The following is a 57,671-nucleotide window of genomic DNA, read 5'->3' on the forward strand; positions in this document are numbered from 1 at the left end:
CCCTGCCGATGACCGTCAAGGGTAATACTACAAGGCAATTCAGCTTCAAAAAATTGACGGATAATACTTCATCGACCTTAAAAAACCATCGGTTAACCCTGGAAGTGACCACTAATCCCATCTGGTACGCGATAAAGTCATTGCCCTACCTGATGGAATATCCCTATGAATGTTCTGAACAGACGTTTGCACGGCTTTATGCCAACCTCATTGCCTCAAACATTATTGCAAAATATCCGGTCATAAAGGAGGTCTTTTCGAAATGGAGTTCTTCAGAGGCTTTAGTAAGCAAGCTGGAAAAGAACCAGGAACTGAGATCTATCCTCATTCAGGAGACGCCCTGGTTAAGAGAGGCAAGAGATGAAACCGAACAGCAAAAACGGATCGCACTTCTTTTTGATCTCGAAAAAACTTCCAAAGAAGCCGATGCTACTTTTCAAAAATTGGCCCAAATGCAATTCAGTCAGGGTGGCTTCCCATGGTTCAGCGGCAGCGCACGCCCTAACAGATACATTACCCAGCACATACTCAGCGATTTGGGGCACCTGGATCATATAGGTATCCACCCTGATTTTGAAGGTTATGACCGATTGGAGAATGCCGGCATCAGTTTTATGGACCACGCTATCATTAAAGATCATGAATGGCTGTTAGAAAACTCCGGAAATGATGGTGACCTAAGAAAAAATAATATCAACAACATTCAAATCCAGTATCTCTATGCGAGAAGCTTCTTTACTAAGCAAAAACCAAAAGAACTGACTTCAGCATACCGGTATTATCTTGATCAATCCGCTAAATATTGGACAGATTTTGACTTAATGGGTAAGGCAATGATCGCACTTGTGCACCACAGGGCGGGGAATAAAGACATTCCCGGAAAAATATTGAAATCATTAGAAGAAACCAGTATTAACAGTGATGAGCTGGGAATGTACTGGAAAGAGAATCGTGGCGGGTATTATTGGAATGAATCTGCCATCGAAACGCAGTCACTCATTATTGAAGCCTTTACTGAAATATCCGGTGATACTTCTGACGGTGAACGTGTACATCTGATGGAGATGAAAAACTGGCTTTTAAAACATAAACAAGTAAATAAGTGGTCAACCACAAGGTCTACCACAGAAGCCATTTATGCCTTATTACTTAATAAAGGGCCGGACATCAAATATAACAACGAGGTGAAAATAAAAATGGGTAGTGTGGACATTAGGCCACAGGAAGCAGAGGCCGGTAGTGGATATTATAAGCAGCATTGGAGCAAGGAAGAAATCTCTAATGAAATGGGTAATGTGGCCTTCTCTAATGAAGGCAATGGTATGGCCTGGGGAAATGTTTACTGGCAATATTTTGAAGAAATAGATAATATCAGCAATGCGGAAAACACAGGCTTATACCTGGAAAAGGAGGTATTCAAAGTCTTGCATGATCCAAATGGTGAAGTTCTTATGGCAGTAAGCGATTCGTCAAAGTTGCAATTAGGAGATCTGCTAAGGGTCAGGATTGAATTAAAGTCTGATCGTGATATGGAATTTATGCATATGAAAGACCAGCGTGCATCGGGACTTGAACCGCTCAATACACTATCTCAATACAAATGGCAGGATGGGTTAGGCTATTATGAATCTGTTAAAGATGCCAGTACCAACTTCTTTTTTGAATCTCTGCCTAAAGGTATTTATGTTTTTGAATATGATCTTCGGATAAATAATGCGGGTGACTTCACCAACGGTATAACGACCATACAAAACATGTATGCACCGGAGATCAGCAGTCATAGCAGATCGATTAGGTTGAAGTTAGAATAAGGATAGCTATCCACTTTAACCCGGGCTTAAAATGCGGGGAATCAACAGTACGATCTACCTGATCCGGGTTAAAGCCAAAAGGCCAATCTACCAGGCTGAAAATAGTCCGTAAAATAAAAGGCCCTTTATCCAAATGTCATTATTCATCCGGGACAGGTGGATGAATATTGGTGAACCGATCTCATCCGGAGCGCAGTTCCTATCTCATAATGACACACTTCAGGTTTACTTAAGCACTACCTTTTTCTCAATCCCCAGTTTTTTCATTTTGGCGAATAACGTCTTCGCGTTTAAGCCAAGGATCATGGCAGCCCCACTCGGTCCGCTGACACGCCACCGGGTGTGATTTAGCACCTCAATGATATACTGCCGCTGCATATCTTCAAAAGACCCAAAACTGCCTGAGGGCATATTACCTGCGTTTTTCGGTAACCATTCTCCCGGACTCAGTGTAGTGCCTTGCTCTATGATCACAGCCCTTTCGATCAGGTTTTCGAGCTCCCGGATATTTCCGGGAAACGAATACTGCATTAATGACTCCACTGTCTTTTTTGCCAGTCGTTTAAACATTTTACCCGCTTTTAAAGAGTACTTTTCCAGGAAAAACTGCGCCAGCAACGGAATGTCCTCTTTCCGCTCCCTTAAAGGAATATTATAAATGGGGAATACATTTAACCGATAGTACAGGTCTTCCCTAAATTTGCCTTCTTTCAGCATTTCTTCAAGGTTTCGATTAGTAGCGGCAATTACCCTTACATCTACCTTGATAGTCTTTGTACCCCCTACTTCATCGTACTCACCTTCCTGTAATACACGCAGCAGTTTGGATTGCATCTCGATGGGCAGCTCCCCAATTTCATCCAAAAAGATAGTGCCTCCATCAGCTAATTTGAACTTTCCGATCTTGTCATTTGTCGCTCCTGTAAATGCTCCCTTTTTATGCCCAAAAAGCTCACTTTCAAACAATTCTTTTGGCAAAGTGGCACAATTAACTTTGATCAGCGGGCGCTCCTCGCGCTTACTCTTATCATGAATGGCGCTTGCCAGCAGCTCCTTACCTGTGCCGGACTCACCGGTTATAAGCACCGTAGAATCTGTAGGGGCCACCTGATGGATAAGTGATAATACTTTAGCATAAGATTCACTTCGGGAAATAATATTGCCATTGTTTAACGTCTTACTGATCTCCTCCTGTAAATATTCATTTTCATTTTCCACCTGCACTTTGAGCGATTTGATCTCCTGCAATGCTTCAAATAGCTCGAGGTCCCGCATTTTGCGGTCTGTGATGTCACGCACAATCGCACAATTCAGGTCTACCCCATCATAGCAGAGGTGATTGGCGGTTATATCAACGGGAAACTTCGTACCGTCCTTTCTCATGACCAGCCATTCCAAATGAACAGACCCTCTGGACACAATTTCATTAAAATGATCTGCCCACCAGTCCGGTGACATGGTAGGGTCCAGGTTAAAAATGGTAAAGTCGTCCAGCTCCTCCCGGCTAAAACCCAATTTCCTCACCACAGAATTACTGTAATGGATCAGCTTCCCTTCCCGGTTGTAGAGATAGATCAGATCTTCAGCATTGTCGATCACCTGTTTATACAAATTCAGATCTATCTCCTTTTTTACTTGTTCTGTGACATCCTGGTACGCTCCAAATACTTTAAAAACCTTTCCATTTTTTACTTTGGGTACCGCCAGCGCTTTAATGTATCGCTTCGGAGACTCTGTAGTTTCAAATACCTCTTTGAACGGACTACCTTTGGTAATAGCTTCCGTATTCTTTTTTTTGAAACGGTCTTTTTCTTTAATAAAATTGATGATACGACTTGGGTGAAGGTCCTGCTTGTCATTCACATTAAACAACCGAAAGGCCTCCTCCGTTACAATGAATGACCCGTCCTGAAGGTTAATTTTCCAGCCACCAATACCGGTGAGCGTCTCGGTACTTTGCAACAGGTTTTGATAAAAACTGGATTGGCTGATATCGTTGACCACGGCGCATATCATTTCTTTTCTGTTATTTGAGAAATATTGAGCATTTACCTCCACCTCATATACTTCTCCTGACTTACTCTGATGGGTCGCCTTAAACGTATTCTTCCCCTTTTTCTTCACCAGTTTCCAGTGCCTGGCCCAACTTTTCCTGGTAGTAGAAGTATTAATATCAAAGATGGAAAGATGGCCCATTTCTTCTTTGGAGTAGCCTACACGCTCACAAAACCGGGTATTTGTATACAATATACTTCCCGATTCATTCATCCACATTACTTCATAAGGTAGCATGTCCAGAAGCCACTCCTTTATTTCCAGTGTTGAAGTTGCATTTTTCTTTTTGTCCATAATCAGACCTTAAATAAATGTATTTTTCTCAAATAACAGAATATTCTGTCATATAAGAAATATATAATCCACTCATTTCTTCATAAATAACTGATTATCATACACTTATTAGATTGGCATGAAAATAGGCCTAGAGTGAGCAAATGTATTGATAATGAAACGAAAGGAATTTATTTCAAAACACTCATAGGAAGTACACTTTCATTGGCAGGTCTCACCACCGCCTTCACCAGGGGAAAGGGCAATGAGATCTCCAATGAGAACGTAGGATTTAATCATTTACCTAATAAAGAACTAAAAACGATGAACACAATACTTCATAAATCAGACACACGTGGAGATGCTAACCACGGATGGTTACATTCCAGACATACATTCAGTTTCGCAAATTACCACAACCCGGAACGCATGAATTTTGGCGTACTGAGAGTACTCAACGATGACATTGTTTCAGCCAGCATGGGTTTTGGAACTCATCCGCATGAAAACATGGAAATCATTTCTATTCCACTGGAAGGTGACCTGGCGCATAAGGACAATATGGGGAATGCCACAGTGATCAGACAAGGCGACATACAGGTGATGAGCGCCGGCACAGGTGTACAACATTCTGAATTCAATCATAACAAGGACAAGGAAGTCAAATTTTTGCAGATCTGGATGTTTCCGGATAAAACCGGCGTAACGCCACGGTATGACCAAATCACCCTGGACATCGCCGATCGTAAAAATAAATTTCAACAGGTATTGTCCCCTGACAAAGATGACGCAGGAGTATGGGTACATCAGAATGCCTGGTTCAACATAGCTACTGTGGATAAGGGAAAAGAGTTGACCTATAAACTAAATGATCCGAGAAACAACGGTGTCTATGCGTTTGTACTCGATGGCGACACAACGATCAACTCCCAGGCCCTGAATAAACGTGATGGCCTGGGCATATGGGATGTAAGTGAACTCACCATTAAAGCGGACAGTGATATGGAATTACTGTTGATGGAAATCCCAATGAATCAATAACTCTTCAACTACCTAAATAACATAAACATGAAAACAATGAAATTATCAATCATAGCGCTTATATTTCTTATGGCCAACACCGGTTTTGCACAGTGGGACCAATACAACCCTAACCCCGATAATGATCCTTCGAATGCTTCAAAGGAACTTCTAAACCCTACCAACCATGTGCTATTAATGATAGATCATGAAAGTCAGATGGCTTTTGCGGTAGAGTCACAACCCATAGAAGAACTTAGGAATAACACAGGACTACTTTCCGCTTCTGCTGTCCTGTATGATGTGCCCACGGTAGTGACTACAGTGGCAGAGAAGTCGTTCAGCGGTCCTGTCTTCCCTGAGATCAGGGAGTATTTTCCAAATGAAAAAGAGTACATAGACCGAACCACAATGAACGCATGGGAAGACAAAAGAGTGGTAAAGGCTATAGGGGCCACCGGCAAAAAGAAGTTAGTGATCGCCGGTTTATGGACGGAAGTATGCACGCTTTCGGCGGCCTTATCAGCAATGGAAGACGGTTATGATGTGTATGTAGTGACCGATGCCTCAGGAGGTACTTCACAGGAAGCCCACGATATGGCGATCACTCGTATGATCCAGGTCGGTGTTAAGCCTGTTACGTCACTTCAATATCTACTCGAAATTCACAGGGATTGGGCGCGTAGTGATAAATACCTGGATGTGGTAAAGATCTCCAAGCGATATGGAGGCGCTTATGGTCTTGGGATCGATTACATCAAGACCATGCAAACCTGGATGAAAGAGAACGAAGGAAATCACTAAGTCTCCATTCAAATCAATCAATAGCCACTGGTGATAAAACCTTGCCAGTGGCTTAAACTCCAACATCATGAAGAGATTAACACAATTATTCGCCCTGTTGCTGATGCTGACATCCTGTGGCCGGGGAGCTAAAGACAATGAACAGCCCCACGCAGAGATTGCCGATATGATGATCATCAATGCAAAAGTAGCTGTAATGGATGAGCAAAGATCTATGGCGGAAGCCATTGCCATAAAAGATGGGTTGGTAGCGGCTACCGGGTCAATAGAAGCAGTCTCAAAATGGAAAGGCGACAGCACTACGGTGATCGACGCAGGAGGAAAGACCATTATTCCCGGGCTCAATGATTCACATCTCCATTTAACCCGGGGCGGGCGTTTTTTCAACGCAGAACTTCGATGGGACGGCGTCAAATCGCTAAAGAAAGCGCTTCAAATGCTCAAAGAGCAAGCTGAAAGAACACCGGAAGGTCAATGGGTAAGGGTCATTGGCGGATGGAGCCCATTTCAGTTTGAAGAAAAACGTTTCCCCACACCGGAAGAGATCAACGAAGCTACCGGAAACGTACCTGCCTATGTACTTTTCCTGTATAGCAGGGCATGGTTAAATCAGGCGGGATTAAACGTACTCGGTATTGATGAAAATACATCAGCTCCGGAAGGGAGCTCTTTTGAGAAAGGGCCTGACGGCAAACTGACAGGAGTACTTCTGGCAGAACCCAATCCTACCATACTTTATGCTCGTATTGGTTCCCTGCCCCCACTATCGGAAGATGAAATGGTCAACAGCACCAAACATTTCTACAGGGAACTCAACCGCTTCGGTGTTACCAGCGGAATTGATGCAGGCGGCGGCGGTCACAAGTTCCCAAAAGACTATAGCGGTACCAAAACGCTGGCGGAAGCCGGCAAAATGCCCCTCCGGCTGTCTTACTATCTTTTTCCTCAGAACAAGGGAGCAGAATATGCCGAATTCCAGGAGTGGATGGCCACCAATGAAATCGGCCAAAACGGTGAGATCCATTTGGAACACGGTTACGAACTGGAAGGTGGTGGAGAGTTTTTAGCCTGGAGCGCAGGTGATTTTGAAAACTTTCTGGCCCCGCAACCATTGCTCGATGAAAGACCTACCTGGAGGGCCGATCTAAAAAAGGTAATACAGCTGCATGTGGATAAGGGATGGCCCTTCAGGATACACGCCACCTATGGCGAAACGATTGCCAAAATGCTGGACGTGATAGAAGAGGTCAACCGGGAGACCAATGGTAAACTGGCCCAACAACGGTGGTTATTTGATCATGCCGAAACCATTAAAATGGAAGACCTCGATCGTATTAAAGCGCTGAATGGCGGTATAGCCGTTCAGGCGAGAATGGCCTATGCCGGGGAATTTTTTGTAGAACGATACGGCGCAGAAAAAGCGAAGCAAGCCCCTCCGGTGAAAAAAATGATGGAAGCGGGTCTTCCCGTGGGTGCAGGCACGGACGGCACCCGGGTGGCCAGTTACAACCCCTGGCCTGCGCTGTACTGGCTGATCACCGGAAAAACTGTAGGAGACCTCCGATTATCTGATGACACCAACTTGCTTTCCCGGGAGGATGCACTGCACTTATATACTAAAGGCAGTGCCTGGATCTCAAAAGAAGAAGACGTAAAAGGCACGCTAGAGGTGGGTAAATATGCTGATCTCAGCCTATTATCCAAAGATTACTTTTCCATACCGGCAGAACAGATCAAGGACCTGAAGTCGGTACTTACCGTAGTAGGTGGCGAAATAGTATATGGTGACGAAGAGTTTGAAGACATGTCACCAAAATTACCGGAAGTAATTCCGGCCTGGTCTCCGGTAAAATTCTACGGAGGCTATCAAACCAATTAACATCATTATAAAATTCAAAAAGAAACGAAAATGGAAACATTAACCAAAACGCAGTGGAACATTGACACCGCACATTCTGAAATCGCTTTCAAGGTAAAGCACATGATGATCTCAACCGTTACAGGGCATTTTGAAGACTTTGATGCCTCAATACATACCGATAAAGATGATTTCCAGGATGCTGAAATCTCTTTTTCAGCACAAACCGGTTCGATCAACACTAACAACAAAGACCGTGATAACCACTTAAGATCCGACGATTTTTTTAATGCTGAAAAATTCCCTGAAATAACATTCACTTCCACGTCATTCAACGGAAGTCTATTGACCGGTAATTTGACCATCAGGGATATCACCAAAGAGGTTACACTTAAAGCAGACTTTAACGGAATTGTGGTAGACCCTTACGGGCAAACCAAAGCAGGTTTCGAACTGGAAGGTGCGATCAACAGAAAGGATTTCAACCTTAGCTGGAGCGCTGTAACTGAGGCAGGGAGCATCGTTGTTGCAGATACCGTGAAGCTCGTGATCGCGGTACAATTTATTAAGCAGGCATAAATGAAATACCTGTAAGGAGACCTTTCTACCTCAAAAATAGTTGGTCTCCACTTTATTTTAACATCAGGAACTAACCCACTTCAAAGACGATGCTATGAAAAAAAAATCTAAAGAAACCCGCCGGTTTTTTTTACAAAAATCAGGGCTTACAGCCTTAGGGTTAACCAGCCTGGCTGCACTTCCCTCCTCTTTGGCAAAGACGCAGCCGGTCAAAGAGGCTCCGTTGCAACAAAGTAACCTCGTTACGCGCAAGAATATTGCCGATATTCCTGTGAATGACCCGGAAATAAAAGTGTTGAAAGAGGCGGTAGGCATTCTGAAAAAAAGATCAGACCGGTCCCCTTTGGACCCTATGGGTTGGACAGCGCATGGGATGCTTCATGCTACCTTTTGTGCTACCAGTATTTACGCCAACCAGGTGCATTACAACTGGTATGTGTGGCCCTGGCATAGACTGTACCTGTGGTCAATGGAGCAAAAACTTCAAAAGGCCGTAAATGAACCCAAACTGGCCCTTCATTATTGGGACTGGACCAAGAAAAACACCATCCCTGAACATTACTGGGGTGGTGAGAGTAACCCGTTATTCAACAATACCCGGCAGGTAACTGAACACGACATCATCCCAACGGATTTTATTAATGTCGGCGCCGGATTCCGGGCAGAAAGCTACAAAACGTTTGGTGGATACCCAGCCATAAAAAATCGTGGTGAGGCACAACTGGATGGCCTGGCGGAGCAGTCTTTTCATAACAACATCCACAACTGGATAGGGGGTCAAATGGCCACCTTTACGGAATCCGGTTTCGAACCTGTATTTTATGGTCATCACGGTAATTGCGACAGAATTTGGGAGGCCTGGCAAGCTTACAACCCTAAAAACAAACTTCCTGCAGGTGAGGAATGGCTGGAAAAGCGGCTTTTTGCCACAGATGGAAATGGCACACCTGTTGAATTCAAGATCAAAGAACTGCTGAACATCAATGACCTGGGGTATCAATTTGAAGATTTAAACCTGAACCCTGCATTTTGTAATCCATATGAGGTTGCCGATCTCCCGGACAGAGAAAAGACAAAGCAGGATTGCATTGCACCGTTAAACGTCCAAACCTCTGAAACCGGTGAGATCTACCAGGAATTCATCAACAAAGAACGGGCCCATGTCATTCTACATTTTGAACGGGCCCAGTTACCTTACCAGCCTTATTGTGCCAGGGTCTTTTTTGAATACGATAAAAACGGATCAAAGAAAAGTACATACAGCGGTACCTTCACGATTTTACCCATACTGGACCTTGACTCTGTACTCTTGCAAAATGGCGTGCACCTGCAAATCGAAATAGAAAAGGAAATTGCAGAGGTGATCCATGCTAATAAAGATGTACAGGTGATCTTCCAGCCTGTCCCTTTGCCTAATCGCGCCATTCCGAACGAAGCCTTAAAACTTGAAAACATCTCTTTAAAAATGGGAATATGAGAACAGGCCTTAATGTTATTATGCTTTCAATAGTGGTATTAAGTTGCCGGGATAATCCCGACAGTACGTTACCGATCTTGGGTGAGATGACTATAGACTCTGTCTCCGGGAATATAAAGTACTATCAGGCTCCGGAGTTTACCTACATAGATCAACGGAACAGGCCAATCACTCATGAGGATTTTGAGGGCAAGGTCCAGGTGGTCGACTTTTTTTTCACCAGTTGCCCAACCATTTGCCCTAAAATGACCCGTCATCTTAAAACGGTTCAGGACTACTTTATCAATGACCCCCGGGTGGCCATTATCTCATTTTCAATTGACCCTAAGCACGATACCCCTGAACGGCTGAAAAGTTATGCGGAAAACCATGGGGTCAATGACATGCAATGGTCACTTCTAACCGGTAATGGCCCGGATGTATTCGCATTATCCAAAGACTATAAGGTCATGGCTTTTGATGACAGGCTAGGAAATGAACCCAACCTTATCCACGACGGAACATTTGTGCTGGTCGATGACGAAAGGAAGATCCGGGGATATTACAATGGCCTCGATAAGGAGGACATAACACGGCTGATCAAAGACATTGAAAAATTACTCTCTTAGCTAAGATCGACGATGCTGAAAAAACTTGTTTTAAGTACTGATATTAATCCGGGCAGGCTGCATTTAAGCCTGTTAGCCTACCGGGTGCTTATTTCCTTATCACTTTTCAATACACATGGTATAAAAAAGGCACTAAATTTTGAGGAAACCCTGGCGCATATACCGGACCCGTTAGGGGTAGGAAGTGCAGCCAGCGCCTATTTTGCCTTATTAGCCAATGTAATTTGCCCGGCCTTTATTGCCTTGGGGCTTTTTACAAGGGCGGCCATTATCCCTGTACTTTCCATTACACTGATGGGCTTTTTTGTAGTCCATATATCAGATCCCTGGCCGGTTAAAGATGTACCACTGATGTATTCGATAACATTTTTATTGCTTCTGATACTAGGGCCTGGAAAGTATGCCTTAGACCATAAACTTTTCAACCAACAAAAATGAAAACTCAATTCCTTCTTATTGTCATCGCTATTGCAGCAGGAGCAGTATTGCCCTTGCAGGCAGGTTTAAATATACAACTTGGCAAAGCTGTGCATCAACCTATTTTTGCTGCTTTTGCTTCGTTTGTCATAGGCGCGGCCGGGTTACTGGTCTATTTATTTGTCCTTAAGTTTGACTTTACCAGCATCCCCCAGGTGAAGTCCACACCTCCCACAGTCTGGTTGGCAGGTATTCTGGGAGCATTTTATGTAGCTGCAGTGATCATTCTTGCTCCGAAATTAGGCGTAGCGCTTACCTTCTCACTGGTAGTTGCAGGCCAGATGGCCGTCTCCCTCCTACTAGACCATTTTGGCCTGATGCATTTACCGGTGAAACAGATCAATTGGCCCAGGGTCATAGGAGTTATTTTTTTAATCGCCGGCGTTTTGCTTATTCGGAGGTTTTGAATGAAACGTTTAATTGCCATCACTTTTACTCTGATCGCATTTACCTCCTCTGGCCAGGAAAAACAACTCAAATTCAAGTTATTAAGACAAGATGACACCCTACCCTTCCGGAGAGATTCCGTCCTGGGATCCCCCTATCCCAAAGTTAAATTCATCCCTTTTGGAGATCGGTCCAGCCTGAGTTTTGGAGGGAGTTACAGGTTCCAGGCAGAATCCTTCATCAATGAACAATTCAGCAGGGAAATGGACCAAAATGATGTTTGGTTTCTTAACCGGTTTATGCTTCATGCTCACCTGAAACTTGGAAATGAATTCGAGTGGTTTGCCGAACTTAACTCAAGTACCCTTTGGAGTAAGGAAAACCTGTCGCCGGTGGATAAAGATGAGCTGTCTATCAACCAGTTGTTTTTAAGGTACCACCTAACCGATGCGTGGAATATACTTGTAGGCCGTCAAAACCTGCGCCTCGGGAGTGGCAGGTTAATGGATATCCGTGAAGGGCCTAATGTCCGCCTGTCATTTGACATGGTCCAAATTCAATTCAGCAACAATAATACCTCGGTCACCAGTTTTTTTGCTGTCCCGGTACGTCAAAATCCGGGTGTTTTTGACAACGATGAACTGAATACCGCTGAATACCTTGCCGCCATTTATTTCACCCAAAAGTGGACTAAAAAATTCAATACTGACCTCTACGTTTTATATAAAAATGAGGACAATAAATCCTGGGGTCCGGGTACCGCTGACGACATGAGAGTTTCCTTAGGATTCAGGCATTTTGGCGAATGGAAGGGGCTTCAATACAACAATGAATTTGTCTATCAATTCGGAAGCTTTTCAACCGAAAGGATTAGCGCATGGACCGCCTCTTTTAATCTCAAAAAATCTGTTTCGTGGCTAAACCAACCGATAACCTTAGGTCTCAAAACGGAAGCCATAAGTGGCGACCAAGCCGCAGAGGACAGAAAGCTGAACACGTTTGACGCACTTTATCCGCGAGGTGCGTACTTCGGACGTGTAGCACGTTTCGGACCTTCCAATCTTATCGATGTTCACCCTTCCCTGGAAACCCAATTCGGACCACTGACCGTATCTCTTGATTACGTGGCATTCTGGAGGTTCTCCTCCAACGACGCCATCTATAACCCGGCCCTGGTGATAGAATATCCTGCCGACAATACAACACGATTCGTTGGCCATCAGATAGGCACCATTACCGGGTTGGAAATGAATAAACACTTCACGCTGGAATTAGAGACAAATGTGATCTTTCCCGGTGGTTTTCTCTCCGAATCAGGTCTGAACAACACCCTTTTCCATGGTGTGGTGACGGCGGAATTTAAGTTTTAGTCCAAGTTAATACAGGCCACTTCAAGTATAGTTCTTCAACCTGGATAATATTTAGTTATCCAGGGTACTTCCTTTGTTCTTTATTCTCATTGCAACGATGAGAAATATACCTTGGCATGTTAAATAAAGTCTTTATTTCATTTATAAATACCTAAATTCTGGGATAGAACCCTCACAATTTTGAGGGTGTCTGAAGTTTTAGGTGTACCAGGGTAATACATTAAACCATTTTACTTGAAGAAGGAAGTTGTATTAAAATTGAATAAAGGAGATGAATCTGCTTTAAAGGCGATTTTTGATGAATATTTCGAGCCATTGGTCCAGTACTCCTATGCTTATATTGGCGATAAGGAAGCTGCAAAGGACGTAGTACAACAATTCTATATCAGCTTATGGAAAAACAGGGAAAACCTTTCGCCTGATACGTTTGAATCTTACCTGTTTATATCCGTCAGAAATCGGTCCGTCAATTACCTGCGTGACACAAAAAAATGGGTCCGCATGGATCAGGTGCCTCAAGAGATGAGTTCTGATGCCGAAGAGTTCCATCAGACAGAAGCACACAAGATCATCCAATCTTATGTTCAATCCGGCATTGCCAGACTACCAAAAAAGTGTAAACGTATTTTCCTGCTCAGCAAAGCAGATGGCCTGACATATGCAGAAGTAGCCGATGAGCTGGATATTTCAGTAAAAACAGTAGAACGTCAAATGGGAATCGCACTAAAAAAACTCAGGACATACATGTCCGATTATCTCATTCCATGAGTCAGTTCTCCTAATTTAAAAATACAAAACTTGAGGGTAGTCGAAAATACCCGTGTACTCATAAAAAAGACGGTAATATGAATTGGGAAACAATAGCTAAAGTACTTAGCAAAGAATTACCATCAGAAGAACGAAGGAAGATGGAAGGGGTGACAAGAGAAAATGAATCCGATGAAAAAATACTCAATGAAATTATGCAATGGTGGCCAAAGCAGCTCTCAAAAAACAGCATCCATCTCTCGGATAAAGAGAAGGAGTCTGCCTGGAAAGAAATCCACTCAGAAATTGATAAAACTACAATACGTCAAATACCATTAAAAAAGTGGGCGCTTAGAATTGCTGCTTCTCTAAGCCTGATACTGGTGGGTTATCTTATGTGGCCCTCAAATCAAAAAGTGGTGACCACAACAGGTCAGAAATCGGAAATTATATTGACGGATGGGTCCACCGTTTTCCTGAACCACTCCAGTGTTCTGAAATACAAAAAATCTTTTGGTGAAGACTCCAGGGAGATCCAGCTAGAGGGCGAAGCATTCTTTGAAGTGAAAAAAAAACCTGAATTGCCTTTCGTGATCAATACTGGTGGTACTTCGGTGAGTGTACTGGGGACATCATTCAATGTGCACTCCAGAAAGAAAAACAGCGTCATAGAAGTCACAGTAGTAACAGGAAAAGTCCGTTTTAATGGAGCGGGAAAGGAAGAAATAATTTTACCAGGAGAAATGGGAATTTATGATCGTTCCACAGGGCAACTCATCAAAGTTTCATTGGACGAATTCAACACAATGGCCTGGCACAGCAGAAAGTTGGAATTCGAATCAACCGCTTTTGATCAGATTGAAAAAACACTTGAAAAAGTTTTTGATATTGAAATCATCGTAACCAACCCTGATATATATAACTGCAACGTTACATCGGTCATTCAATTTGATGACCCGGAAGAGGTGCTGGAAATACTCGGGTTAACCATGGGATTTGATTATGAAATAAATGAGAGAAAAATTCAAATTTCAGGAGATGGGTGCCATTAGATCTTTACTAAAAACAGGCTTATCAGGTATCTTCTGTTTGGTCAGCACAGTGCTTTCTGCACAGCAATCCGGTCCGGTGATCCGGTTTCAACACCGGGAGGTAACATTGGCAAAAGCCTTGAAAGTTGTATCTGAACAAACTGACATAGAGTTTTCTTACGTTGAAACCCTTTTTGACAAAGAACAGGTGATTGCCCTGAATAAAGAAGTTTATATACTAGAGGAATTTCTTGATCTTGTCTTCAAACTTATAAGGGTAACCTGGACCCGGAGAAATGATCTGGTCATACTTTCGAAAGAAAAACCAGTAGATCGAAAAAAAAAAAGTAACCATTAGCGGGTTCCTCACCGATGAAGAATCCGGAGAAAGCCTGATAGGTGCTCATGTCATAGACCTGAACAATGCCCGGGGGGTCACCACCAATTCATATGGTTTTTATAGCCTGACAACGCATAGTTACCCACAAAAGATCTCTTACTCGTACATAGGATACCAGTCTGAAGAGAAGGTGCTGCATAGCGAAAGAGATACCGTTATCAATATGCTGTTGAAGGCAAATTCCCAATTACTCGAAGAAATTACAGTTAGTGGTCATGTTCCTATTTTCGAAAAAACCCAGATGAGCAGTATTACGCTTAAAAGTGAAGAGATCAAATCGGCACCTGCTTTTATGGGTGAAGTGGACATTCTTAAGACGATCCAGCTTTTGCCAGGAATACAATCCGGTTCGGAAGGTACATCCGGCATCTATGTTCGCGGCGGGGGACCGGATCAAAACCTGATCCTACTTGATGGAGTGCCGGTCTATAATGCCAGCCATCTTTTCGGGTTCTTCTCCATTTTCAATGCCGACGCCATCCAAAATGTTAACCTGATCAAGGGAGGCTTTCCGGCACGATATGGTGGCAGACTATCTTCAGTAATAGACATTAACATGAAGGAAGGGAACAATAATGAATTCCATGGAGAAGGTGCCATCGGAAATGTAGCTACAAAACTGACTATAGAAGGTCCTATCCATAAAGGAAAAACGTCTTACATGCTTTCAGGCCGAAGAACTTTTATGGACTTATTCATGGTGCCCTTAGCAAAGTTGGCTGATAGTGACCAAATCACTTCCTATTATTTTGGTGATATCAACGCAAAGGTGAATCATATGTTTTCCGACAAGGACCGGGTATTTCTCAGCGCATATGCAGGCAAGGATAAGTTTAAAGAAAGCGTCGATGCTATTTCTAACTTTGGAAACGTCATAGAGGACCTCAATGAGGATACAGACCTAAATTGGGGAAACATCACCACCGCGATACGATGGAATCATGTTTACAGTCCACGACTATTTGGGAACCTCACCACCACTTTTAGTCGATACGAGCTTAACCTGTCTACCAAAGTCGATGTCAAATTTGACAGGAACGGGACTATTGAAAATATCTTCCGGCGCAATACTTATACCTCAAACATCCGGGACTGGGCAGCAAAAATTGATTTTGACTATTTACCCTCAAATAATCACCATATACGGTTTGGAGCTTCTGCCATCGACCACCTGTTTGAACCGGGAGCCTCGCGTTTTCAGTCGCATCTGGAGACGGATACTACTTTCGGCTCATCCAACATAAATACGCAAGAGTTCTACACCTACATAGAAGATGAGATCAGGGTATCGAATCGTTTTAGTTTAAACGCAGGCATCCACCTGTCAGGATCTATGGCTGAAAACACATTTTATCCTTCATTTCAACCCCGGATCTCTACCAATTACCAATTCTCAGAGTTTTTTTCTGTAAAGGCTTCCTATGCCCGAATGGCCCAATACATACATCTTTTAGTGAATTCGGGTGTAGGGTTGCCTACAGACCTGTGGGTGCCGGTAACGGATAGAATAAAACCACAAATAGCGGATCAGGTGGCACTGGGAGTGGCCATGGAAGTAGCCGGCAAATTTGAACTTACCGTAGAAGGGTATTATAAATGGATGTCCGGCTTGGTCGAGTATAAGGACGGCGCAGGCTTTTTGGACATAGACAATGCCTGGGAAGATAAAATTGAAACCGGAGAAGGATACAGCTACGGCATAGAGCTCTTAGTACAAAAACGGCTGGGAAAAACCACCGGTTGGTTGGGATACACCTGGTCGAAAAACAAGAGAGATTTTGAAAACCTCAACTTTGGCAGGGAATTTTATTACCGATATGACCGCAGGCATGATATAAGTCTGACGCTAAACCACAAGCTAAAAGCAAATATCGATTTAGGATTTATCTGGGTTTACGGAACCGGTTTTCCGGTTACACTGCCTACCGCCACCTACAAAAGGTCAAATGATCATATTACAGGAAAGGTCAGGGGAACTGATTTCATCAAAGATTTCCACGGTCGCAATGCTACCAGAACGAAAGACTATCATCGCCTGGATATCAGCATAAGCTTCTCTAAAAAGAAGAAATGGGGTGAACGAAAATGGGTTTTTGGCCTCTACAATACCTATTCTCGTTTGAATCCGACTTTCGTAGAATTTAATGTGGACAAAAAGCAGTTTACACAGCTGAGCCTCTTCCCTATTATTCCCGCTTTTAGCTATCAATTCAAATTTTAAACCTATGAATCGAATAGTCTATTCATTAGCTCTTTTAAGTATCATGGCGTGTGAAACACCTTTTGATCCTGACTTCAAAGAAAAACCCCAGGTAGTGGTCAATTCATTTTTCCGACCGGGAAGCCCTGTTCAAATAGACCTTTCAAGAAGCAACTTCATATTAGCCCCGGAACAGGTGATCTCTGTTGATCAGGCTATTGTCACTGTTTCCAATGCCACGGAGGTGATTGAAACACTACTTGAAGATGGTCAGGGAAACTATACCAGTACATTTATCCCGGAAGTGCAAACAGAATACTTTCTTAGTGTGCAGGTGGATGGTTTTTCTGAAGTCACTTCATCCAACATCATTCCCGGGGCAGTGCCTGTGCAATCCTTTTCTATAGAGACCCAACTTACAAACGTCAACCTTGGTGAATCGGGATATCGGGCAACACTCACTTTTCAGGACCCAGGCACAAGCCAGAATTATTATGGAGTGGAAATAGTTATTGTACCTGAAGGCGCTGATGATATTTTTGACGGGGAGGTAGGATTTCTTCTGCTGGAAGATCCTGATGTAGGATTAACGGGTAATGTAGATATCAGTATTGGAGGTCCGAGCTCAAGCGACGGTGACCCCATCCTGTTTTTTGATGACATCCGGTTTAATGGCCAGCCGCATACCATTGATTTTTTTATTATCCCTATTAACCTGGACTTTTCCAAAGACCCTGACGTTGAGGTTTATGTGGTTTTAAAAACACTTAGTAAAGACTATTATCAATACCTCCTCACCTCTGTTTTTCAAAAGGACATAGAAGAAAAGGGAACGCTTGCAGAACCGGTCCAGATCGCTAATAACATTCAAAATGGGCTGGGGATCTTTGCCGGATATAACTTTGAGAGTTTGAAAGCGGATTTGATGGAATAGAACGATGGAAGGTGCCAGGTAGTTTATGTCTATTGAGTTAGCATGTTCCCAAAGCGCATGCACATGTAAAAGATCATCATAAAAGTATTACATCAGACTTTACCTTTACACCATTTATACTGTTATTTGCCCCTCCATATTTTACCCTTTCAAAAATTGCTAATCACCCACCTATGATCGATTCACTTAAAACACAACTCGGCAGATTTCGAGTGCTCGCATTTGCAGAAGGGGTATCTTTTCTTCTGATACTTTTCGTTACTATGCCCTTAAAATACCTCATGGATATGCCCGGCCCGAACAAGATCATCGGAATGGCACATGGGATACTTTTTGTTCTCTATGTTTTAGCTGTGATACAGATCAGGATAGACCAGGAATGGAACACCCGTAAAACGCTTATTGCCTTGCTGGCCTCCATTGTACCTTTCGGTACGTTTTATGTCACAGCGAAAATGTTACCTAAGCATAGTCCGGAAGAAAGGTAAGCTTAACTTAACAGGATAGAAGGTTTTACATGTTGGAAGGGATAGAAAGATTTCATTTAATGCTACTCTCCTTTGGCTGATTTGTGCTGTCCTGGCCAGTTCAAAAATGGCATACTAATGCTAACATGAATAAAAGGAAAAGTAACAAAACAGAACATCATTCCGAAGCTTTGCAGCTAGTGTGCGTATGGAGCTAAAGGAATCTCCCGATTCCGGAGACTCTCACGCCATTTTCCCTTCGCACATATCCCCCAAAGTGGCTCAGAGTGACGTTGGGTCGATTTTTCCTTAATTGATTTTAATTGTGTTTTTTAACTCTAGCTCACCTCGTTACCCCACCATACTTATAATTCGATACGCCCCTTAGGGCTTTGAATAACCGCTTTTAGAGTGCGTGTTTTCGATCTGGTGATCTTAAACGCTATACCAAGCTCGCTGCATACATCCGCGTAGGCCTCAGGTTCCGGGTGTGTCCCATAAAGAGTCAGGAGTCTGCAGTTCATGTCTGGCAAGTAGTCCGAAGGATGCATTTCAGAAGCACTCCAATCCACCATAAAAGGGACAAGTTCTACCTCAGGGACCGATAAAGGCATGATCAGCTCCCATTTTAGTAGTGAGCCATCTGCAGTATTACGAGACCCACTTTTTATATGCCCCATTTCATTCTGGTATCTTTTCAAAATAGCGCTGTCCTTCTCCAGGTTGTCTGACTTTATGGCCCAACGGGTCAATTGCGGGCGGGTCAGCACATCTATTCCCATCCAACGGGGCGCCTTAATGGCTTGATTAGCATGATCAACTGCCAGCAATTCCAGGTAACATCCTTCATTCAAATTGACCAGCGCATTTTTTGTGCCCTGGGTGGGGTGATATCCTCCAAAAACAGGGCGGGTCCCTAACCTGATTTCAAAATCATCCATTGCTTTATCCAAATCCCGGACAGCGTATACGATATGATCTGTTTTTCTGCTGATAGCGCTCATGTTGAGATAATAAATGTACACTTTAGGTCAACTATAAAATAGCGTAAGGAAGAAAATGAACTATAAAATCAAACAAATCTCTTTTGGAGGAAACTGGCTAAAATTCATTTAACCAAACAAAGCTTCCGGCTCAACAATGCCATAAATCTTACATTAGTCAAATTATTTTCATAATTTACATGGTAGATTGCAACAATTATGTACACCCATAAACACCCAACACGTCAACTACTATTCAGCCTCATTTTTTTTATGCTATCATTCCCAGGGTTTGGTCAATCTGTCGGTGAGGTAATGTTCGTAGGTTTTAATGCGGATGCCAACGATGGTTTTTCGTTTGTAACTTTCGTTCCTCTACCGGATGGAACCACCATTTTCATAACAGATAACGACTGGGACGGCGTTTCCGCTTTTTCTACCGGAGAAGGTGCTATTACCTGGCAAAATAATACCGGGAACACGATCTCATCAGGGACTGTAATCACTGTTAATGACATCAACGGAGCAATCACCACCAACCTGGGAAATTCGGTGGAATCGGATCCGGGTTTTGATATAGACGTAAGTAGTGAGACCCTTTATATGTTTTTGGGTTCTGACGATAGTACTCCCACTACTTTTTTGAGTGCTATAGCTAATAATACCTTTGGAACCGCTCCCCTTATAACGAATACAGGCCTCACTGCCGGTGTCAATGCCATTCAAATTACGGGGGATAACGATGTTATGCTTTATTCAGGCAGTACTTTATGTACTTCTACCTTATCGGACTGTGCCACCGCCATCAGTACCTCTGCCAACTGGACAACAGCAGATGGAGCGGGAGATGAAAGTGTGGGAGTATTTCCGGATGACGTGACCACTGACTTTTACGGGCTTGTTTTCCAGCCTGTAACCTATTATTCCCGCAATGCCACTTCAGGAGGCAACTGGGATGATCCGAATTCCTGGACAACTCTTTCAGATGGATCAGGAGGCCCTTTGGCTACCGGTATGTACCCTGCCAGCAGTGATAATGTGGTTATACTTTCAGGGCATACTATTACCATTAATGCGATCACGGATAATCGAGGTGCAGGCATTTCACCCGATGGGCTGGGCAGGACAAATGTCGGTCCGTTTGTTGCATCTAACCTGAATATGTTTTATCAGACCGGGGATGTCTTAGTAGAGGGGTTATTGTCCGTGACGGGAATAGAAATGATGGTGGAAGGATTTACTCAAATAGAAACAGGAGGGTCTTTTACACTTAACTCCAGCTTGGTAAACCTGGGATACCTGGAAGCCAATGCAGGCTCGTCCATCAGTAGCGCCGACGATTTGGTATTGGCAGGTAATAGCGTAACCGTTATAAATACGGGGTCTATCTCTAATGATGACTTGATCATCAGTTTTACCGACGCCACCCTTTGCGGTACCGGCACTACCACATTGCAAAACGGGTCCGGTAGCCAGATAACTTTTGCTAATTCAGGCTCAATAAACCAGATATGCACTTCATTTACTGTAGCATGTACCGGAACAGGTTGTACCGGTTTTCCGGTGGTAGGTTCCGGTAGTTTTATTTCCGGCAATACGGGTCCGGCAGGTGTTGGTGATTCGAATAATAACCAATTTTGGGTACGGGCAAATGATTTAAGCTTATCCAATGGTGCATCGGTAAGTGCCTGGTCTGACGTGTCAGGAAATGCGTTAAGTGCTACACAAGGATCACTGAGTAGCAGACCTACTTTTAATACCAATGTAGTGAACTCCCTGCCCGCCCTTAGCTTTGACGGAGGGGACGCATTGAGTTTGGGAGATGTCCTGGATGTAACACCGGGAACAGACAGCTGGTCATTTTTCTCCACGTTTAATGTGAATACCAATAATGAAGGCACCCTACTTTCCCGCTCCACAGCCAGTGATCGTCAATACCAGTTTTATGTTGAGAACAACAATTTCAACTTCTATTCCGGTGGAGATCTCTCGCAGGGAACCGCCACAGCCACCGGTTCCTGGGCAATCGGCTCAGCGATCACTTCAGCTTCTTCTAAAAATTCCTGGGTTTCTGCTGCCAGTGACGTTACCGGAGGTACAGTCGGTACAACTACCAGTACGGTGGATGTTTTGATCGGAGCTCGTTTTCTGGACGATGGTGTAAATTCTACCTTTCGGTTGGACGGTGAAATTGCAGAGATCATTTTCTACAATGTGGAAATAAACGAAGCCCAGAGAATAATCATTGACAATTATCTGGCTGCCAAATATGACATCAATATTTCAGCTTCAGGAAATGACGTATATACGATGGATGATAATGGCAATGGGGATTTTGACTTTGACGTAGCAGGCATAGGTCAGGCCAGCGATGGATCCCGTCACAGAGATGCTTCGGGTCCGGGGCAAATTCGTGTGTTCAATCCAAGTTCACTGGATAACGGAGATTTTTTGATGTGGGGACATCAAAACGGCGCTTTGGATGGCACTTCTGGCGATGTTGACGGAGCTGTAATAGAAGAACGCCTGGAACGTATATGGAGATTTAGCGAAACAGGAGATGTAGGCACCGTTTCATTGAGTTTCGACCTTAGTGATCTGGCCAGTCCGCTGGGATCTAACCTTCGTTTGTTGATCGATAGGAACGGCAACGGATTTGCTGATAACGATGTAACTCCGGTAGATGGCTCAGTAGTTGGAAATACCCTGGTCTTTTCAGGGGTCAGCATTACAAATGGGGATAGGATCACTATCGGTAATACGAATGTGTCGATGCCACTGCCTGTTGAATTATTGTCATTTAAAGCCACTGCCGAACAGAACGATGTTATGGTTTCATGGACCACCAGTTCTGAAACAAATAATGATTTCTTTACTGTGGAGAGATCGATGGATGCAATACGTTGGGAAAAACTGGAAACTGTTAAAGGAGCAGGTAATTCGCTCTCCACCCTGGATTATCAGACTATGGATACCAGCCCTTATTTTGGAAGGTCCTACTACCGGCTTAAGCAAACCGATTTTGATGGCCAGTTTTCTTATTCCGAAATAGCACAGGTCAGCAGGTTTAATGATAAGGATATAAAGGTAGTACCCAATCCGTCTTCGGGAATTTATTACATCAGGGATAAAACAATTGCCTCTCAGCAGGTAAGGTTATTGAATTTACAGGGCAAGATGCTGAATGTTTCTGTTACCCTGAACAACATAGGGACTAAGATCGATGCTTCGAACATCCCAAATGGCATATATATATTGCATGTAAGTGATGGCACAGGTAGTGCCGCTTTCAGGCTGATCAAAAATTAAACAGGCAGTTGGTTTTGTACCTGTACCCTTCACTGTTTCACCTTGATTTATTTGGCGCCAAAAAATCCGATATAAATCAATTAAATGCCACTCCGGGCAATTTTTGACTATATCGATCATTATCTTCGCTGTTTAGTCATTCACTTGAATACAAGGTATCGTCTTTCAGTCATTGAAAATTAATGCAACAGGTTTTTACAAAATACATCATTGTCGGCGCAGGATTATCCGGTCTCACTTCTGCTTACCGGTTATATCAGGCAGGTGAAACTGATTTTATCATATTGGAATCGCGCGACCGTATTGGCGGCAGGATCTTTACTAAAAACCGTATTGATTTTGGCGCGGTCTGGTTCCAAACCCATCATCAGCAGGTGGTCGGTTTGTTGGAAGAATTAGGTATTGCCAAATTTCACCAATATAGTGAGGGAGAAAACGTGCTGGTTTACAGCACCATGGCCCCTGCACATTACTTCAGGAATGACCCGAACGCCGCCCCCGCCAGCAGGATATCAGGCAGTTCGATGGCAATGATAGAAGCGCTGGCTAGGTCTTTTTCCGAAAAAATAAAACTGGATACCAATGTAACAGCCATAAATGTGAAAGCAGATGGTTTACAGGTAATTGCCAATGATACTGCTTACCAGGCAGAAAAAGCCATAGTGACAATACCTCCACGCATTGTTACACGCATTACCTTTTCACCTGACCTACCTGCAACTGTCACTGAGGTAATGAAAAACACACATACCTGGATGAGCAACGCCATCAAGATCGGTATGACCTTTGCAAAGCCCTTCTGGCGTGACAAAAACCTCTCAGGTACTATGCTGGGACAAGTGGGTCCGGTAGTAGAATTATATGATCATTCAGACCATCTCGATGAGCATTACGCCCTGATGGGATTCGTCAATGAAACGCTTAGAGATACTAGCGCAGAAAAGAGGAAACAACGTATTATGGACTATCTCTCCAAGTATCTTGGCAATGAGGTGCTTAATTATCTCACTTATGAAGAAAAGGATTGGTCAAAGGATATGCACACCTCCTGTGAAACTATTAAGTCCATTTATATGAGTCCTCAGTATGGTCATCCTTTATTTGAGGCATCCTATTTAGATGGACGATTATTTTTTTCAGGAGCAGAAACAGCACCTGCTTATGGAGGTTATATGGATGGTGCGGTTCTCAGTGGTAATCTCAACGCCGGAAAGCTTATGACACCTTTGACGCCAAGGCACCCACTTAAAGGTGGATAACCAGATATCAAACCATGCCTCCCGATTAAGAGATTACCTGTCAATGCGCTATTCCTAACCTGGCAAAGGCGTACATATCTCCAGTAGAAAACCATCCGGATCCCTTATATAGCCCACTTTTTGTCCCCACGGTTTCACCGCTACTTCTTCCAAAAGCACAGCTCCTTCATCCGTAGCTTTTTTAATAAGTGATTCCACATTTTGAGTGGTGAAGGCGAGTTCAATCCCAAATGGCTTGTCCTTCAGATCACTTTTGCTAAAACCCTCTTTGAGGTTAGCATTCCCGAGTTCCACACTTGCAAAAGCAATTGTCGTGGTACCTGAAATGATCTCTCCATAATCGTTTTCAGGTGTCAAAAATTTCTGTTCAAATCCAAAAGCATTTTTATAAAAATGGATGGATTGAGGGACGTTCTTTACGTAAAGAATAGTGTATGCGTAGTGTACCTCCATATTTTCTATTTGGTTATTTCCTGATGTAAAGTGTTCCGTCCTGCCTTTAGTGTTTCGTTTGGCCTACATGAAATAACAGCAGCAAACCAATTATCGTTATTGATTATTTCATATCCTTTTACAGGACAAAGATAGTCGTACCCGAAAGTCTTGCTTTGTAAAAAAACGACATTATCTGAAGTAGGACGGATTTTCTCCGGATAGCCGATTGAATTCGTTGGTCAAATGTGCATGGTCATAAAATCCCAGATCGAACGCAATCTCTAAAAGGTTTTTTTCATGACATTCTCTGATCAGACTCCTGGCACTATTGAACCGGACTATGCGGGTAAATTCCTTGACCGTTAGTCCTGTGCAAGTCTTAAATCGTCTTTCTAACTGTCGGGGACTTATGCAATGTGACTTGGCTAAAGAGCTGATACTACCAATATTCCCTTCAAACCGTATTTTGTCTACAATAGATAGCATCAACACATCTTCTTGTTGCTTTGAGTCAACAACAAGCTTATAAATAATGTCTTGTAAAACATCTATTTTGGCTTCAATGGAGACCTGCTCTGCTAATCTGTCATTGATGTCTGCAGGTAACTGTGGCACAATTTGATCCGCCTCAATTTTAAGGTCTTTAAGTTCTCTCTGAAAGACATTGGTAAAGCATTTGAATCTCCCCGTCTTAAAGCGTATTCCTATTAGATCGGTTCCTCTTTCTAGTTTCCTTTCAGCAAATCGGGTCATTACCCCGGATAAAGTAGTTGTATGATTACTAAGGTTGAAGATAAGATCGATACAGCCATCAGGCAGAACCTTATATTGTTCAGCTTTCCCAGGACCTGAATAGGTCCAGAAGGAACCAACAAAGTCCTTCAATCCGTGTATTGGTTTAATCTCCTGGTACATGGCTCATCTCATAGTGTCCTTCTCAATCTTACTATCAAAAGTAACGATCGGCCCATAAATCGGTATGGGTCAGGGATAATTTTGCTATCAACAAATCATTTATAACGAACTCCTGGTGCGCTTTTATAAAGCGTATCTATCTTGTTCCAGCATTTGTAATACCACTCGATTCTTCTCATTTGAAATATAAAACGCTGCACTGCTATACACCCATTGCTCTATTGAATAGACATAACTCTTCAACGATAGGATTATTATGAAGATAGTCCAGCCGTTGATCCATGATTAACTATCCATAGCATAATCATACCCCATTCTCAGCAAATTAATCAACTCTGCGGTTATTTCCAGCTCGGATGACACCCGAAGATGGTGTGCAAACTTATTCGGATAAGTGGTTCGTTTTTTGATCAAAGGAGAATCAATTTCCTCAGAATAATAAAACTTTACATCCAGCTCCTTTTTCATCGGTTTAATAATGAGCCAGGCTTTCCTGTTTGTAAAAACGACTGAGTGGATAGAAGCCCCCAGATCATTGGGTTGCCAAAGCATTACCTCCGTCATTATTCGATCAAAAGTCAACACCATTTCATCCGATTTCCCCAAAAACAGCTCCCCAATATCCTTTGTAGTACACATATGATGTTGGTTCGTGGATTTAAACTTACGCTTACATTTAGGGCATCTCCACATAGGCTCAATTTTCAAACGTCAATGATTGCTTTAAGTAATCAGAAAATGGTTTGATGGTTACAAATGCTTCCTCTACCAAATCCACGAAACCCGTTGAACAAACCTCTTTTTCCGTGAGGTCCCGGGTAGCGGTGAAACTTCTATATTTGAGTAACTCTATGTATTCGTGTTCCTTATCATAATTTCTCGGGGCAGTTTTCAGCTTATTGGGGTCATCGTTCAATCCTCCGTAAAAATCGACAAACTTTTTCTCTGAAATAATCCCTTGTAACACATCTCCGTTATAATCGATTGCCTCACGAACCTTAGTGAGCATATCCTTATCCAACTGGTAGAGGCCGCCGCCCATAAAAGACCCGGCAGGAAATGAGCCTCCCGGACTTATGGAAATATAGAAAAGATCAGCCATCGGATTTTTTTTACCCGGCTCACAACTGAAAAAATCTTTGTAGATGGGCTTCTCCGGATGAAACATTCGGTTGTTATTGATCCTTGAAATAGTGGACCTGGCCGGAACTTCGTTATATATCGGATTATATTTAGAAAGCCTGTTTTGTATCTTTTCAATTTCTTCCACCCAGATCCGTTTTGCTTTTTCAAACTTGGTTTTGTTTTCTACCATCCATTCTTTGGAGTTGTTGTTTCGCAAATCTCCGAGAAATTGAAAAATATAACCTTTATCGCTCATAAGCATGCCTTTTAAGATGGTTAAGGATCAAAGTAACCAATTTGTTTAATTTAATTCTGATCTGATGATATCGTCTTCAGTGTATCCGATCAGAGACCTGCCTTTAGGATATCTGCTTTCAAATTATTAATAATGGAATTTCCGGTCTACAGACACACGCATTACGCTGACCATATTCGCGCCATGTGAATTCGAAAAATGATTGAATAACTAAATCGATTTAGTTATTTTTAAAAAAGATTTAAAACATTCATCTGGCTTAATATTTCGGCAATGGCACCGCTTGTACAAACAAACTATGAAGACTTCTATTTTTCTGTAGAAAGCACTGCATTATTAATTTATCAAAACTCTTCAAAGCAACTAATTGAAAATGACCGGTCGCGTATTATTGTAGTCATTCTGTCCTATAAGATAAGCCTTCTATAAAATGATGCCTATGAAACCCAATACAATAGTATATCTGCTACTCTTCTTCACCTTAGTCTTTGAGTCCAGCGCCCAGGAAAACCATTTCACTGGCTTCAAAAGCGCACTTAGTGGTACCCGATTTACCTATCACTCTCCTTTCTCCTACCGGGAAAAATGCCTTCTTTCCCGTGCACGGGCGGATTTCGATCCCATTGTATGGGAAACAGAAGTTATTCCCAAAGGATATACTAAAAAGACCATATCATTCATATGGTTATACGGAATGGGCACTAAAGCTCCTGCGCAGGCATTTGACCTTTATGTGAATGGTCAAAAGTTATTGACGTTCTCAGGCCCAACCAGTGACCAGACTGTACGGAAAATATCGGGAAAAGACGGAACGGAACTGGTCTTCAATCGTTCAATGATCGATAAAAATAAGGACGAAATGGGCTCTGCGGTCTTAAAAATCCCGGCAAAATACTTCAAACCCGGCAAGGCAGTTGTGATCAAGGTAGATGGTGTAGACAATCAAAGTGATGCATGGTACATGACCTATGAGCGATCACTCAAAGAGGGGTTCAAAACGCAACAAATTAAAGTCGTTACCAAAAAGGATGGAAAGCTTTTCCATACGGTCAGGTTCGAATTCACTCATTTGAAAGAGCCCGTAAAGGCAAGCATAACAGCCCTGGGTTTGCAAAAAGAGGTGTGGCTCAACTCGGGATTTAATGAGGTGGACTTCCTGGTGCCCATAGTGACTGCTCCCACGATGATTGAGGCGGAAGTAAGTATCGGTAAAGTGAAAGAACAGACCCGTTTTAAAGTGGAGCCTGTCAAGGAATGGACCATTCATCTTGTGCAACATTCCCATACAGACATCGGCTATACACGACCACAGACGGAGATCCTGGCAGAGCACCTGAGGTACATAGATTACGCCCTGGACTACTGTGATCAGACCGACCACTATCCGGATGAAGCTAAATTCAGATGGACATGTGAAGCCGCATGGACCGTACGCGAATATCTCAATAGCCGTCCGAAAGACCAGGTAGACAGGCTTTTGAAACGTATTCAAGAAGGACGTATTGAAGTGACTGGTATGTTTTTCAATTTTTCGGAAATAATAGACGAAACGGCATTGGCCATACAAACCCAGACCCTTAGTCTTTTCAAACAAAAAGGCATAGATGTCAACACCGCTATGCAAAATGATGTCAATGGTATTGGCTGGTGTATGATAGACCTTTACAACAACACAGGGGTCCGGTACCTTACCATGGGTCAGCATGGTCACCGGGCACAGGTACCTTTTGACAAACCGACCTCCTTCTGGTGGGAGTCCAATTCAGGTCATCGCCTGCTTGCCTACCGGAGTGAGCACTACATGCATGGAAATGCGCTGAGCCTTACTTCAGGAGAAATTGATCAGTTCAGGGCCAACCTCTCCCAATACCTGGATGAACTTGAAAAAAAGGGATATCCGTACGACAAGACTGCCTTCCAGTTTTCAGGATATCTCACAGATAACTCTCCCCCCTCTACCAAAGCCTGTGATATTGTAAAAGAGTGGAACGAAAAGTATGCGTGGCCAAAACTTAAACTTTCCCTGGCCAGTGAATTTATGATCTACCTGGATCAGCATGAAAGTGAAACACTCCCGGTAAAAAAAGTGGCCTGGCCAGACTGGTGGACAGACGGTTTCGGCTCTGCGTTCAACGAAACCAAAGCCGCCAGAACCACTCACTCCCATATGATCGCCAATATGGGGATGCTATCGATGGCACGGCTTATGGGAACTGCACTACCAGAAGGTATGAACCAAGACATTTCCGGCGCTTATGATGAATTACTGTTTTATGACGAACACACCTTCGGTGCAGCAGAGAGCATTCGCGACCCTCTCACTGAAAACTCGGTTATCCAATGGGGCCAGAAGTCTTCCTTTGCCTGGAGCGCTTTCAAAGCCTCCAGTCTGATCCAGGAAAAGGCGCTGGGACTGATGCAGCAACACATTCCAAAGTCAGATTTGCCTACCATCGCCATTTTTAACACATTGAACTGGACACGTTCGGGATTGGTAAAAGTGTACATTGATCATGAATTACTCCCTCTTAACCGTGACTTCAGCATAGTGGATACAAATGGAAGGACTGTTAAAGCACAACTTATCTCAAGCAGAGGTGATGGCAGCTATTGGGGCCTTTGGGCGCCTGACATTCCTCCAATGGGCTACACAACTTTCCACATCAAAGTGGAAGAGGCCGAAAAAAAACAGGCCAACCCACCGAAACCATCCACTACTTCAATACTCGAAAATCAATATTATCGCCTGACGGTAGATCCCAAAAAAGGAGTGATAGAAAGCCTGTTTGACAAGGAGTTAAAGAAAGAATTACTGGACGCTTCGAGTGAAATGAAGCTCGGAGAGTTTATTTATGAACAGCCCGACAACCGGCAGTCTATGGAGCGACTTACGAATGACAACCGGGACACCGTATATGTACCTATCAAAAAGAAGGTTACCGGTCTATCGGATGTTCGGGTTTCTACGATCAAAGAGACCCCATTGTGGAGTAGCCTGATGGTGAATGGTAAGATCGATGGATGCGCAGACCATCGAGGGGTCAACCTGGAGATCCGGCTTTATCATACGGCAAAAAGGATCGAACTCTCTTACAGTATGGTCAAACTACCTGTTACTTCACCTGAAGGAGTGTTTATAGCCTTCCCGTTCCAAATGGGCGATAAGGATCAGTTGGCATTTGATGTGCAGGGTGGCACGGTAAATCCGGGCATCAACCAACTGGAAGGAACCTCTGCCGACTGGAATGTGATACAGAACTTTGCCGCGGTAAAAAACAACGAAGCTCAGATCCTGTTTAGCAGTAACGATGTACCGCTCGTACAGTTTGGAGCAATAAACACCGGAAGATTCTATTATCAGCGCCAACCTGCAAAGCCTCATCTATACTCGTGGGTACTCAATAATTATTGGACTACGAACTTCAGAGCAAGCCAGGAAGGCGAGATGAAATGGAGATACTACCTGACTTCATCCTCTGACATCTCGAATTCTACGGCAACAAGATTCGGATGGGACAGCAGAGTCCCCATGTTAGCACGTGTCATCCCACCGGGAACCTCAAGAACAGCTACAGTACCTGCATCCAAATCATTGGCCGATTTTGATCTGCCCAATCTACTTTTGGTCAACGCCAGGCCTCTCCCGTCAGCCAATGGAGTTATCCTGCACCTGCGGGAAACGGAAGGAGACCATGCCATACTGGATATCTCCAGGTTGCTGGACCAGACAGGTGCAACTCAGGCCTTTGAAGCTAATGTACTTGGCGAAGCATTAAAGCAGTTAACCAAACCAACACTTATTGAACATTATGAAACTAGATTTATACTGTTAAAGAACTAGGGGTACTTCAATGATTCAATGACGTATCCGATGTAAATTATGCATAGTTTTTGCAGGGCCCAACGTTATTTGATGAGTCAGCAACAAGCAGTAGGCAATATTATGTCATAAAATTTTGGTGCTGCTTGTTGCTGACTACCGATGCTCCTGGTGCACTTTTATAAAGTGTACCCATCGTAATGCCACTATGAGCTTCTCATTCATAATGTCAAATACAGTGATTATTATGAAATAGGGGTATTATGATTCACCAGCTTCATATTTTTCTGACATAGGAGGTGAGGCAAGCGTTTGGGTTTCAATTTAAATATTACAAATGCTTTGGTAAGAAAATATTCGTTTTACAACTGCATGCGTTGAAAATGGGGAAATCGTTCAAAATAAGAAAGAACTACTATACTTTTCAGCCATTCGCTCTAAGTAAAGACACCACAATTCTCTTCAGCCTTAACACAGGTTCCTGACTTTGAAACAGTTGGCTTTCAATAATAGCATTTTCAAACAAAGAATAAACCGTAAAGGGCAGGTCCGGATCACTTCCCTTAATTTCAGCTTCAAAAAAGGCCAACACTCCCTTTTTATGTTCTTGCACTTCTGACAACATCTCTTTTTTACCCGGTGGGACCTCTGGCAGCAGGTTCAGAAAACTGCACCCACGATAGTTGCACTGTTCGTTATCCTCCATCAAAAAGTCAAATACTGCAAGTATTTTATCTTCCTTGTCCCGGATGAATTCTTGCAAGGTGTCGTTCCAAACCTCGTGACGACGTTTTAAATAGGCAATGCAAAGATCATCTTTGGTGGCAAAGTGATAATACAGGCTGGCCTTGGCTACATTAGCTTCTTTGATGATCTGGTTGATCCCCGTCTCATTGTATCCCTGCCGATGAAAAAGCGTTGTGGCTACTGTAAGTATCCTTTCACGCACCTCAAGATTCTCTTGCATTGCTTACTTCGTTTTCATTATCCTTTTATTCGATGCATAAAAGTGCGTATTTTCCTGATAATATCCCCGCCATCTTCTTCCAGGGCAAAGTGTCCTGTATCATAAAGGTTATAATCTATTTTACGAACGTCCTTTTTAAAGGCCGCTGCACCGGATTCAGGAAAAAAAGCGTCGTTTTTCCCCCATACAATGAGCAAAGGAGGTTGATGGTCCCTTAGATATTTTTGCCATTGGGGGTATAATTTCAGGTTGTTTTGGTAATCATAAAATAAGTCAAGGTTCGCACGATGTGCCCCGGGACGTGAAAGTCTCAGAAAGTCCAAATTCCATGTATCAGGGTTGACGTGATCAGGGTTGCGTGTACCATGCGTATATTGCCATTTTAATCCTTCCAGTGAAAATGCACCTAACATGGCATTTTCATTTGCCGTATTCTTGTCTTTCCATAATGCTTTAACGTCTTTCCAGGCTTCCCCCAGACCTTCTTCATAAGCATTACCGTTTTGGTTGATAATAGCAGTGACCCTTTCCGGGTGGGCGGTAGCAATTCTAAAACCGATCGGTGCCCCATAGTCCTGGATCATTAATGCATACCGGTTTATCGACATGCTCTCTAAAAAATCATCGATGATCGAAGCCAGGTGATCAAATGTATATTCAAAAGTATCAGGAGAAGGAAAGTCACTCTCCCCAAACCCGGGATAGTCCGGAGCGATCAGGTAATACTCATCTGAAAGGGCAGCCAGCACCTTACGATACATATGACTTGATGTAGGAAACCCATGTAACAATACAATGGCCGGGTTTTCCGGGTTGCCCGCTTCTCTATAGGCTACTTTAACTCCCTGAATTTCCCGGGAACGATAGGCAATAACAGTTTTTGAATGATCCATATTTTTATATATTGGTTTTTCAGTTGTCCCTCCGATCGCATCAACGCGTATCATCAGAATAAAAAGTGTGAATAAATAAATTCGTCTCATGCTATATAGACTGGTCTGTCTGTTTAGCTTTAAAAAAATTACAATCTTCTTTCCCCCTCTTCTATGGGCAGATCATTGATGCTGGCATACCGTTTTTGCATCAACCCGTTTTCATCAAACTCCCAGTTTTCATTACCATACGCCCGAAACCACTGTCCTTTTGCATTATGATACTCGTATTCGAAGCGTACGGCTATCCTGTTATCCGTGAAGCTCCAAAGCTCCTTTCTGAGCTTGTAAGACAATTCTTTCTTCCACTTGTCCGTCAAGAAGGACTGTACTTCTGCCCTGCCATTGAGAAATACATTCCGGTTTCTCCATTCAGTATCCGGTGTATAGGCTAAAGCTACTTTCTCCGGATCTTTGGTATTCCAGGCATCTTCAGCAGCCTGTACCTTTTGCGTTGCGGTCTCCCGTGTAAAAGGAGGTAAAGGGTGTCTTTTTTCCATCGTTTTTTTGGTAAATGTAGTGGTAATTCTATTATTCAGACAAGTCTGTCTATATAGAAATGATATATTTGTCGCACCGCTTACTTTTAACCCGGACAGGTATTTTTTTAATTTCTTCTCTTATATTATTCGCTGAAATAAAATTGATAGAATTCTGAACACTCTTTGTGACTATACAATTGGTGGCAATTGACCTTCATCTCTACATCAAAAAAGTAAATAATAAAACCAACTCACTCACCTTATTACTGGAAACGGAGGCTATTGTAGATCATTTGTAGATCCTGTTTTTTTTACAAAAAAGAGAAACCGATTAACCTTGTATCAACCATGATCTCAGGATTACACCTCCCTTGATATGATCTTAAAAGTAATAAAACAGCACAAGGTTCTCAACCAAACTTATTGGCAATGCAATGACAATACCTATTAAAGCCGCAAGATCTTTCTTTTTATTTATGGTCCTGTTAACACATGAAAACAGCAACAGTTCCATAGTCTCATTTGAGAGAGGCAATTTGCCGTCGGAGCTCGCAAAATCTGTTTTTTTAAATGTCAACTCCAGGGAACATTCCATACAGATAGACACCGCTTCGGTTAAGGCACAATGGCTGGAAATACAAAGCATAAGAGAGAGTCAAATTGAGGCATTACTTACGATCGAAATAACCATTTCGGGCTATGAGTCAAATGATTTCTTTACGTGGTATTTCGACGATGGTCTCACGCTCTTGTATGGACAATCTGAATCTCAGATGGAAGGAACTGAAACCTATAAAAGTTACTATTTTGATGGTGAAGATCATCTGATTGCAGTCGAATTCCTATCGGATTATGGAGACTACCTTTCTGAAGAAGTTTTATTCCGTGGTGCTGATGGCAGCAGCCATTTACTTAAAAATGAAACTATAAGCACCATCTCAGAAAGAAAGATCACCGACCATGAAAAAAACATTAAAATGATTTTGAATAGCCACCTGAAATTTGCCAGGAAACAAGTGGAAGAAACAGAGGCCAACGACGTAGAAAATACTACTATCAGCGAGAACACAGAGAGAAATATTCCTAACCTAAATGCTGTGGAAATCGAATGTACCATTGACCCGGCGCTAATCCCCCACATCATCAAGAAAAAGTAGTCCATGCCAAAAAGTTTACAAGATTTTGATTATCGCCATTTTAGTAACCACCTAAAACCAGCAGAGATCATTCGCTATTTAAAACTCTTAGAAAATACACCTCATCCCTTAAAATGTATTATAAAGAAAGAAATCGATCTGGGAAACAAGATAACGAACATTTCACAAGGTTGGTCAGAACCAGACTCGGTGGTAATAACGTTACAAAACGCTTTTTCTAAAATCTACCAAATGAAAGGCGTGACCCATACGCCCATTAACAATATCCATTATGGAAAGGATCAATACAGTACTCAGAATGAATTACACATAGTCATTGGCCCTTTTTAACTGAATTGAAAAGTTGAATACTATGAAAATACACTATTACACCATCTTCATAACACTATGCTGTTATACAGCTTCATCGGAAAACAAACCCAACATGAATATGAACACTTTTGAAATCCCGGAAGCCGGTATCGCCTTTGACTTACCAAAGGAATGGGTACTTTTTGGCAAAACGGGAAAACTGGAACATGGTAAGGTCCAATACAGTTATTCTCATGATCACGTCCAGGGAGAAGGGAGGCTAATCAACCCTTCTATCATCGTAACCCTGGATAAATCAAGTTGGTTTAAAGATGAAGTCCACTACCTGGATGATAAATTAGGCTTTTACACTACCATGGGAGATACAATAGGCCCAACCTATTCTCCTGATGACTCCAAGAACCCACTGACCATAAAAGGGGCTCATTTTTCAATAGGCACTTCCGGAACAGAGGATCATCCCTACGGACAATATCTTATGCTCATTACTTTTTGGAACGAAAAAGCAGGCTTTCATATGGAAATACAAACTTCCAGAGTAGACCTGGAAAGTAAAAAGGCTGAATATGAAGCTTTATTGGCTTCGATACGCAATATGTAGTAAAGACTATATAGGAAAATACTTCTGTCCAATACTTTTTTTATAGTTAAGGCGAAAGCAACAATCATATAGAGTTATTTTTGTGTTCATTATTAAGAGGTTATCCTATTTAATAAACAACAAGCCAAACTAAAATCACTTACCAACTACATCATGAGTACACGAAAAGAAGTTGACCTACTCGGTGAATTGACCATCGATGAAAAGCGCTACTATGGCGTTCATACCCAAAGGGCTATTGACAATTTTCAAATCTCAAACACAAAAATTGGTGACTACCCTTTCTTTGTAAAAGGCATGGTTATCACCAAAAAGGCCTGCGCCCTGGCTAACAAAGAAATCGGCACCATTCCTGCTGATAAGGCGGACATGATCCTTGAAGCATGTGATGAAATACTTGACAATTTAAAAAAGTATGCTGTTTGTTTTCCTACTGATGTATTTCAAGGTGGTGCGGGTACGTCAGTAAACATGAATGCGAACGAGGTAATTGCCAATTCAGCCCTTGAACTTGCCGGACATCCTAAAGGGAGCTATGACATACTTCATCCCAATGATCATGTGAACAAATCTCAATCTACTAACGATGCCTACCCCACCGGTTTCCGTGTAGCGATATATTTTTACATCAATTCTTTACTGGAAAAGATCAACCACCTGAATACGCACCTGGATAAAAAGGCCGCGGAGTTCACCAAAGTGATCAAAATGGGGCGCACCCAGTTACAGGATGCTGTACCGATGTCGCTGGGGGATGAATTTGCAGCCTGGTCCATCAACCTGAAAGAGGAAACAAAAAACCTCAAAAAGTGCCGGGACCTAATTTTAGAAGTAAACCTGGGGGCCACAGCCATTGGTACGGGAGTAAATGCAGCCAAAGGTTTTAGTGAAATATCCATCGGACATTTAGAACGGTTAACCAAGGCCAGTTTTGTAAAAGCGGCCAACCTGATCGAAGCCACTTCAGATACAGGAGCATACGTAATGATCTCCGGGGCACTTAAAAGGACTGCTGTCAAATTATCGAAAATATGCAATGACTTACGTTTATTGTCTTCCGGCCCCAGATGTGGGCTCAATGAAATTAATCTACCGGAACTACAGGCCGGTTCTTCCATTATGCCTGCCAAGGTAAACCCGGTCATTCCGGAAGTGGTGAACCAGGTATGTTACAAGATCATTGGTAATGACGTGACCATATCTTTTGCTGCCGAAGCCGGTCAATTACAATTGAACGTAATGGAACCCGTTATAGCACAATGTATGTTTGAATCTATTGAATTACTGTCTAACGCCTGTATGACGCTGACGGATAAATGCATCACCGGCATTACCGCCAATGCAGAGCACACAAAACAGATGGTCCTGAATTCAGTAGGTCTTATCACTTTTTTAAACCCATTCATCGGACACCATATGGGCGATGTCATTGGAAAAGAAGCCGTGGCTACGGGAAAAACCATCCGTGAATTGATCCTGGAAAAGGAACTGTTATCGGAAGAAGAATTAGACCGCATTTTGAGTGTCGAAAACCTGATGCACCCGGAATATAAGGCGGAACTCCATGTATGATTTTTATCATTAGCGATAACCAAGGAAACAATATATTTTCCTGGTTATCAATATCTTAATCAACTGTCTGATTCAGTTGGAAGGAGACGCAAACCTGTTTGCCATCATCCTCATGAAAAAAGTGATGAATCCCGACTTTAAAGAGAGTACTTTGTAATTGTAAACAGAGCAAAAACGTATTCTATGTTCTTAAGAAAAAGTATCATCGCCACCAGTGGTTTATTTCTTTGCCTTTTCCTGATCGTTCACCTCTCTGCCAATTTTATACTCTTATTGCCTGAAGAAGTAGCACGCGAAGCATACAATGGCTATTCCACCACACTCAGGGAAAGTCCGGTCATAAAAGTTGTAGCTTATGCTCTTTACGCTTCTATCTTCTTCCATGTCCTCTATGGCATTATCGTTACCTATAAAAACAGGAAAGCCAAGCCCCACAGATATGTGGTAAACCGCAGCCAGGAAAACAGTACCTGGACCTCTCAAAACATGGGGTTGATTGGGATGTTCATTTTACTTTTTATCGTCGTTCATCTTGCTAATTTCTGGGCCAGGGTAAAGCTGGGAATAGGAGCACCGGTAGGGCTGGACAGTGCGGGTAATGTAGATGTTTATGAAGTGACCTACAGCTTGTTCCAGAACATCTACTTTGTGCTTTTCTATACATTACTCATGATCCCATTGGGGTGGCACCTGGATCATGGCTTGAAAAGCGCCTTTAAAACCCTTGGTTTTTATCATAAAAAGGGACTTGCCGTAGTAAGCAAAATTTCCCTGATCTACGCGACCATTATGTCGGTTGGGTTCGGGATCATTCCGTTGGTCGTTTACTTTAAATAACACGTATCATGTTAAATGCTAAAGTTCCCGAAGGAAAAATAGAAGAAAAGTGGCGAAATTATCAGGCGCAAAGTCGTTTGGTAAACCCCGCCAATAAGAAGAAACTTAAAGTCATTGTTGTAGGATCAGGGCTTGCCGGGGCCGGAGCTGCTGCTACATTGGCAGAATTAGGCTATGACATCTCCTGCTTCTGCTACCAGGATTCCGCCAGACGGGCCCACTCAGTGGCTGCACAGGGAGGGGTAAACGCCGCCAAAAACTACCAGCACGATGGGGACAGTGTTTGGCGTATGTTTTATGATACACTCAAAGGCGGTGATTTCAGGTCGCGCGAAGCCAATGTCTATCGTCTGGCTGAGCTCTCCGCTCCTTTGATAGATCATTTTACACAACAAGGGGTACCTTTCGCCCGTGAATATGGCGGGGTATTGGTCAATCGAAGTTTTGGAGGAGTGCAGGTAGAACGGACCTTTTATGCCCGCGGTCAAACCGGCCAGCAACTCTTACTCGCAGCTTACTCACAGCTCAATAAAATGATCCGTGCCAGGAAGGTGGAGATGTTTACACGACATGAGATGCTGGACCTGGTGGTTATTGATGGAAAAGCCAAAGGGATCATCGCACGTGACTTACAAAGTGGGAAGATCAGACGATTTGCTGCCGATGCCGTAGTACTGGCCACAGGAGGTTATTCAAGGGTATTCCGGTTATCCACATTGGCCATTGGCTGTAATGGTAGTGCCCTTTGGAAGGCCCACAAACGAGGGGCGTTCTTCGCCTCACCGAGTTTTACACAAATACACCCTACTGCCCTGCCCCAGTCCAGTGAAGCACAATCCAAACTCACCCTGATGTCGGAGTCTTTACGCAATGACGGGAGGATCTGGGTGCCTAAAACCAAAGGGGATACACGAAAGGCCAATGACATCCCGGAAGAAGAACGTGACTATTACCTGGAACGGCGCTATCCCAGCTTCGGAAACCTGGCCCCAAGGGATATTGCTTCACGGGCAGCCAAAGAAAGAATAGACGCGGGTTATGGGATTGGCAGGCTCAAAAATGCCGTTTACCTGGACTTCAAACACGCGATCGAACGGTTTGGGATGGAGACGGTCAACGATCGTTATGGTAACCTGTTCACCATGTACAAAAAGATCACCGGTATTGATGCGTACACCGAACCTATGCAGATATCGCCAGCGGCTCATTTCTCTATGGGCGGCTTGTGGGTAGATTATGAATTGATGACGACCATACCGGGATTGTATGCCGTAGGAGAATGCAACTTTTCTGATCATGGGGCGAACCGGCTCGGCGCTAATTCCTTATTGCAAGCCAGCGTGGACGGATACTTTATCTTACCTAATACCATCAACAACTACCTGGCGCAGGCGCTAAAGGAAGAACATGAAACCACAGAACATCCTGAATTCAGTAAAGTGGAGCAAGAAGTAAAAGAGCACATTGATCACATTCTGGCAGTAAACGGCTGCAAAACTGTGGACCACTTCCACAGGGAACTAGGCAAGGTAATGTGGCAGGAATGCGCCATGAGCAGGAACAAATCGGGACTACAAAAGGCCATAGGACAGATCAAAAAAATCCGCGAGGACTTTTGGACGGAAGTAAACGTCACCGGACACAGCAATGAGCTGAATACGGAACTGGAAAAAGCACTCCGGCTGGCGGATTTTATTGAACTCGGGATATTAATGTGTACGGACGCGCTGGACCGTGAAGAATCCTGTGGTGCACATTTCCGGGAAGAATACCAGACCGAAGACGGAGAAGCCGTACGGGTAGATGATAAATACGCCTTTGTATCTGCCTGGGAGTATTCGAATGGGGATTTCAAATTACATAAAGAGCCATTGGATTTTGAATTTATTCAACCCAGTGTGCGAAGCTATAAATAAACAACAATGAAGGTTACATTTCAAATCTGGAGGCAAGACGGCCCCACAGACAAGGGCCGTTTAAAAGACTATGAAGTAGATGGGTTAACGGAAGACATGTCTTTTTTAGAAGCGCTGGACCACCTGAATGAATTGCTTGTTTTGAAAAATGAGAAGGTCATTGCCTATGAATATGATTGCCGTGAAGGTATCTGTGGGCAGTGCGGTATCTTTATCAATGGCCGCGCCCATGGCCCTCATGCTAATATGACCACTTGTCAGCTTCACATGCGCAGCTTCAATGATGGCGATACCATTGTGGTGGAACCGTGGCGTGCCCAGGCATTTCCGGTAGTAAAGGACCTGATAGTGGACCGATCAGCGCTGGACAGAATCATAGAACAAGGGGGGTACATCAGCGCTAAAACGGGAACCGCTCCTGAAGCCAATAGCATTCCTATTGGTAAAGACGTGGCCGATAAAGCGATGGACGCTGCGGCCTGTATCGGATGCGGGGCATGTGTAGCTACCTGTAAGAATGCTTCAGCAGCTTTATTCACCTCCGCCAAGATCAATCATCTGAATTCATTGCCTCAAGGCAAACCCGAACAACACCGGCGCGTACTGGAAATGACCAAACAAATGGCCTATGAAGGATTCGGACATTGTACATTTACCGGCGCTTGCGAGGTGGAATGCCCGGAAGGTATATCCATCGTCAATATTGCTGAATTAAATGCCAGAATATTAAAGGCCAGGCTATTAGGTTAGACTGGCAAAGTGTGATCTTCAAGCAAATGAAGATAGTAGCAGCATGACACATAGCCCTTTATAATCGAAACGTATTATTGATTCCCTTCAAAAACTGTGTTGAAACCAGAAGCCAAATAGTTAGCTTCCTGGAAGGCACGTTCTTCCTTAGCATAAATAAATGAATGGACAGGAGTGGGTTTGTCGGCATATAATAAAACTCTATGATCCGTTATATTTCCTGATAACGTGGGACTAATGCCGTTAGGAGTGTTGGTGGCCTTGTACTGAACTGATTTAAGCTTTACTTTTATTATTTTGGGTAGCTCTACCCATTCACCGAATTTATATCCGCAAAGTGAGAAATATTCTTTGCTCCTGTTTCCGGCAAAATCGATGAGTATTCCATGGTAAGACGAAACGATTACCAACCCGATGGCAATAGCCCCTGTTCCTACTAAAAGGATCTTTTCAAAAGAACTATCACTTTCTAAAATGGTCGGACTAATCAATGCAAATAATCCTGCAGCTATCAGTATCAAACCCAAGAGGTGTGGCCCGGAAAAAAGATTACGTTTTTTGAAATTATAGTTTTTGATAGATATCCGTTCTTTCATGTAACATCAAAATAAATAACGCAGGGTTGCCCTTGTTGCTTTCTTCTAAACTAATACATTGAACGATCTACTGCAAGTAGATGGGCTGGCCCTGTAAACCGCTTTTAAGTAGGCTGCTCATGAAAAATGATTTCGGTGTAAAAGTGATCCTTATTGCCTTTGATTAGCATTTTTTCAAAACCAAGAGATGATCTTTTACCTCGAAATCCGGTGATTTAGCCACTTTTTGGAGTTCTAAGTTCGGTTTTCATTTTCTTTTGCACGCCCAAAAGAAAAGGGCGCCACGGCTAAAGTCCGTTTTCCCTGCAAAATGCACAAAACCAGCTCCTTAGGCCTGCCTACACACCACCCTCAAACGGACCGCACTACCCGTGGACCACCAGCCGCACAGTTTTATATGAATTATCATGAGTGGCCTAAGTAGATCAATCTACTTGAAATTTTAGTCTTTAAAGAAAAGATCAGTGTGTCAGTTAACCTTCAAAGCTGCCTCAGCACTATCAAAATAAGGTATATTGATCAGGTAAGTATTCTTTTTTGATTTTACCTCAAGTTTGATCTCATTATCATTCTCTGAAAGTATTTTTGATCTCAATAAAGGCACCTTCTTTTTTGAAGGTTGGAGTATCCAAATAAACGTTGAATTTGAACTAATGTCTATACCATAACTGCTAGCGACATTCTGTTCATATACATTATACATTGAACTGTACCAACCTTGCGGTGTTGGCTTTTCCCTGCCTTTAATGAGGTCAATTCCAAAATTGTGGCTGCCTACGGGAATAATAGCCAGATTACCTTCATCATGATCGGTTTTTACTACAGGTCCATCCTGTAGCACCTTACACCTGGGATGCCAATGCCACAACGTTTCAATATGTCTGGGCCTATCGGTCAATATTCTATCGACTATGACCCAAAAATCCCCCCGAACATAAAAAACCGATCGAATGTGTTTCACCTCCCCTTCTACATTGTTGTAGGCATCAAACGAACTGGTAGCGAAGTCAAATTCATCTGTGATCTTATACGTATTTTTTCCAAGCGGTTCTTTGGCTACCGGTGGCCCCTGCCCCTGTCCTTTGCCATCTATCATGATAATATTATGAGCAGCACTGCCAAGGGCATAAGACCTGAATTTCTTGGCCACTTCACCCGTATATGCAAACCTTCCGGCATCCACCAGTAAGTCTTTTCCATACGCAGATACCGAAATATGCAATTTGTCATTATGTTGATGCCCGATGCCCCAGGGTCCGATATCAAACATGGACCAGTGTCCATCTTGAGTGTAACCACTGCGGGATATCAATTGCCCGGCCCATGGATAAAAATAGGACACCTCTCCCTTAGGTTGAATTCCGGACACTCCGTTGGTAACCATATACTCCCAATCCGGCCGATCATATTTTTTTGCAGCTACTAAAATTGTATCACGATTATAGTTTAAGTCACTATCGTTGGTCAGCGCTCCAAAACCATTTGGACGTATGGATTTGGCCAGGTAGTCATACATTTTTTCCAAAGTTTGGGTAAAAGTACCTGGTATATTTTTGCCGGCTAATTCACAAGTCGCTTGGAACTCTTCAAAATTCGTGAGTGCTACATGATGATAATGTGAGGCCAACTCCTTCTGCACTCCATCGGAATAAACCTGTTCTTTTATACTTTCGGTCATTTTACGCATAGCGTATTCCAGCCATTCATCTGATTTCCTGTATTCCGGAAAATTTGCCGCCACCACGGCAAGAGCAGATAGCTCCATCGTCAACCAGTTCCCCCCCAAATGGTACTGGCGATTGTAATCTGCATGATCGGGCAGACTGCTGAGTATCAGCAGTTGGGTAGCTGGTGAAACCTGTTCGTTATTTATGAGTCCATAAAAAATACGTGTCCATTGCTTACCTCTAAATGATACTTCCAACCCACGCCATATTGACCCCCAGCCTTTTTTTGCAGGATAAGGTTGGCTTTTGATAATAAAATCCCTTAAAAACAAGTCAATATACCTAAGGTATTTTAAGTTTCCTGTTTCCATATAAGTATCAAAAACACTGCCTAATTGATCATGTCTGTTCAAGAGCCAGGCCCACTCTTTATCGTTATTAGGGCCGGTGTAATACCAATCCCGATGCCCGTCTTCAACAACCGGCACTTCCCCTCTGACATTCTGAATGGTAAAAACATTGTTTAAAATTGTATCGGCAAGGGCATCTGTTTCGTCTGTTTTCACAGGTGGTTTTCTTCTCAGATGTGAAGCAGTTTTACTGGTTTTGTAGTAGGCAAGCAAATGATTACAGGCATCTGCCATCCGTCCTTTTTCTTTCGCAGCTTTCACATTTTCCATTCCGGGATAGTCCAGGTCAAACTGGATGAACATGTTTTGTATTAATGCTGGGTAGTTCTCGCACAAAGCTTCAACGGTAGTGATCTCTTTCCAGTTTTTCTGCCCGAAAACACTACCTAAAGCGGAAATGAGAAAACAGACGATCAAGGTGTTTCTAAAGAATAATGCCATTCGTTGTAATTAACGTATTAACAGAGGATAAGCCCGGCTTTTAAGTTTAGTCTAAGCTAGCCTATCATGAAGTCCGTAGCAAGTACATCGTTTGCTTTTGAAGTTGCAGCGATAAAGCCGTGGCAACCTCCATAAGAGAGGAAGGCCACAACTTTTTTAATTTCAAGGTTCATTAAAACCAATAACTTCCACGATAATTTTTCTCAAGTGGGTCAATGGTGGAGCTTCTTATGTCCCGGTTCGTATATCAGTCTTAAAAAAGAACTGAACCTTTGATTTTCCCTGTTTATAGGTATCCCGGTTACAATACCGACCAATAAATTATCAGCAATACCCACCCTCATCTGAGGTCTTATGGTCATATCAAAATCGCTTTTTTCAAAGGTTTTGTTAAACTCTATCCCTATAAAATTTCTTGTCCCTGTGATCATATAGTGAAAGTTGCTGTTTACCTCCCAACTTGTACGTGTTGCACCATTATGGAAATGGTGTTCAATTTTCGGCCCTGTATACACCAACGTGTGAAAATGGTCATCCCAACGCTTAGCGGCAATGAAGAATGGATTATAAACGTTTCCCTGAAACAAATCATCTTTGCCATAATTGTCGAATTCGGTCAGTTCAAACTCATGAATGTAACCGATGGCCATACTTGTTTTATGTTTTTCAGATACAAAAAATGAGTATTGGGCTGCTAGTTTTAAACTGTTCAGACTACTACTTGGGGCAGCTTCATTTTCGCCCATGGTATTATAATAAAAAGAAAATGGCAGTTCTACTTCAAGGCCAAGCCTGTCTACAGGCGCCCATTCATACTCTACCAAGGCTTCATATTCATCATAGTTTTCATTATCTGCTATTCCAAATCCAACGTTCCACTCTTTTTCACCTTTTCGGGCGCCAAGGTCCCGGATAAGGTCTATATAAAGTGGTTCTGCATGCAGTACTTTATCAGGTTCGTGTTTGTCTTCCACCTCATAAATGTAGAGGCTGTCCATGGTGGTTTTATGGTCTTCTATTTGAGCGAAAGCTTTTGTTGAGGGTAATGCTATTATTAAAAAAGTGTATACGAGAAATTCACGTTTCATTTTAATTTGTTTTAATTATTGGGCAATAGATAGTCTCCTGTTCTCAGGACGAAAACAGGTTACGGGTCAATTCCGTGAATGAATTAAGCTTCTGGCGGTGGGGAGTAAACTTCTAAATAATGAGAGGGGGTGTATAGAAAATACATTGAATTTCCTTGGCTTCTTTCTGCATTAGCATTGCCTTTAGGAATTGATTCAAAAGAAGGCAGAATAAAATGGTCTATTGCAGTGTGATTTTTAAACGTTGTATGCGGATTAGAATCATTGTCATCGAGCTCCGGAATGGCATCTTCACATCCTAAAAGTTTTTCAAGTACTATTTCAATGATACTCTCCTGATCGTTATAAGATAAGTCTTCCGGCACAGTATTTGGCAATGCATCGGGTGAATCAACACATATGTTAAGCATGTACAGCGCCATAAAGCCATAAAAGAAGCTTATAAAGCTACTATTTCTTAGTTGTCTCAGCATTTTAAAAAATAACTTCTACCTGGCTTCCTGTATTATTTAAACGACTTTATCATTAACTTCCGGCTATAGTGAGTGGGGATTAGAAAGTATTTTTTATATCGCTCATCCACTTCATGGCTCAAATTTATCAATAATGACGGGCTTTCTAAGTACCACGAAACTTTCATGATCGTCCACTTTTCCTCCTGGGTCATTATCACTCTCAATTTTATCTACCATAAGGGTAGTAAATCCAAGCTTATGGCCTGCATTCAGTTCGGAATTGGGGTTATTATTACCAATGGTATGGTGATAAAGCGTATGTTCCTGGCTTAATGAAAGTGTTTGCGCTAATCCCACCATAAATACAGTTCGTTCGATCTTTCAATTTCTTGCTTTAAAGCGCTAATTGACCCAACTCCCTGATCAACAATATCAGGACAAAACGAGTATAGTTCTTCAGCGTGTTCCTGTATATTTTCCGGTAGCCTCCGGTAATTCGCTTGAAAGAAGTCAAAACCTGTTCCTGTAAATTCCAGGCCATATTTGTCATCCCAATTTTTCAACTTGTGTATAATGTCCTCTACATAAATATCATAATTAATCCCATTAGTCCCTTCAAACCTCAACACATCAAACTTATCATCTGTCCTTAGCACGGTAATCTTATCGGGGGAATAGCCATAGTTTGTCTCTGATAAATAGATATAATATCCTTCCTCACTAAATATATCCTTAAGCTTATTCACCACTTTAGATGCATTTTCCTGTGATTCCTCAATCACTATGCCCACCAGGCCTTTCTTCTTAAAAGACTTATAATTAGTTGAATCTCTGAAATTCTCCATCCCATATTCACTCGACATTTTTTTGGTGAAGGCGCTATCGGTCAACTCCCGAAGTTCCGTCATCAGCGCTAAGTCCAGCCCGAGATCTGCAACGAGTTCTTTTTCTTTATCTGTTAAAACCTTCTTTGGACTACAGGCTATCATGAAAAAGGTTAAGAAGGCAATAAGAAGTATTAATTTCTGTGTCATACGTTCAGGGTTGTCTTAAAATTACAACAGATTACAACCCCAAGTAAGCTCTGTGCGATATCTTTCTTTCGATAACCTGTAAAATGATTTTCCTTAGATTGATTCAGAACCCATTATTGGGCACATTCTATGATGTGCTAATTCATTGCCTCCAGCAAATTTCTTTTGGCTATTCCCAAAATATCATGCACCTCCTTTAATGTTATCTCTTCAGCATTATTGAAGTCAACCAATACATGTTCATATTTCTGGGGGTACTTTTCTTTTATGGCCTCCCGAACAAATTTTACTGCCGGTCTAAGGTGACGATATTCACCATCTACCCGAATCGATGATTCATACAAGGCGCAAAAAAGGCTGTAAGGTTCATTCGAATGACAGACCCTATCATCGTCTTTGTTCCAGGCGTCAACAGAGCTTAACAGTTTTACAGCGTGCTCGATAATATTAATTTCGATCTCACTAGGCTCGAACCAATTTCCTTGTAGCTGTGCATCCTGAAAATTAAATTGCTTGATTACCATGGGGAGCACCTTCGTTCTATCTTCAAAATTTCCTGCGTAATATCCATCACTATATTGAATTAAAGTCCCAATATTATCGGGCTCATTTGGCCAGGAAAGCTTTACAAATCGTTGAATCGTATCATTTTTAATAATATTGAATTTCATTGGCGCTTTACCGTAAGGTTCAAGAATAAGTCTCTTAATTGCTCTGCCCTTTCGCACAATTTTATACCGCCCTTGAAGTACTTCCCCTGCATCATTGGTATATGTACCAAACCAAAGCTCTTCCTCTTGTGCTAAAACATTATCGCTAAAACTCAATATGAAAATGAACAGAATAAGCTTGGTGCTAAAATAGTCTGAGTATAACTTGTATGGCCAATGCATTAGCTTAAGTTTAAATGATGGATTTTGTTATATACCACGTGTTTTTCAAATAGTTACAATTCAAGGGTATATGCCGGTGGCCTTATTCCAACTAATTCTGCCTAATACTATGACCTAGTGCCATTTTTAGGTTTTCTATATTCAATTTATGTTATGTTCAATGCTTTGATTTGACCGGGGTAAACAGGAATGCTTAGCGCAGGCCTGAAGGGGAAATGATTTTTAGTTCTTTCATACTGTTCAGTAACTGCCATGGGTAGCTTTTCCTTCGTCCGTTGTTGTTTTTATCGATTGATGCAATGCAATTCTATTTCCTTCGCTGTCTTCAAATTCAGCCACAAAACCCAGGTCACCATTGGAAGTTTTAGGATAAAGCACTTGTCCACCATTTTCCGTGGCTAGCTTTAATGTTTCATCAATGTTCTCTGTCCTGAAGTAAATTACAACTCCGTCTTTTGTCGGTCTGTAAATTTCTCCCTTTGCCAATGCTCCTGAAATGCCAAAAGAGTCGTCTGAAAAAGGGAACAAAGCCATTTCGTTATGGTCAATACTGTCTTTCTCAAACTTAACGTTGAAAACGGAACTGTAAAACCTTATCGCACGGTCCACGTCCGTTACAGGAATTTCAAAATATACTACCGGGTTGTATGATTTGTTCGTTTCCATTGCCTTGTCCTGGTTGCCCGATGTGGTCATCTTATGATCACATGAAATTATCACAGAGAAAAAGAGCCCGTAGGTCAACCATTTATTTGTCCAATGATACAACTTCATCTTACCTGTCCAAACGATTTAATCTCAATAGCTTATTTATCGATTCGAACGGTCTTGCCTGATTTAGCACTTTTAATCGCCGCATCTAATATTTCCATTACGATCATATTATTATCCAAAGAGGACAAGTCAAAAGCTTCAAGGGTTATTTCGTTTTTCACCACCGCAGCGAACAATGAAAAAGGATCATCCAATGGAGCTGATCTTTCTTTAAGTTTATAGGATACTTCCGAATAACCATCATAGCCTTCGGAAACCCGCACACGCAGGTCATGGCGGTTATCAGCGTAGATCACCCCCTTAAGGCCATACACTTCCATATCCTTTCGTCCAATGGGCCAATTCCACGAGGCTTGTACAATGGCATTGGCGCTCGCGTATTTCAAAATAATCGTTGCATCGTCATCTACATTGGGGTTGTTTTCCGGTTGTTGCTGCTGAGTTACTGCGGTAACGGCATATGGTTTTTCTCCATTCATTAACCACGTGGTTAAGTTGATACCATAGCAGCCAAAATCAGTAATTGCCCCTCCTCCGTTTTGAACAGGATCAGTTAACCATTCTAAAAACTCATGGTCCACCCCTATCTTTTTAGGCCCTTTATGCCCATCTCTCACGATCACTTTTCTGATGGCTCCGATGGAATCATTCCTCACTAATTCGTAGGCCTTGTGATTCGTTGGATACCAGGTAGTTTCATAGTTGGTAAGCAGATGGATGTTATGCTTTTTAGCAAGGGCTCCCATTTTTTTTGCATGCTCTAAGCTTACTGCCAATGGTTTTTCGACCATTACATGAATACCGAGAGGAGCGGCTTTTTCGACAACCTCCAAATGTTCATAGATGGTTCCAAAAGCGGAAACTGCTTCCGGACGGGTGGCTTCAATCATTTCCTCCATTGAACGATATACCATACCCATGGGGAATTCATACTGTTCAGCATAGCGCAAGGCCAGATCCCTGTTAGTCTCCACAATCCCCACAATCTTTATATCACCCTTTTTTTCGCTTCCAAAGATCCAATGAACATGCGAATGGGTCAGCCCGACCACTCCAATTCTAAGCGGATCATTTTGTGCTATACCATGTACAGATAGCAACATGCATAAAGCAAATACAAACAATGCTTTTTGCTTCATGGAAATGATTATTGCAAATGTTTTTCTGGCTACTGATGCGTGACTAAGAGTAGTGTTGTTCTTTAACATGATACTGTTCTTCCATTCAATCCTGATTGTAGTCAGAACTTATGTTGCTTTCTAAGTTTTTTGACGTCTTTGATTATTTTACCTAAATCTTTGTCCTTCTTTTTTCTTGTCAGTGCATCCGATTCAAAATGCATTTTTTCTTTTTCCATTTTTCGAAAATTCGCATACGCCCCCTCATCAATTTCACCATTTTCTACCGCTTCCAGTACCGCACAACCTTTTTCATGCATATGTGTGCAATCTTTGAATCGGCAGTCTTTAGCGTACTCAAGGATGGATTCGAAGGTAGTTTCCAGCCCGCCCGTCATATCAGCGATCCCCACTTCCCGCATTCCGGGATTATCTATCAGGATCCCGCCACTATCCAATACAATGAGTTCACGGTGGCTGGTGATATGCCTTCCTTTATTTACGCTAGAGCTAATATGCCCTGTTTCCATCAATAATTTCCCGGAAAGGTTATTTAACAACGTTGACTTACCAACACCCGAAGACCCCAACAGGCAATACGTCTTTCCTTTTTGGATCATTTGGTCCAGGAGATCATACCCATGGGCTATTTCATTGCTGACCGGAATGATGGCAATGTCTTTAACCCGTTGCTCTATCTGATGAATAATATTCTCCAGGTCGGTTGGCTCCAGCAGATCAATTTTGCTTAAAACAATGATGGGTTCAACATTGGAGGTATTACAGATGGTTAAATATCTTTCCAGCCGGTTCAGGTTAAAATCCCTGTCAACCGCCTGTACGATTAACCCAAAATCAATGTTTGTGGCAATGATCTGCACCTGCCCCTTCTTCCCTACTGCCTGTCTTTCTATGATAGAAGCTCTTGGATAGACTGCATGAATTAATGCCTTATCAGTATCATATTCGGAAATTGCCACCCAGTCTCCAACAGCTGGCAAGTCATACCTGCTTTCCGCCGTAAACCTTAAATTACCCAGTAATTCAGAGTCAAGTTCCTTATCAGCGGTCCTTACTACGTATCTCTCTTTATGTTCTGAGACCACTCTTCCTATTTCAAATGAATCTAAACTTTCTTCGACCCTGTACCTTTCCAGGGCGTCATTATATCCCAAATCCCGGTATGTCATTTTTTTGTGTTTTATTATCGGCAAAATTGATATCAAAAATGATATGTGAGCAATAGAATCCTGCTTTTTCTATCGCCTTTTTTGAAGCAACGTTATCATAAGTAGTTGAACATATAGGTCTTCTTTTTATTTCCTGCGCTCTATTTGCCTGTTGTTTTAATACTTGTGTAGCTATTCCTTTTCCTTGATAATCTCTATTTACGATCACCCCCAGGTCCGCAATTTCAGGTTGCGAATCACTCAGCCTGCATTCACTTGTGGCAATTATATCTCCTGATCCTTTCACAACGTAGAATTCTCTTCTTTGAACTAAGTTTTCCGTATAACCAAAGGTATCATCAAATCCTATTTGATCCTTAAGAAAAGACTTTATAGCTTGAATATCCTCTTGTGAAACCAGCTCTATATTCAATAGAGGTCCATTCTGTAACGGCCTGTTGTAATACTGGAAACAAAATGTATTCGTTTGTACAGACCTTGAATACGTTAAACATGCATTAAATGAAACGGATTCAATAGAACTTAGCTTTGCACCGGATATTAATTTAGAATCAATTAAAGACTTCACTACACGATCCATAAGATGATTGGACCCGTCATTGAGAAAGATCTGTAGTAAGCTCTCGTTATCATCAATACTACAATAACCAATCTTTTGAGTTCCGTTCTCTATTAAATAGGGTTGAGAAGAAGCAATATAAAGCATCTCCCACATGGCATCTACCGGAGCTGAAAACCTTTGATAGAGCGCTGCTCTTAACTCACTAATGGTAGTTGTATCTTCTGTTTGTATAAATTGCATTATTCAGCGTAGCGGTTAATTAGATGTGTTTCGATTTGTTTTAGCGGATATTCATCGAAAATTCCCAGGTAATCAAAAGTAACCCCGTCCAACTCTGCAATGAAAGTATAACTCAGTACAAGTGAATTCTCAGGGTCAATCTCATCAAAGATGCTTTTAACCGAATCCAGGATAAAAGAAGATCTTTCTTTTATCAGGTCATTTAAAAGCGCCCTTGTATTAGGTGGCAGCATCACATTTAAGTTCAATTGGAAGAACATCTTATCTGATTCCAATTGTGCGAAAAACGATCTTATCAGTTCCACTAACTTCTGCCGGGGGGGCTGATCTGCCTCTTGAGCCTCACTGATCTCGATGATCAACCCTGTTGTTTTTGAAAATATCTCTCTTAACAAATCGTTTTTGGATTTAAAATGATGAAAAATAAGCCCCTTGGAAACGTTGGCCATTTCACAAACCAGGGAAAGTGGCGTGTTTTCAAAACCTCTTTCAGAAAAGAGTTTAGTCGCTACGTTAATGATCTGGTCTTTTTTATCTATCACATATTTATATTTTACTGACCGACCATCCGGTCAGTGCGTAAACTTACAAATTATAATTGAGCATACTATTCCTAATCTAAATTTTTAATTTTTGAGAATGGTTGAGATATGACCCACTTGAATTCAAATATTTACTAAAGTATCTCTGGTGTGCAATACTCTAAATAAAAACGTACCGCTACCAGGATAAACCGGTGAACCGGACTAAATTCCAGAACTATGTTATAGCATGCTTCGTTATCTCAATTTGAAAAAATCTTTAAGGTATCTGTGATATACATACGGCCAGGGAATAATAAATAGATTGAGCACTATCCCTGCAATACAAACCCAGAAAAAAGACTGCAAATTTGCGTCTAACAGCCCGGTTGACTTTGCAGGAAGGTATGTTCCGATAATCCAGGAAGATTTATAAAGTAATTGCAATAATAGCAAAGGCAACATTCTGGTCGGAAATCTTATTCCAATCAACATCAATAGGGAAAAAGAAGCCCAAAAACTAATGGCCACCCCGGACAGGATATCCATTTGTTCTTGAGGAAAGAATATGATTATCCAATTGTCAATAGCCAGACTGATGAAATTCAGTAAATAAAGTCCACGCATCAAGGCCAGACGTAACTTTGATAATCCTTCGCCTGCTCCAAGGCGCTGTTCGTGGGTAACAGCTATCAAATGTTCTTTGGTCATCTTGATCAGTTTTTGTTTTACCAAACTTATTTTATGCTCAAGATGAATGGGAGGTCAGAAAGGTTGCATAAAGGTTAAAGCAGAGGTGAACATACGGTGCAATTTATGAGTAGTATCTCATTCACTTCCGTTATCAACTTGAATAGTATTCTCACCTTCGCTTAGAAAGTAATATAAAGAGGTTTAGTCATCAAACCAGGTCCTATATCCGGTTTTCAACTGAGAGGCGGATGCATCCGGCAGGTTAATTTTGCTACATGACAGGTTGGAAATGAAGAAGATAACTATCTTTTCTCAATACTTGTCAGATTTACCACTGAAATCGGGCCTCCAAAACCACAATGGTGGGTTTTATCTGTAAGGTCAAATGTGAAGCTGACATATAATGAATCCACCTCAAGGTCACTACTCAAATTCGAAGGTTTATACCAGTAATTATCATCTGTTCTAATTACGTAAGCATCACAGTTATCAGGTGATGGCATGTAAAGTATCATGCCATTCTGAGTATCTGAGCCGGGTTCATCCTCATTGCACGAAACATATATCATCATTAAAACAATGATACTTACTACATAAACTACTTTTAAACTATTTTTTTTCATTTTTCTAACTTTTAAAAGATCGATTGCCTGATTTGAGTTCCACTTCCTGATCAGGTAAATAAGCTGTTAATACTATCATGGAATTAATGATCAAAAACAGAAAGTTCATACCGGTGAAGTATTCGTTCAGTTAAAAGACACAAACCTTAAAAGAAACGTTGGAATTATCACAAGGCAGTGTGTGCCACAGCGCAGATCTTGAATTATTCTTTCAGATGATCACTTTGAGACATATATTGTCATCGGTTGATGAGATTTTGGCGGTATTAGAAAACCTGTTCCCGGTTGTTCTCTTACATAACCATTACAAAATTGAATCCCAACTTAGCACTCATTCAATCCTCCGAATATGTGGTTATTATTTGACCGGAATATTATTTTCTGAGAATGATATAAATAATGAAATGAGGAAGGTTACATTGAGTTTACGGAAAATCAGTATACTTCAGAAAAATAACCATTGATGCTGAAAGTAAACTCACATAGGCATAAATCATTCCCTTGCAGAATCATGGCCATTAGGCATTTACTAAAATCGACGTCCACTAGTTAAGATTTCCTTTTCTGTCTGTCCATCCAACTCGTAGTATTCTCCATGTTTATATTGGACAATCTGAAACTGTATGAACCAATATTTTGAGTTTAATGGTCTCTGGAGAATTTCAATAGAATGGTCCTCCCTGGTTTTTGCGGAAATACGATTGAACTGTCCGATCACGAGTCTGGCTTTTACATATCCCTCAATTATGGCAAGGATAAATATAAAAGCAGCGAATGTATACCCAATGAGTTCGCATACAAGGAAGGCCATCAACGGGTCTTGTTCAATTCCTTCACTCAATTCGATAGCAAATGATAGTGTTGTAGCTATTCCTGCAAACACTATAGAGCATATTTTCAGACATGAAAAAGTTGTTGTTTTATTAAGCTTGAAGTATTGCCAAAAAGTAATCTTTTTCATCTGTTCAATCTGAACTGCATATTCGAATAATTGGTTCTAATAACTCATATATAAAATTCATCTATAGACTTTTAACCCCTATTAAAGTTAGGTGGATTCCCATTTCCTTTTTGATCAGATATACAAGTCCATAGGCCTTATCAAGGCTACGATTGAAACTAGTCAATAGCTAAATACTAAATTCAGTCATTCGTTTTAGTATTTGCCATCAAGTATTTTTCATTTAATTCTCCACACTCAGGACATTTAAACTTTTGCTTTAGGGCTTCTTTCGCCGTTAACGTCAATTCTGATTTACAGTATTTACAAATAGAAGTAGAACTTACGGTCAATGTTCCTGCAAAGATGTCTCCAAGTCGCGTCCTTTGTTCCGTTTTCGTAATTGCAACAACAGCCGGAATTCCCCAGAAAGCAAGCTCCAATGGATCAGTGATCCGTTTTAAAAAACACTGCCCAAACGAGGCATATTCACCATCCTTTGAAATTATTATGAGATTGAATGCCGCTTTCCCAAGAGTTTGGTGAAAAATTGCTTCTGCTACCGGAAAATATAAAAACCAGAGAAAGGGCATTAGCAAAGCAGGAGCTCCTGAAACTCTGTAAATTCCCTCATAATCAGGTTTGCCTACAATATAAATATATCCAATACTCACTGAAAATATGATGAAATAGTCTATTAGATTGGCCCAATACCGTCTGGCCAGATTCTTTTCTGCAATTATCAGCATTTCATATTCTCGTTAAGTAACGTCATTAACGAAGCATATAGAATATGCTTTTAAAATTTTAACCTGTAAAACAATCATAAACCAAACCCTACGTCCTATTCCTAAGCCACTGATAAATAACTTCCTGGTCCAATAAATCTATAAACTCCTGGTAGTCGAGCCCTTTGGTCATAACAAAGTGTGACAACAACGTTTTAACATTCGCCAAAAGAATGTCTTTTTGCCAGGGCTTTTCAACGTATTGGACGATACCTCCTGTATTAATGGCCTGTATGGTATCCTGATGGGTGGCCTGACCTGTCAGCAGCATTTTCCGGGTATCATGAAAACGGCTGTCTTTCCGGACAGCCGCCAGAAAAGTTGTTCCGGTCATTTCAGGCATTACCTGGTCAGAAATGATCAACGCCACAAAATCACCCTGCTGGTCAATTTCATCCATCAATTCAAGGGCCTCACCGGCGGAATCGCACACTTCCACATTCATCTTTTCATCAAACAATGACAGGTCTTGCTCCAGTGCATTTAATACCTCCTGTTGATCGTCTACGCAGATTATATATAAGTTATCCATGGTTATAGCAGTATAATGTCATACATTTTTTGGTAGGTATACGGTAAATCGGGTTTTCCCGGGTTCACTAAAAAGTGTAATGTCTCCTTCATGTTCACTGATGATCCGTTTGACAATGGTAAGGCCCAGACCCAGCCCGAACGACAGGCCATCCACCTTGGTGGTAAAGCTTGGTTGAAAAATTTTCTCACGCAGTTCGCCCGGAACACCTGGCCCGTTGTCTTCAATGGCGATTACTATTTGATCAGCCGTTTGAGTGGTACTGATCTGCACGGTTGGACGGGATACCTTGTTATTAATCAGACTTTCTACAGCATTCTTAACCAGGTTGATCCAAACCTGTACCAGCTCCCCGGAGCAGGCTGTAATATCAGGTAATTCATTTTCCAACTGCCGTTGTAGTGTCACCTGCTTCGTCAGACTTCGAATAATGGCAAGGGCATCTTCTATGGTGTTATTCACCTTTACCTCTTTCGACCAGCTTTGATTGGCAATGCCCATGGATTTCACGGATTGAATGACATGTGTAGCATGAGTTGCCGCCGTCTTCATGTCATGAAGCAGGTATCCCAGGTTCCAAAGAGAGGCCGCTTTAAGAGCTTTGACCGTATCTCCGGCTATCTCATCAGGGTCAATCCCTGATTTTGTCAATTTCTTTATGGTAGCTTTATCCAACGCATACGTCTTTTCCCATTTAGATCGTGCCTTGCGCACATCTAAGCTGGACAATTGCTGGCCTTCCTGCAACCCTTTCGTAAAGAGATCAGCGAGTTGCTGATGCTCGCCCTCCACCAGGTCTTTGGAAATGTCTTCTTCCAACTGCCGTAAATTACCTGACAGGGACCCTATGGCGTTGTTTAGTTCGTGGGCCAAACCGGCCGCCATTTGCCCTAATGTCGCCAGCTTTTCTGTCTGTATAAGTTTTTGGAGAGTAGCCTGGCGTTCATAGGCCATATTACCTGCAAAATGCTGCCGGGAACGCAGTTCACCAACCACCACATTAAAAAGAAAGGTAAGCAGTTCTTCCGTATCAGCTGGTGGCAAATCGAAAGGGTTATCGTCAAAATAACGTATCACGGAATCTTCCTCAGCCACCACCTTAGAGTAGCTCTTACGGTCTTCCGAAAAGAAACTGTATACTCCTACAAATGATGAATCCAACGCTTCAAAAACAGGTTCCTGCAAGTGTTTGTCCGGTAAATAACCACAGATTTTTCCTTCAGCTACATAAAACAGTTTGTTGTTTATCTCATATTGCTCAAGCAAGACTTCCCCTGCCTTGAGTTGTATTTCACGCTCCGGATCAGAGAAATACTTGGTAATGATCGCTTCATGGCGGCTACTCTGACGGGAAAAATTCATGCGAAAAATCCGGTTACATTTAAAATGAACACCAACAGGTAACTCAATAGAAGACCTATAACAGCGATCAATACTCCCGGTTTAGCCATATCTCCGGTACCAAAAAAGCCTGTACCAAAAGCCAACGCATTTGGAGGAGTGCTAATGGGTAAGGCCATTCCCATAGAGCAAGCAAAAGTAGTGACCAGAACCACCATCTGGGTACCTCCAATTTCTTTTAAAGAAGGCACAGTACTACCGACTACGGCAATAAGAGGTAACAGTAAATTAGCCGTTGCAGTATGCGACATGAAATTCGCCATCAATGCAGCAATAAATGAAGCGGCAAATGCAATAAGTACCGGTGAAAAGCTTTCAAAAGGTATGCTGGTAATAATGCGGGACGCCAGACCGCTATTATCTAAGGCTAAACCTAAGGCAATTCCACCAGAAACCAGCCAGAGCACATCCCAGCTTATATTACGCAGATCATTTTTATTAATTATACCGGTAAGTGAGAAGATCGCCACCGGCAGCATGGCCACAATGTAAGAGTTCATACCATGCAAAAAGTCAGTTAACCAAAGTACTATGGTCAAAACAAAGGTGCCATAAACGATGTAGGCCTTCGTATTTCGCAGGAAGCTCCCTTTTATATCCAGCTTGATCCGGTCTGCTTTTATAGGAAAAATAAACAATAGAACAATCCACCCTATCAATAACAAAACACATACATAAGGAACAGCAAACATCATCCACTCTCCGAAACTGATCGCATCGGTTCCGGTCAGGTACTTAAATGCAACCGCATTGGGAGGAGTACCGATCGGAGTACCGATGCCACCTATGTTTGCCGCTACAGGTATCGCCATTACAAAGGCAATTTTACCTTTTTCGTCCCCCTTAAATAACGCTAATACAGGAGTAAGGATCGACAACATCATGGCAGTAGTAGCTGTGTTGCTCATAAACATAGAAAAAACAGCTGTAATAAGCATAATTCCCAGCAGCACATACCTGGGTGTAGTACCAAAAGGAGATAGCAGCACCCTGGCCAAATTCTGATCAAGCCGGTATTTGGTGGCCGCCATTGCCAGAAAAAACCCTCCCAGGAAAAGAATAATGATGGGAGAAGCAAAGGTATGCATGATATCTTTATAAGGAATGGTAGTACCAAATAACGCATCGTCACTTCTTAAAAAAATCAACCCTTTGTTAGACAAAAGTAACAGCTCCAGGAATATGATCACCAGTGACGTTGCGTAGATAGGTATAGGCTCCAGCACCCAACATAGGGCTGCCAGCAGGAAAATGGCGATAACGCGTTGCTCAATAATTGTTATACCATCCAGTGGAATAGCTTCTAACGGAAGTGTTAAAACGAGTAGTGGTATGGCAATACAGATTATAATTTTCACCTTCTTCATTCTTCAAATATCAATGCGTTATTAAAATGCGAAGGTATCAAAACAACTCAACAATTGAAGCCGGCTTCCCATGAAAAAAGAAGTCCAAAATTGGGGCTTTAATAGCGTTAACAGGTCATCCTGGCCACATTTCCAACATCAAAGGCAATCGTTTGAAATGTATGGATTAATCAGATATTATTGAATTATAAGTTTCGGGTGCAATCTATAGA

General features: G+C 42.2%; 54 protein-coding genes (1 of these 54 only partly in view). 26 read left to right on the forward strand and 28 right to left on the reverse strand.

The window, feature by feature from the left end; translation table 11 throughout:
• A protein-coding gene (locus FNH22_RS05745) for an alpha-2-macroglobulin (protein ID WP_143397389.1) crosses the window boundary here: on the forward strand, window positions 1-1,811 show its final stretch. The gene continues 4,768 nt to the left of window position 1, outside the view; the window shows 1,811 of its 6,579 coding nt (coding positions 4,769-6,579); its start codon lies beyond the left edge, outside the window; the stop codon is at window positions 1,809-1,811.
• A 225-nt stretch (window positions 1,812-2,036) separates the two neighbouring features.
• On the opposite strand, the gene FNH22_RS05750 is transcribed toward FNH22_RS05745, so the two are convergent.
• A complete protein-coding gene (locus FNH22_RS05750) occupies window positions 2,037-4,160 on the reverse strand; it encodes a sigma-54-dependent Fis family transcriptional regulator (protein WP_143397390.1) in 2,124 nt (707 codons plus the stop codon).
• 135 nt (window positions 4,161-4,295) lie between these two features.
• Here FNH22_RS05750 and FNH22_RS05755 point away from each other — a divergent pair, with 135 nt between their 5' ends.
• From FNH22_RS05755 to FNH22_RS05825, 15 genes are all read left to right on the forward strand, one after another.
• Window positions 4,296-5,180, forward strand: coding sequence for a pirin family protein (locus FNH22_RS05755; protein ID WP_370513169.1), 885 nt, complete (start codon window positions 4,296-4,298; stop codon window positions 5,178-5,180).
• Window positions 5,181-5,216: 36 nt separating this feature from the next.
• The gene (locus FNH22_RS05760) at window positions 5,217-5,963 is read left to right on the forward strand and encodes a hydrolase (RefSeq protein ID WP_143397391.1); all 747 of its coding nucleotides are present in this window, start codon (window positions 5,217-5,219) and stop codon (window positions 5,961-5,963) included.
• A 67-nt stretch (window positions 5,964-6,030) separates the two neighbouring features.
• The gene (locus FNH22_RS05765; protein WP_143397392.1) at window positions 6,031-7,842 is read left to right on the forward strand and encodes an amidohydrolase; all 1,812 of its coding nucleotides are present in this window, start codon (window positions 6,031-6,033) and stop codon (window positions 7,840-7,842) included.
• A 30-nt stretch (window positions 7,843-7,872) separates the two neighbouring features.
• Window positions 7,873-8,400: a YceI family protein gene (locus FNH22_RS05770; protein WP_143397393.1), complete on the forward strand. Its 528-nt coding sequence runs from the start codon at window positions 7,873-7,875 to the stop codon at window positions 8,398-8,400.
• Between the two features lie 94 nt (window positions 8,401-8,494).
• A complete protein-coding gene (locus FNH22_RS05775) occupies window positions 8,495-9,877 on the forward strand; it encodes a tyrosinase family protein (protein ID WP_143397394.1) in 1,383 nt (460 codons plus the stop codon).
• Complete coding sequence (locus FNH22_RS05780) at window positions 9,874-10,485, forward strand: SCO family protein (protein WP_143397395.1); 612 nt, start codon at window positions 9,874-9,876, stop codon at window positions 10,483-10,485. The genes FNH22_RS05775 and FNH22_RS05780 overlap by 4 nt, the downstream gene beginning before the upstream one ends.
• 12 nt (window positions 10,486-10,497) lie before the next feature.
• A complete protein-coding gene (locus tag FNH22_RS05785) occupies window positions 10,498-10,923 on the forward strand; it encodes a DoxX family protein (protein WP_143397396.1) in 426 nt (141 codons plus the stop codon).
• Window positions 10,920-11,369: a DMT family transporter gene (locus FNH22_RS05790; RefSeq protein ID WP_143397397.1), complete on the forward strand. Its 450-nt coding sequence runs from the start codon at window positions 10,920-10,922 to the stop codon at window positions 11,367-11,369. Before FNH22_RS05785 ends, FNH22_RS05790 begins: the two co-directional genes overlap by 4 nt.
• Window positions 11,370-12,719 carry an alginate export family protein gene (locus tag FNH22_RS05795; RefSeq protein ID WP_143397398.1) on the forward strand — a complete coding sequence of 450 codons (1,350 nt, stop codon included), beginning with the start codon at window positions 11,370-11,372 and terminating at the stop codon, window positions 12,717-12,719.
• Window positions 12,720-12,953: 234 nt separating this feature from the next.
• Window positions 12,954-13,487 (forward strand): RNA polymerase sigma-70 factor, encoded by a 534-nt coding sequence (locus tag FNH22_RS05800; RefSeq protein WP_185154092.1) that lies wholly within the window; start codon window positions 12,954-12,956, stop codon window positions 13,485-13,487.
• A gap of 77 nt (window positions 13,488-13,564) precedes the next feature.
• Entirely contained in the window at window positions 13,565-14,518 is a 954-nt protein-coding gene (locus tag FNH22_RS05805; RefSeq protein WP_143397400.1) for a FecR family protein, read from the forward strand.
• Complete coding sequence (locus tag FNH22_RS05810; RefSeq protein WP_143397401.1) at window positions 14,505-14,855, forward strand: hypothetical protein; 351 nt, start codon at window positions 14,505-14,507, stop codon at window positions 14,853-14,855. The genes FNH22_RS05805 and FNH22_RS05810 overlap by 14 nt, the downstream gene beginning before the upstream one ends.
• Window positions 14,830-17,118, forward strand: a complete 2,289-nt coding sequence (locus FNH22_RS05815) for a TonB-dependent receptor (protein ID WP_143397402.1) — start codon at window positions 14,830-14,832, stop codon at window positions 17,116-17,118. The genes FNH22_RS05810 and FNH22_RS05815 overlap by 26 nt, the downstream gene beginning before the upstream one ends.
• A gap of 4 nt (window positions 17,119-17,122) precedes the next feature.
• Complete coding sequence (locus FNH22_RS05820; protein ID WP_143397403.1) at window positions 17,123-18,031, forward strand: DUF4249 domain-containing protein; 909 nt, start codon at window positions 17,123-17,125, stop codon at window positions 18,029-18,031.
• Window positions 18,032-18,204: 173 nt separating this feature from the next.
• On the forward strand, window positions 18,205-18,519 hold the full coding sequence (locus tag FNH22_RS05825) for a DUF3817 domain-containing protein (RefSeq protein WP_143397404.1): 315 nt from the start codon (window positions 18,205-18,207) through the stop codon (window positions 18,517-18,519).
• 344 nt (window positions 18,520-18,863) lie between these two features.
• On the opposite strand, the gene FNH22_RS05830 is transcribed toward FNH22_RS05825, so the two are convergent.
• Window positions 18,864-19,502, reverse strand: coding sequence for a VOC family protein (locus FNH22_RS05830; protein WP_143397405.1), 639 nt, complete (start codon window positions 19,500-19,502; stop codon window positions 18,864-18,866).
• Window positions 19,503-19,754: 252 nt separating this feature from the next.
• On the opposite strand from FNH22_RS05830, the gene FNH22_RS05835 reads away from it, so the two are divergent.
• Together FNH22_RS05835 and FNH22_RS05840 are read left to right on the forward strand one after the other, a co-directional pair.
• Window positions 19,755-22,790, forward strand: coding sequence for a T9SS type A sorting domain-containing protein (locus FNH22_RS05835; RefSeq protein ID WP_185154093.1), 3,036 nt, complete (start codon window positions 19,755-19,757; stop codon window positions 22,788-22,790).
• A 182-nt stretch (window positions 22,791-22,972) separates the two neighbouring features.
• Window positions 22,973-24,049 (forward strand): FAD-dependent oxidoreductase, encoded by a 1,077-nt coding sequence (locus tag FNH22_RS05840; RefSeq protein ID WP_143397407.1) that lies wholly within the window; start codon window positions 22,973-22,975, stop codon window positions 24,047-24,049.
• A 54-nt stretch (window positions 24,050-24,103) separates the two neighbouring features.
• Here FNH22_RS05840 and FNH22_RS05845 read toward each other — a convergent pair whose 3' ends face one another.
• The 4 genes from FNH22_RS05845 to FNH22_RS05860 form a co-directional block, all read right to left on the reverse strand.
• Window positions 24,104-24,502: a VOC family protein gene (locus tag FNH22_RS05845; RefSeq protein ID WP_143397408.1), complete on the reverse strand. Its 399-nt coding sequence runs from the start codon at window positions 24,500-24,502 to the stop codon at window positions 24,104-24,106.
• A 171-nt stretch (window positions 24,503-24,673) separates the two neighbouring features.
• Window positions 24,674-25,399, reverse strand: a complete 726-nt coding sequence (locus FNH22_RS05850) for a helix-turn-helix domain-containing protein (RefSeq protein ID WP_143397409.1) — start codon at window positions 25,397-25,399, stop codon at window positions 24,674-24,676.
• Between the two features lie 285 nt (window positions 25,400-25,684).
• On the reverse strand, window positions 25,685-26,038 hold the full coding sequence (locus FNH22_RS05855; RefSeq protein ID WP_143397410.1) for a DUF5655 domain-containing protein: 354 nt from the start codon (window positions 26,036-26,038) through the stop codon (window positions 25,685-25,687).
• A 58-nt stretch (window positions 26,039-26,096) separates the two neighbouring features.
• Window positions 26,097-26,780 carry a DUF2461 domain-containing protein gene (locus tag FNH22_RS05860; RefSeq protein ID WP_185154095.1) on the reverse strand — a complete coding sequence of 228 codons (684 nt, stop codon included), beginning with the start codon at window positions 26,778-26,780 and terminating at the stop codon, window positions 26,097-26,099.
• Window positions 26,781-27,219: 439 nt separating this feature from the next.
• Between FNH22_RS05860 and FNH22_RS05865 the strand changes: the two genes are divergently transcribed.
• Window positions 27,220-30,621, forward strand: a complete 3,402-nt coding sequence (locus tag FNH22_RS05865; RefSeq protein WP_185154096.1) for a glycoside hydrolase family 38 C-terminal domain-containing protein — start codon at window positions 27,220-27,222, stop codon at window positions 30,619-30,621.
• Between the two features lie 403 nt (window positions 30,622-31,024).
• On the opposite strand, the gene FNH22_RS05870 is transcribed toward FNH22_RS05865, so the two are convergent.
• From FNH22_RS05870 to FNH22_RS05880, 3 genes are all read right to left on the reverse strand, one after another.
• Window positions 31,025-31,567, reverse strand: a complete 543-nt coding sequence (locus FNH22_RS05870; RefSeq protein WP_143397413.1) for a TetR/AcrR family transcriptional regulator — start codon at window positions 31,565-31,567, stop codon at window positions 31,025-31,027.
• A gap of 17 nt (window positions 31,568-31,584) precedes the next feature.
• Window positions 31,585-32,460: an alpha/beta fold hydrolase gene (locus tag FNH22_RS05875; RefSeq protein WP_143397414.1), complete on the reverse strand. Its 876-nt coding sequence runs from the start codon at window positions 32,458-32,460 to the stop codon at window positions 31,585-31,587.
• Between the two features lie 128 nt (window positions 32,461-32,588).
• Window positions 32,589-32,999, reverse strand: coding sequence for a nuclear transport factor 2 family protein (locus FNH22_RS05880; RefSeq protein WP_143397415.1), 411 nt, complete (start codon window positions 32,997-32,999; stop codon window positions 32,589-32,591).
• A gap of 416 nt (window positions 33,000-33,415) precedes the next feature.
• On the opposite strand from FNH22_RS05880, the gene FNH22_RS05885 reads away from it, so the two are divergent.
• The 7 genes from FNH22_RS05885 to FNH22_RS05915 all read left to right on the forward strand — a co-directional run bounded on the left by FNH22_RS05885 (window position 33,416) and on the right by FNH22_RS05915 (window position 40,126).
• A complete protein-coding gene (locus FNH22_RS05885; RefSeq protein ID WP_143397416.1) occupies window positions 33,416-34,138 on the forward strand; it encodes a hypothetical protein in 723 nt (240 codons plus the stop codon).
• Between the two features lie 3 nt (window positions 34,139-34,141).
• Window positions 34,142-34,468 (forward strand): hypothetical protein, encoded by a 327-nt coding sequence (locus tag FNH22_RS05890; protein WP_143397417.1) that lies wholly within the window; start codon window positions 34,142-34,144, stop codon window positions 34,466-34,468.
• Window positions 34,469-34,568: 100 nt separating this feature from the next.
• A complete protein-coding gene (locus FNH22_RS05895) occupies window positions 34,569-35,051 on the forward strand; it encodes a hypothetical protein (protein WP_185154097.1) in 483 nt (160 codons plus the stop codon).
• Window positions 35,052-35,204: 153 nt separating this feature from the next.
• Window positions 35,205-36,623: an aspartate ammonia-lyase gene (aspA, locus tag FNH22_RS05900; RefSeq protein WP_143397419.1), complete on the forward strand. Its 1,419-nt coding sequence runs from the start codon at window positions 35,205-35,207 to the stop codon at window positions 36,621-36,623.
• Window positions 36,624-36,806: 183 nt separating this feature from the next.
• Entirely contained in the window at window positions 36,807-37,460 is a 654-nt protein-coding gene (locus tag FNH22_RS05905) for a succinate dehydrogenase cytochrome b subunit (protein ID WP_143397420.1), read from the forward strand.
• Window positions 37,461-37,468: 8 nt separating this feature from the next.
• Window positions 37,469-39,376 carry a fumarate reductase/succinate dehydrogenase flavoprotein subunit gene (locus tag FNH22_RS05910; RefSeq protein ID WP_221420219.1) on the forward strand — a complete coding sequence of 636 codons (1,908 nt, stop codon included), beginning with the start codon at window positions 37,469-37,471 and terminating at the stop codon, window positions 39,374-39,376.
• A 6-nt stretch (window positions 39,377-39,382) separates the two neighbouring features.
• Complete coding sequence (locus FNH22_RS05915) at window positions 39,383-40,126, forward strand: succinate dehydrogenase/fumarate reductase iron-sulfur subunit (protein ID WP_143397422.1); 744 nt, start codon at window positions 39,383-39,385, stop codon at window positions 40,124-40,126.
• Between the two features lie 74 nt (window positions 40,127-40,200).
• Here FNH22_RS05915 and FNH22_RS05920 read toward each other — a convergent pair whose 3' ends face one another.
• From FNH22_RS05920 to FNH22_RS06010, 19 genes are all read right to left on the reverse strand, one after another.
• Window positions 40,201-40,722, reverse strand: a complete 522-nt coding sequence (locus tag FNH22_RS05920; RefSeq protein ID WP_143397423.1) for a hypothetical protein — start codon at window positions 40,720-40,722, stop codon at window positions 40,201-40,203.
• Window positions 40,723-41,191: 469 nt separating this feature from the next.
• The gene (locus FNH22_RS05925; protein WP_143397424.1) at window positions 41,192-43,240 is read right to left on the reverse strand and encodes an alginate lyase family protein; all 2,049 of its coding nucleotides are present in this window, start codon (window positions 43,238-43,240) and stop codon (window positions 41,192-41,194) included.
• A gap of 212 nt (window positions 43,241-43,452) precedes the next feature.
• A complete protein-coding gene (locus FNH22_RS05930; RefSeq protein WP_143397425.1) occupies window positions 43,453-44,328 on the reverse strand; it encodes an HAEPLYID family protein in 876 nt (291 codons plus the stop codon).
• Between the two features lie 83 nt (window positions 44,329-44,411).
• Window positions 44,412-44,801: a hypothetical protein gene (locus FNH22_RS05935; protein WP_143397426.1), complete on the reverse strand. Its 390-nt coding sequence runs from the start codon at window positions 44,799-44,801 to the stop codon at window positions 44,412-44,414.
• A 111-nt stretch (window positions 44,802-44,912) separates the two neighbouring features.
• Window positions 44,913-45,143 carry a hypothetical protein gene (locus FNH22_RS05940; RefSeq protein WP_143397427.1) on the reverse strand — a complete coding sequence of 77 codons (231 nt, stop codon included), beginning with the start codon at window positions 45,141-45,143 and terminating at the stop codon, window positions 44,913-44,915.
• Window positions 45,131-45,817, reverse strand: coding sequence for a DUF4253 domain-containing protein (locus FNH22_RS05945; protein ID WP_143397428.1), 687 nt, complete (start codon window positions 45,815-45,817; stop codon window positions 45,131-45,133). The genes FNH22_RS05940 and FNH22_RS05945 overlap by 13 nt, the downstream gene beginning before the upstream one ends.
• A 137-nt stretch (window positions 45,818-45,954) precedes the next feature.
• Entirely contained in the window at window positions 45,955-46,710 is a 756-nt protein-coding gene (locus FNH22_RS05950; RefSeq protein WP_143397429.1) for a hypothetical protein, read from the reverse strand.
• Between the two features lie 240 nt (window positions 46,711-46,950).
• Window positions 46,951-47,484 (reverse strand): VOC family protein, encoded by a 534-nt coding sequence (locus FNH22_RS05955; RefSeq protein ID WP_221420220.1) that lies wholly within the window; start codon window positions 47,482-47,484, stop codon window positions 46,951-46,953.
• A 32-nt stretch (window positions 47,485-47,516) separates the two neighbouring features.
• The gene (locus FNH22_RS05960) at window positions 47,517-48,623 is read right to left on the reverse strand and encodes a Gfo/Idh/MocA family protein (RefSeq protein WP_143397430.1); all 1,107 of its coding nucleotides are present in this window, start codon (window positions 48,621-48,623) and stop codon (window positions 47,517-47,519) included.
• A gap of 101 nt (window positions 48,624-48,724) precedes the next feature.
• On the reverse strand, window positions 48,725-49,792 hold the full coding sequence (rsgA, locus tag FNH22_RS05965) for a ribosome small subunit-dependent GTPase A (protein ID WP_143397431.1): 1,068 nt from the start codon (window positions 49,790-49,792) through the stop codon (window positions 48,725-48,727).
• Window positions 49,767-50,594, reverse strand: a complete 828-nt coding sequence (locus tag FNH22_RS05970) for a GNAT family N-acetyltransferase (protein ID WP_143397432.1) — start codon at window positions 50,592-50,594, stop codon at window positions 49,767-49,769. Before FNH22_RS05970 ends, rsgA begins: the two co-directional genes overlap by 26 nt.
• Entirely contained in the window at window positions 50,594-51,136 is a 543-nt protein-coding gene (locus FNH22_RS05975) for a TetR/AcrR family transcriptional regulator (RefSeq protein ID WP_255517996.1), read from the reverse strand. Before FNH22_RS05975 ends, FNH22_RS05970 begins: the two co-directional genes overlap by 1 nt.
• A 237-nt stretch (window positions 51,137-51,373) precedes the next feature.
• Window positions 51,374-51,826, reverse strand: coding sequence for a hypothetical protein (locus tag FNH22_RS05980; RefSeq protein ID WP_143397433.1), 453 nt, complete (start codon window positions 51,824-51,826; stop codon window positions 51,374-51,376).
• A gap of 284 nt (window positions 51,827-52,110) precedes the next feature.
• The gene (locus FNH22_RS05985) at window positions 52,111-52,431 is read right to left on the reverse strand and encodes a hypothetical protein (RefSeq protein WP_143397434.1); all 321 of its coding nucleotides are present in this window, start codon (window positions 52,429-52,431) and stop codon (window positions 52,111-52,113) included.
• A 529-nt stretch (window positions 52,432-52,960) separates the two neighbouring features.
• Window positions 52,961-53,392 carry a hypothetical protein gene (locus tag FNH22_RS05990; protein WP_143397435.1) on the reverse strand — a complete coding sequence of 144 codons (432 nt, stop codon included), beginning with the start codon at window positions 53,390-53,392 and terminating at the stop codon, window positions 52,961-52,963.
• 182 nt (window positions 53,393-53,574) lie between these two features.
• Entirely contained in the window at window positions 53,575-54,120 is a 546-nt protein-coding gene (locus FNH22_RS05995; RefSeq protein WP_143397436.1) for an RDD family protein, read from the reverse strand.
• An 88-nt stretch (window positions 54,121-54,208) separates the two neighbouring features.
• Window positions 54,209-54,691 carry a response regulator gene (locus tag FNH22_RS06000; protein ID WP_143397437.1) on the reverse strand — a complete coding sequence of 161 codons (483 nt, stop codon included), beginning with the start codon at window positions 54,689-54,691 and terminating at the stop codon, window positions 54,209-54,211.
• Window positions 54,692-54,709: 18 nt separating this feature from the next.
• Window positions 54,710-56,053, reverse strand: coding sequence for an ATP-binding protein (locus FNH22_RS06005; RefSeq protein WP_143397438.1), 1,344 nt, complete (start codon window positions 56,051-56,053; stop codon window positions 54,710-54,712).
• Window positions 56,050-57,459, reverse strand: coding sequence for a DASS family sodium-coupled anion symporter (locus tag FNH22_RS06010; RefSeq protein WP_143397439.1), 1,410 nt, complete (start codon window positions 57,457-57,459; stop codon window positions 56,050-56,052). Before FNH22_RS06010 ends, FNH22_RS06005 begins: the two co-directional genes overlap by 4 nt.
• Window positions 57,460-57,671: the final 212 nt, after the last annotated feature.

The sequence above is a fragment of the Fulvivirga sp. M361 genome (assembly GCF_007097395.1).
Taxonomy (GTDB): Bacteria; Bacteroidota; Bacteroidia; order Cytophagales; family Cyclobacteriaceae; genus Fulvivirga.

Excerpts from the sequence above, each read along its gene's own strand:
- FNH22_RS05850 (WP_143397409.1), bottom strand. The coding sequence starts at position 25,399 with ATGTACCAGGAGATTAAACCAATACACGGATTGAAGGACTTTGTTGGT.
- FNH22_RS05825 (WP_143397404.1), top strand. The coding sequence starts at position 18,205 with ATGATCGATTCACTTAAAACACAACTCGGCAGATTTCGAGTGCTCGCA.
- FNH22_RS06000 (WP_143397437.1), bottom strand. The coding sequence starts at position 54,691 with ATGGATAACTTATATATAATCTGCGTAGACGATCAACAGGAGGTATTA.
- FNH22_RS05875 (WP_143397414.1), bottom strand. The coding sequence starts at position 32,460 with ATGGATCATTCAAAAACTGTTATTGCCTATCGTTCCCGGGAAATTCAG.
- FNH22_RS05835 (WP_185154093.1), top strand. The coding sequence starts at position 19,755 with ATGCTATCATTCCCAGGGTTTGGTCAATCTGTCGGTGAGGTAATGTTC.
- FNH22_RS05880 (WP_143397415.1), bottom strand. The coding sequence starts at position 32,999 with ATGGAAAAAAGACACCCTTTACCTCCTTTTACACGGGAGACCGCAACG.
- FNH22_RS05920 (WP_143397423.1), bottom strand. The coding sequence starts at position 40,722 with ATGAAAGAACGGATATCTATCAAAAACTATAATTTCAAAAAACGTAAT.
- FNH22_RS05995 (WP_143397436.1), bottom strand. The coding sequence starts at position 54,120 with ATGCTGATAATTGCAGAAAAGAATCTGGCCAGACGGTATTGGGCCAAT.
- FNH22_RS05945 (WP_143397428.1), bottom strand. The coding sequence starts at position 45,817 with ATGACACAGAAATTAATACTTCTTATTGCCTTCTTAACCTTTTTCATG.
- FNH22_RS05935 (WP_143397426.1), bottom strand. The coding sequence starts at position 44,801 with ATGCTGAGACAACTAAGAAATAGTAGCTTTATAAGCTTCTTTTATGGC.
- FNH22_RS05890 (WP_143397417.1), top strand. The coding sequence starts at position 34,142 with ATGCCAAAAAGTTTACAAGATTTTGATTATCGCCATTTTAGTAACCAC.
- FNH22_RS06005 (WP_143397438.1), bottom strand. The coding sequence starts at position 56,053 with ATGAATTTTTCCCGTCAGAGTAGCCGCCATGAAGCGATCATTACCAAG.
- FNH22_RS05785 (WP_143397396.1), top strand. The coding sequence starts at position 10,498 with ATGCTGAAAAAACTTGTTTTAAGTACTGATATTAATCCGGGCAGGCTG.
- FNH22_RS05955 (WP_221420220.1), bottom strand. The coding sequence starts at position 47,484 with ATGAAGTTGTATCATTGGACAAATAAATGGTTGACCTACGGGCTCTTT.
- FNH22_RS05910 (WP_221420219.1), top strand. The coding sequence starts at position 37,469 with ATGTTAAATGCTAAAGTTCCCGAAGGAAAAATAGAAGAAAAGTGGCGA.
- FNH22_RS05960 (WP_143397430.1), bottom strand. The coding sequence starts at position 48,623 with ATGAAGCAAAAAGCATTGTTTGTATTTGCTTTATGCATGTTGCTATCT.
- FNH22_RS05775 (WP_143397394.1), top strand. The coding sequence starts at position 8,495 with ATGAAAAAAAAATCTAAAGAAACCCGCCGGTTTTTTTTACAAAAATCA.
- FNH22_RS05895 (WP_185154097.1), top strand. The coding sequence starts at position 34,569 with ATGAACACTTTTGAAATCCCGGAAGCCGGTATCGCCTTTGACTTACCA.
- FNH22_RS05760 (WP_143397391.1), top strand. The coding sequence starts at position 5,217 with ATGAAATTATCAATCATAGCGCTTATATTTCTTATGGCCAACACCGGT.
- FNH22_RS05925 (WP_143397424.1), bottom strand. The coding sequence starts at position 43,240 with ATGGCATTATTCTTTAGAAACACCTTGATCGTCTGTTTTCTCATTTCC.
- aspA (WP_143397419.1), top strand. The coding sequence starts at position 35,205 with ATGAGTACACGAAAAGAAGTTGACCTACTCGGTGAATTGACCATCGAT.
- FNH22_RS05840 (WP_143397407.1), top strand. The coding sequence starts at position 22,973 with ATGCAACAGGTTTTTACAAAATACATCATTGTCGGCGCAGGATTATCC.
- FNH22_RS05830 (WP_143397405.1), bottom strand. The coding sequence starts at position 19,502 with ATGAGCGCTATCAGCAGAAAAACAGATCATATCGTATACGCTGTCCGG.
- FNH22_RS05770 (WP_143397393.1), top strand. The coding sequence starts at position 7,873 with ATGGAAACATTAACCAAAACGCAGTGGAACATTGACACCGCACATTCT.
- FNH22_RS05915 (WP_143397422.1), top strand. The coding sequence starts at position 39,383 with ATGAAGGTTACATTTCAAATCTGGAGGCAAGACGGCCCCACAGACAAG.
- FNH22_RS05810 (WP_143397401.1), top strand. The coding sequence starts at position 14,505 with ATGGGTGCCATTAGATCTTTACTAAAAACAGGCTTATCAGGTATCTTC.
- FNH22_RS05905 (WP_143397420.1), top strand. The coding sequence starts at position 36,807 with ATGTTCTTAAGAAAAAGTATCATCGCCACCAGTGGTTTATTTCTTTGC.
- FNH22_RS05780 (WP_143397395.1), top strand. The coding sequence starts at position 9,874 with ATGAGAACAGGCCTTAATGTTATTATGCTTTCAATAGTGGTATTAAGT.
- FNH22_RS05765 (WP_143397392.1), top strand. The coding sequence starts at position 6,031 with ATGAAGAGATTAACACAATTATTCGCCCTGTTGCTGATGCTGACATCC.
- FNH22_RS05950 (WP_143397429.1), bottom strand. The coding sequence starts at position 46,710 with ATGCATTGGCCATACAAGTTATACTCAGACTATTTTAGCACCAAGCTT.
- FNH22_RS05855 (WP_143397410.1), bottom strand. The coding sequence starts at position 26,038 with ATGTGTACTACAAAGGATATTGGGGAGCTGTTTTTGGGGAAATCGGAT.
- FNH22_RS06010 (WP_143397439.1), bottom strand. The coding sequence starts at position 57,459 with ATGAAGAAGGTGAAAATTATAATCTGTATTGCCATACCACTACTCGTT.
- FNH22_RS05970 (WP_143397432.1), bottom strand. The coding sequence starts at position 50,594 with ATGCAATTTATACAAACAGAAGATACAACTACCATTAGTGAGTTAAGA.
- FNH22_RS05795 (WP_143397398.1), top strand. The coding sequence starts at position 11,370 with ATGAAACGTTTAATTGCCATCACTTTTACTCTGATCGCATTTACCTCC.
- FNH22_RS05790 (WP_143397397.1), top strand. The coding sequence starts at position 10,920 with ATGAAAACTCAATTCCTTCTTATTGTCATCGCTATTGCAGCAGGAGCA.
- rsgA (WP_143397431.1), bottom strand. The coding sequence starts at position 49,792 with ATGACATACCGGGATTTGGGATATAATGACGCCCTGGAAAGGTACAGG.
- FNH22_RS05940 (WP_143397427.1), bottom strand. The coding sequence starts at position 45,143 with ATGGTGGGATTAGCGCAAACACTTTCATTAAGCCAGGAACATACGCTT.
- FNH22_RS05885 (WP_143397416.1), top strand. The coding sequence starts at position 33,416 with ATGACAATACCTATTAAAGCCGCAAGATCTTTCTTTTTATTTATGGTC.
- FNH22_RS05980 (WP_143397433.1), bottom strand. The coding sequence starts at position 51,826 with ATGACCAAAGAACATTTGATAGCTGTTACCCACGAACAGCGCCTTGGA.
- FNH22_RS05985 (WP_143397434.1), bottom strand. The coding sequence starts at position 52,431 with ATGAAAAAAAATAGTTTAAAAGTAGTTTATGTAGTAAGTATCATTGTT.
- FNH22_RS05870 (WP_143397413.1), bottom strand. The coding sequence starts at position 31,567 with ATGCAAGAGAATCTTGAGGTGCGTGAAAGGATACTTACAGTAGCCACA.
- FNH22_RS05865 (WP_185154096.1), top strand. The coding sequence starts at position 27,220 with ATGAAACCCAATACAATAGTATATCTGCTACTCTTCTTCACCTTAGTC.
- FNH22_RS05930 (WP_143397425.1), bottom strand. The coding sequence starts at position 44,328 with ATGAAACGTGAATTTCTCGTATACACTTTTTTAATAATAGCATTACCC.
- FNH22_RS05805 (WP_143397400.1), top strand. The coding sequence starts at position 13,565 with ATGAATTGGGAAACAATAGCTAAAGTACTTAGCAAAGAATTACCATCA.
- FNH22_RS05750 (WP_143397390.1), bottom strand. The coding sequence starts at position 4,160 with ATGGACAAAAAGAAAAATGCAACTTCAACACTGGAAATAAAGGAGTGG.
- FNH22_RS05820 (WP_143397403.1), top strand. The coding sequence starts at position 17,123 with ATGAATCGAATAGTCTATTCATTAGCTCTTTTAAGTATCATGGCGTGT.
- FNH22_RS05990 (WP_143397435.1), bottom strand. The coding sequence starts at position 53,392 with ATGAAAAAGATTACTTTTTGGCAATACTTCAAGCTTAATAAAACAACA.
- FNH22_RS05845 (WP_143397408.1), bottom strand. The coding sequence starts at position 24,502 with ATGGAGGTACACTACGCATACACTATTCTTTACGTAAAGAACGTCCCT.
- FNH22_RS05860 (WP_185154095.1), bottom strand. The coding sequence starts at position 26,780 with ATGAGCGATAAAGGTTATATTTTTCAATTTCTCGGAGATTTGCGAAAC.